Source organism: Klebsiella sp. 54, assembly GCF_018223875.1.
Taxonomy (GTDB): Bacteria; Pseudomonadota; Gammaproteobacteria; order Enterobacterales; family Enterobacteriaceae; genus Klebsiella; species Klebsiella quasipneumoniae.
In genome coordinates this window covers 342,087-387,583 of sequence record NZ_JAGRRA010000004.1, presented here as the reverse complement: position 1 = coordinate 387,583, position 45,497 = coordinate 342,087, and the positions used below count along the sequence as shown (strand labels likewise).

Below are 45,497 nucleotides of genomic sequence, written 5' to 3'. Positions count from 1 at the left end.
CTTTGAGTGCCCACACAGATTGTCTGATAAATTGTTAAAGAGCAGTTGTGACGCGCTTTAGCGCTCTGTCGCGAGGTCCCGTATAATACGTTTTCCTCATTCAGAGTCAAGCGCTTATTTTGCTTTTCTCTGTCGGCTTCAACGTTATCTTTCGCCGTTGAATCCTGCTGCCCCGGCGGCTTGCTTGCCGTTGTTCCGTGTCAGTGGAGGCGCATTATAGGGGGTAATTCTGAAGTGACAAGGATAAATTCAAAAAAAGAATTCAATCGCTCACTTTTCAACCAAATCAGGTGTTGAGCTTTAATTCTTGCCTGGTTTTTAAACAAAAACGAGCCCGCTGGGCCCGTTTTTGTCGTTTTGTGACTTACTGCACTGCCACGATACGGTCGTCTTTCACTACCAGCTCGACGGTTTTACCCGGAATCAGCTCACCGGAAAGTATCTGCTGGGCCAACGGGTTCTCAATCTGCTGCTGAATAGCGCGTTTCAGTGGCCGCGCGCCGTATACCGGATCGTATCCGTTGGCGCTTAGCAACTTCAGCGCCTCATCGGACATCCGCACTTCATATCCGCGCTCTTCCAGACGTTTATACAGACGCTGCAGCTGGATCTGGGCAATAGAAGCAATGTGTTTCTCACCCAGCGGATGGAAGACCACCACTTCATCGATACGGTTGATGAACTCCGGACGGAAGTTCTGGCTGACAACCCCCAGCACCAGGTCCTTCATATGTCCGTAATCCAGCTCGCCGAACCGTTCCTGAATCAAATCGGAACCGAGGTTCGAGGTCATGATGACCACCGTGTTACGGAAGTCGACCGTTCTCCCCTGGCCATCGGTGAGGCGCCCGTCGTCGAGTACCTGCAGCAGAATGTTGAACACATCCGGGTGCGCTTTTTCCACTTCATCCAGCAGGATGACGGAATAAGGACGACGGCGCACCGCCTCGGTCAGGTAACCGCCCTCTTCATAACCGACGTATCCCGGAGGCGCACCGACCAGACGCGAGACGGAGTGTTTCTCCATAAACTCGGACATATCGATACGCACCATTGCGTCGTCGCTGTCGAACATAAAGTTAGCCAGCGTTTTACACAGCTCGGTTTTACCGACCCCGGTCGGACCGAGGAACAGGAATGAACCAATCGGCCGGTTCGGATCGGACAGCCCGGCACGGCTACGGCGAATAGCGTTAGATACTGCTTCAACCGCCTCATCCTGACCAATCACCCGATGATGCAGTTCCTGCTCCATACGCAGCAGTTTGTCACGCTCGCTTTCCATCATGCGGGAGACCGGGATACCGGTCCAGCGGGCCAGCACTTCGGCGATTTCAGCATCCGTCACTTTATTACGCAGCAGACGCATGGTTTTTCCTTCGGACTGAGTGGCTGCCGCCAGCTGTTTCTCCAGTTCCGGAATTTTGCCGTACTGCAGCTCGGACATCCGCGCCAGGTCACCGACGCGACGCGCCTGTTCGATGGCGATTTTCGCCTGCTCCAGCTCGGCTTTGATGGTCTGGGTGCCGGAGAGGGACGCTTTTTCCGCTTTCCACTCTTCTTCCAGCACCGAGTACTGCCGTTCTTTATCCGCCAGCTCCTCGTTGAGCATATCAAGACGCTTCAGACTCGCCTCATCAGACTCTTTCTTCAGCGCCTGCTGCTCCAGTTTCAACTGGATGATACGGCGATCGAGACGGTCCAGCTCTTCCGGCTTTGAGTCGATCTGCATACGGATGCTGGACGCCGCCTCATCGATAAGGTCGATGGCTTTATCCGGCAGCTGACGGTCGGCAATGTAGCGATGCGACAAGGTCGCCGCCGCCACGATAGCCGGGTCGGTGATCTGCACATGGTGGTGCAGTTCATAACGTTCTTTCAGACCGCGCAGAATAGCGATGGTATCTTCTACCGACGGCTCGGCGACGAACACCTTCTGGAAGCGGCGCTCCAGCGCAGCGTCTTTTTCAATGTACTGACGGTATTCGTCGAGCGTCGTCGCCCCGACGCAGTGCAGTTCACCACGCGCCAGTGCCGGCTTCAGCATGTTGCCCGCGTCCATCGCGCCGTCGGCTTTACCAGCGCCAACCATGGTATGCAGTTCGTCGATAAACAGAATGACGTTGCCTTCCTGTTTCGACAGGTCGGTCAGCACGCCTTTCAGACGCTCTTCAAACTCACCGCGGTATTTCGCCCCGGCCACCAGCGCGCCCATATCCAGCGCCAGCACCCGGCGGCCTTTCAGCCCTTCCGGCACTTCGCCGTTGACGATACGCTGCGCCAGGCCTTCGACGATAGCGGTTTTACCCACCCCGGGTTCACCAATCAGCACCGGATTGTTTTTGGTACGGCGCTGCAGTACCTGAATGGTACGGCGGATCTCTTCATCACGGCCGATAACCGGGTCCAGCTTGCCCTGTTCGGCACGCTCGGTGAGATCGACGGTAAATTTCTTCAATGCCTGACGTTGGTCTTCGGCACCCTGATCGTTCACGCTTTCACCTCCGCGCATTTGTTCAATCGCCTGAGTCACGTTGGCGGTTGTTGCTCCGGCGGATTTTAAAAGGTCGGTCAGCGTACCGCGTGATTCAAGCGCCGCCAGAACAAACAGTTCTGACGATATAAAGTTGTCCTTTTTCTTTTGCGCCAGCTTGTCGCAAAGGTTCAGGATCCGCACTAAATCCTGAGAAGGTTGCACATCGCCGCCGGTGCCTTCCACCTGCGGTAAACGGCTCAGAGCCTGTTCGATGTCAGTGCGCAGTTTCCCGGCATTCACGCCCGCCGAGGTTAATAAAGGACGTACCGATCCCCCTTCCTGATTCAGCAAGGCGCTCATTAAATGAAGAGGTTCGATGAATTGGTTGTCGTGCCCGAGTGCAAGCGACTGGGCATCGGCAAGAGCAAGCTGGAATTTATTGGTAAGACGATCCAGACGCATAACTCCTCCCATAACAGGTCAAATTTGCTACTGGAGATTAAATGAGGTCATCCCTCAATTATTCAAGGTTAAAGACCTGAACTATGCGAAAAATAAGTTTGCCTTCTGGATCGTCTTGATTCTCTAGGTTATATCAGCCAAATGAAACTTGCCATACGACCGGTGGTCTTGTCGCGCCGGTAAGAGAAAAAATCATCCTTTTCGCTTAGCGTGCAGCGATCGCCGCCGAAAATCTGCTCAACGCCGACGTTTGCCAGGCGCTGCCGAGCCAGCTGGTAGATATCAGCAAAATATTTTTCGCCTGCCGGACGAAAAGCCTGATGCGCATTCTCATCCTTAGCCATAAAAGCGTCGCGAACTTCTGGGCCCACCTCAAACGCCTGCGGACCGATGGCGGGTCCCAGCCACGCCATAATGTTTTCGGCTTTATCGGCGAAACGGGCGACCGTCTCTTCCAGAACCCCTTCGCATAAGCCGCGCCATCCCGCATGCGCCGCGGCGACTTCGGTACCGGCGCGGTTACAGAACAGGACCGGCAGGCAGTCAGCGGTCATCACCGCGCAGACAGTCCCTGGCGTACGGCTATAAGAGGCATCCGCGCGTTTCGACGGATAGGGTCCGCCGTCCAGCGTGAGCACATCGGTACCATGAACCTGCTCAAGCCAAACCGGATAAGACGGTAAGCCGCCGGCGGCAAACATCCTCCGCCGGTTTTCTTCGACATGCTGCAGATTGTCGCCGCAATGGGCGCCCAGGTTGAGCGAGTCATAGGGCGGCAGACTCACGCCGCCGATGCGGGTAGAACTACAGGCCGCCACGCTGCCGGGCATTGGCCACTGCGGTACAATCAGTTTAGTCATAACCAGTCAATATCGTCCTTATGGGCTTCAAAATCGGCGCGCATCGCCTCGATGAGCTCGACCATATCTTGTGGGATGGGCGCGTGCCACTCCATTTCAATGCCGGTAATCGGGTGGTACAGACGTAGCATGGTGGCGTGCAGCGCCTGGCGGTCGAATTTACGCAGCGCGGTGATGAACTCCTCCGACGCGCCCTTCGGCGGACGCGGGCGGCCGCCATACACCTGGTCGCCTACCAGCGGATGGGTGATATGCGACATATGCACGCGGATCTGATGCGTACGACCGGTTTCCAGACGCAGGCGCAGGCGGGTATGGATGCGGAAATGTTCCATAATGCGGTAGTGGGTCACCGCCGGTTTGCCCATCGGGTGCACCGCCATATGGGTACGCTTGGTCGGATGACGGCTGATCGGTTCTTCAACCGTACCGCCGGCGGTCATATGACCGATCGCCACCGCTTCGTATTCACGGGTGATCTCGCGCAGCTGCAGCGACTCCACCAGCCGGGTTTGCGCTGGAATGGTTTTCGCCACCACCATCAGACCGGTGGTGTCTTTATCCAGACGATGGACGATCCCCGCACGCGGCACATCGGCAATAGGCGGATAGTAGTGCAGCAGCGCATTCAGCACAGTACCGTCAGGGTTGCCCGCGCCAGGATGTACAACCAGATCGCGCGGTTTGTTGATCACGATGATGTCATCATCTTCGTAAACGATATTGAGCGGAATATCCTGCGGCTGGAAGCGCGCCTCTTCTTCGATTTCCACATCGATAGCGATGCGTTCTCCCCCCAGCACTTTTTCTTTCGGTTTATCGCCAATGGTGCCATTGACTAATACGCGTTGGTCGAGGATCCATTCTTTTATCCGCGATCGCGAATAATCAGGGAACAATTCGGCCAAAGCCTGATCTAAGCGTTGACCGAGTTGATTTTCGGTCACCGTTGCGGTGAGTTGTACTCGTTGTGCCATATACAGCTTCTTCGTTTAACGTTGGGTTTTACGGCTTTGCCGTTTAATATAGTGTGCTATTGTAGCTGGTCTTAATCGGGAGCAGGAACAGAGATTCTCCCGCATAAACATTTTGAGGAAGTCAAAACGTCATGACGCGCATGAAATACCTGGTGGCAGCCGCCACACTGAGCCTGGCTTTGGTGGGTTGCTCCGGCTCTAAGGAAGAGGTGCCTGATAATCCGCCGAATGAAATCTACGCGACCGCCCAGCAAAAACTGCAGGACGGTAACTGGAAACAGGCGATAACGCAACTGGAAGCGTTGGATAACCGTTATCCATTCGGCCCTTATTCCCAACAGGTACAGCTGGATCTGATTTATGCGTATTACAAAAACGCCGATCTGCCGCTGGCTCAAGCGGCCATCGATCGCTTCATGCGCTTGAATCCCACCCATCCGAACATCGACTACGTCATCTATATGCGCGGCCTGACCAACATGGCTCTGGATGACAGCGCCCTGCAGGGCTTCTTCGGCGTCGATCGTTCCGACCGCGATCCGCAGCACGCGCGCGATGCCTTCAATGACTTCTCCAAACTGGTACGTGGCTACCCGAACAGCCAGTATGCCACGGACGCCTATAAGCGCATGGTATTCCTGAAAGATCGCCTGGCGAAGTATGAGCTGTCGGTGGTGGATTACTATACCGACCGCGGCGCATGGGTTGCCGTCGTTAACCGCGTGGAAGGTATGATGCGTAACTATCCGGATACCCAGGCCACCCGCGATGCCCTGCCGAAGATGGAAAATGCCTATCGTCAAATGCAGATGAATGCTCAGGCGGACAAAGTCGCGAAGATTATCGCCGCGAACAGTAAGAACACCTGAGCCTGACTCATGGATCGCAAACGGCAGCCACTGGCTGCCGTTTTTTTATTCGTTATCCTGGTTAGCTGAAGCGGTTTAGCGTCGAGTTAACTCATCAAATATGGCCTGCTTTGGCAGGTTCGACAAGTAAAATCTCACTTCTTCCTGCCCTGTCTCACAAAATGAATTCGTTGACAAAAAGTGACAATAAAACGTGATTTAGATCACACATTTTGACATTAGGAAAGGTATGCTGGATTCACCAAGACGGGAAAGACAAGAGGTAAAATTTATGACAATGAACATTACCAGTAAACAAATGGAAATTACTCCGGCAATCCGCCAGCATGTCGCAGACCGTCTCGCCAAACTGGATAAGTGGCAAACTCATTTAATTAACCCGCACATCATTCTGTCTAAGGAGCCGCAGGGTTTTATCGCCGATGCAACCATCAACACGCCAAACGGCCATCTGGTTGCCAGTGCGCGTCATGAAGATATGTACGCCGCCATTAACGAATTGATCAACAAGCTGGAACGGCAGCTCAATAAAGTGCAACACAAAGGGGAAGCCCGCCGCGCCGCGACGTCGGTGAAAGAGGCAGGCTTTGTGGAAGAAGAAGAGTAATCCTTAACTTAAGTTGTGTCATGCCACGCGCCTTCGGGCGCGTTTTTTATTGACAGAGTGAAAACAGTACAGGTACTGTAATCCCCACTACTTAAAGGAATTCATCATGAAACTCGTCCCGTTCTTCTTCGCATTCTTTTTTACCTTCCCATGACCGGGAGGCAATTCGTCGTATAAGAAAGAATGCGAAGACGAACAATAAGGCCTCCCACCCGGGAGGCCTTTTTTATTGGATAACAACAAAGGCAACATCTATGACCGAGGAAAACCCATTACTGGCGCTGCGCGACAAGATAAGCGCGCTGGATGAGAAACTGCTTGCTCTGCTGGCGGAGCGTCGCGGGCTGGCTGTTGAGGTTGGTAAAGCCAAACTGGCCTCCCATCGCCCGGTGCGTGATATTGACCGCGAACGCGATCTGCTGGAGCGTCTGATGACCCTCGGCAAGCGCCATAATCTGGACGCTCATTACATCACCCGCCTGTTCCAGCTGATTATCGAAGACTCTGTACTGACCCAGCAAACCCTGCTGCAGCAGCATTTGAATAAAATTAACCCGCATTCGGCTCGCGTGGCGTTCCTCGGTCCCAAAGGCTCTTATTCACATCTGGCGGCGCGTCAGTACGCCGCTCGCCACTTTGAGCAGTTTATTGAAAGCGGCTGCGCGAAGTTCGCCGATATTTTTAATCAGGTGGAAACCGGCCAGGCCGATTACGCCGTAGTGCCGATTGAAAACACCAGCTCCGGCGGGATCAACGATGTCTACGATCTGCTGCAGCACACCAGCCTGTCGATCGTAGGCGAGCTGACGATCCCTATCGATCATTGCGTACTGGTCAGCACCTCGACGGATGCCGATAAAATTCAGACCGTCTACAGCCATCCGCAACCGTTCCAGCAGTGTAGCCAGTATCTGAGTCGCTACCCGCACTGGAAGATTGAATATACCGAGAGCACCTCAGCGGCGATGGAAAAAGTCGCGCAGGCGAACGCCCCGACCGTCGCGGCGCTGGGCAGCGAAGCGGGCGGCGCTCTGTACGGCCTGCAGGTGCTGGAGCACTGCCAGGCCAACCAGACGCAGAATATTACGCGCTTCCTCGTTCTGGCGCGCAAAGCGGTGAACGTCTCCGATCAGGTTCCGGCGAAGACCACGCTGTTAATGGCGACCGGTCAGCAGGCGGGTGCCCTGGTGGAGGCCTTACTGGTGCTGCGCAATCACAATCTGATCATGACCAAACTGGAATCTCGCCCCATCCATGGCAATCCGTGGGAAGAGATGTTTTATCTCGATATTCAGGCAAACCTGGACTCGCTGCCCATGCGCAAGGCGCTGAAGGAGCTGGCGGAGATCACCCGCTCCATGAAGGTTCTCGGTTGCTACCCCAGCGAAAACGTCGTGCCGGTGGATCCGGTTTAACGTTCGCGGAACGGTAATTTCTTCATCCCTGCCACCGCCACCGGCAGGGTGAAGATGGCGCCGGACAGCGGATACTGCGCCAGCTCATCGTCCTCCATGTTTTCCCGGGTGGTGGTGATATAGAGCGTTTGCATATCCGCCCCGCCAAAGCAGACCATCGTCGGGCAACGTACCGGCATCGGGTAGGACTCCAGCTCCTCACCCTGCGGAGAGAAACGGGCGATCCGCCAGCCGTCAAACATTGCGCTCCAGTAACACCCCTCCACGTCAATCGCCGCCCCGTCCGGTATCCCTTCGCCAGGCTGAAAACGGCGAAAGACTTCGCGCCGGCCAGGCTCACCCTGCTCATCCAGCGGCGTACGGTAGATCACGGCGTTCGGCGTATCGGAGGTATACATCCAGCGCCGGTCGGCGCTAAACGCCAGACCGTTGGCGCCATGGATGTCACACTGGATCACCGTCGGCTTCAGGTCGTTATCGACCCGCATCAGCAGCGCGCCGTTATAATCCCCCGGGCCCCAGAAGGTGCCGGCATAAAAGCGCCCATCGCGATCGGTCCCGCCATCGTTAAACCGCGCCAGTTCCGGATTGCTCGGGTTATCGCAGACTTTACGCCGTAGCAGACCGTGGGCGTCGGTCAGCCAGATACCGCTGCGCAATGCAACGATAAACCCGCCCTTCTCGCGCAAGGAAAAACAGCCGACCTCCTCCGGAAATTGCAGCACCTGGTGTTCGCCGCTGCGGGTATCGTAGCGGTGAATTTCACATTCCATAATATCGGCCCAGTAGAGGGCCTGCTCTGCCTCGCTCCAGGTCGGGCATTCCGGCAGGTATCCGGTGTAGTCAAACAGCGGTTGTGGTTCAGCCATCGTTGTCATCCCTATAAAAAAAGCCAGCGGTCGCTGGCTTTATTGTATACACCTTTTTCGCTTTACTGCCGATTATCGTTCGCCTGACGCAGCAGCGTGCGGCTCTCGCTCTGGAAACGCTGGGCGTAATCGCCAAACCAGTGTTCGACTTTACGGAAGCTATCGATAAACGCCTGCTTATCGCCCTGCTCCAGCAGACCGATCGCCTCGCCAAACCGCTGGTAGTAGCGCTTAATCAGCGCCAGGTTGTTTTCCGAAGACATAATAATGTCGGCGTAGAGCTGCGGATCCTGGGCAAACAGACGGCCCACCATCGCCAGCTCCAGCCGGTAAATGGGTGACGAGAGTGCCAGCAACTGCTCAAGGCGCACATTCTCTTCCGCCAGATGCAGCCCATAGGCGAAGGTGGCAAAGTGGCGCAACGCCTGAATAAAGGCCATGTTCTGATCGTGCTCCACCGCGCTGATGCGATGCAGGCGCGCGCCCCAGACCTGAATTTGCTCGAGGAACCACTGATAGGCCTCTGGCTGGCGGCCATCGCAGTAGACTACCACCTGCTTGGCAAGGCTGCCGCTGTCCGGACCGAACATCGGGTGCAGGCCGAGTACCGGGCCCTGATGCGCCGCCAGCATCGCCTGCAGCGGCTCTGCTTTAACCGAGGCAAGGTCGACCAGAATGCAATCCGCCGGCAGTGGCGGCAGCCTGGCGATCGTCTCCACGGTGGTGTGAATCGGCACGCTGACAATGACCATGCCGGCATCGGCGACGATATCCGTCGCCCGCGCCCAGTCCTCTTTTTCCAGAATGCGCACCTGGTAGCCGGACAGCGTTAACATCTTCTCAAACAGACGCCCCATCTGCCCGCCGCCGCCGACGATCACTACCGGCCGCAGATTCGGGTAAAGGGTTTTGAAGCCTTTGTCGTTTTCGCTGGAATAGGATTCGCGCATCACGCGACGCAGAACGTCCTCGATCAGATCCGGCGGAACGCCGAGCGCAGCCGCCTCTTCTCGCCGGGAGGCGAGCATCGCCGCCTCGCGTTCCGGGACGTAAATCGGCAGGCCATACTGGCTCTTCACCTCGCCGACTTCGGCCACCAGTTCCAGGCGCTTAGCCAGCAGGCTAAGCAACGCTTTATCTACTTCATCAATTTGATCGCGTAACGCGGTCAGTTCAGCAACCATACTTTCCTCTTACACCAAACGGGCCGCCAGGTGGCCGCGGAGATCCTTATCCAGTTCACGCAGTAGCGCATCGGTGGTTTCCCAGCTGATGCAGGCATCCGTTACCGAAACGCCGTATTTCATCGCCTCACGCGGCTGTTCAGAGGACTGATTGCCCTCGTGGATATTACTCTCAATCATCAGGCCGATAATGGAGCGATTGCCATCTTTAATCTGCGCGACAACGGATTCAGCCACGGCCGGCTGGCGGCGGAAATCTTTATTGGAGTTCCCATGACTGCAATCTACCATCAGCGACGGCTTCAGTCCCGCCTGCGCCATCTCTTTTTCGCATTTCACCACATCGTCCGGACCGTAGTTTGGCGCCTTACCGCCGCGGAGGATCACATGGCCGTTCGGGTTACCCTGCGTTTGCAGCAGGCAGACCTGCCCGGCCTGGTTGATACCGACGAAACGGTGCGGCATCGCCGCGGCGCGCATGGCGTTGATGGCCGTGGCCAGGCTGCCGTCGGTGCCATTTTTAAAGCCTACCGGCATGGAAAGACCAGAGGCCATTTCGCGGTGCGTCTGAGATTCCGTGGTTCGCGCGCCGATGGCGGACCAGCTGAACAGATCCCCAAGGTACTGCGGGCTGTTGGGATCCAGCGCTTCCGTCGCCAGCGGCAGTCCCATATTCACGAGCTCGACCAGCAGACGACGCGCAATCTTCAGGCCGCCTTCAACATCAAACGAACCATCCATATGCGGGTCGTTAATCAGCCCCTTCCAGCCGACGGTAGTACGGGGTTTTTCAAAATAGACGCGCATCACCAGGTAGAGGCTATCGCTGACCTCTGCGGCAAGGGCTTTAAACCGACGAGCATATTCGATCGCAGCTTCCGGATCGTGAATGGAGCAAGGACCGCAAACCACCAGCAGGCGCGGATCGCGGCCGGCGATGATATCGGAGATGGTTTCACGGGCGTGCGCGATCTGCGCTTCCTGTTCAACGCTCAGGGGGAATTCCGCCTTCAGTTGCTCCGGGGTCATTAACACATGTTCGTCGGTAATATGTACGTTATTCAGCGCGTCTTTTTGCATGATTGCGATCCTGTGTAGCTCGTTTGCGATAGGGGTTGCCTCAGCGGGCATGACGTAACGATACCATACAAAGTAAAGAATTCAATCCATATTCCGTAAATTTTACTTTACACAAATAAATTAATTGGCACTTACCACGGCGTTAAACGTACAAAAATATTTACACATAGCGAAATCGCGCCAAAATGGCTCATCAGAGCCATCGGCATTACGAAAAATCCTGGTGAGATTTGTCCCAAAGCAAAGGGCGCATCTAATGACGGGTTTTGCTATCAGTGATATTCTTCGCCGGGCATCGGCAGCGGCTTTTCCCGCGCCAGGGCGAATTTGACGGAAGCGTTAATGACAGTATTACACCGTCTTTTATTGACTGTATTTTTTCTCATCGCGGTATCTCCTGTTTTTGCTGCCGGACCTTCAGAACATGTTCGCGCGATTGTTTCCGGGATCGTGACCTATACCCGTTGGCCGTCATTAACAGGGGCGCCGAAGCTGTGCATTTTTGCCTCATCACGCTTCACCCATAGCCTGGCTCATGAAGATCCGGATGCATTGCCCTATCAACCGGTGATAGTACGTAATAGTGAAGAAGCGTTAAAAACAACCTGCGATGGTTTTTATTTTGGCAGCGAATCGCCGACCCAACAGTCGGAATTAACTCGCCGCTATGGCTCGAGGCCGCTGTTACTCATCGCAGAACAAAATACGGATTGCTCAATTGGTAGCGCGTTTTGCCTGATCATCAACGACGACAGGGTCCGCTTCTCCGTTAATCTGGACGTTCTGACGCACAGCGGGGTTCGGGTTAACCCGGACGTCCTGATGCTTGCCCGGAAGAAACCACATGAATAAGGACTTTTCACAGACATCGCGCCCGACGTTCAAACGCGCGCTGCGTCGCATTAGCGTGATAAGCGTGGTGATTTCCATGACGCTGGTCTGGCTGCTGCTGAGCACGGCCTCTATCTTCACGCTCAAGCAGTACGCGCAGAAAAACCTTGAGCTCACTGCCGCGACCATGGGCCGCAGTCTCGAAGCCGCCCTGGTGTTTGGCGACAGCGCGGCAGCAGAGGAGACCCTCGCTTCGCTGGGGAAGCAAGGGCAGATTTCCCAGGCAATCGTGCTCAACGGCCAGAAGCAGCCCTTCGCCGCATGGCGCCACGAACCGCTGGCCAACAAAGAACAAGTGAGCGGCCTTATCAGTAAATGGCTGTTTCCGGAGCCCACGGTGCAGCCCATCTGGCACCAGGGCAAACAAATCGGCGAGCTGCGACTAACCGCGCTTGATGAACTAATTAGCCACTTTCTCGGCATCTCGATTCTGGTACTGACAGGCAGCATTCTGCTCGCCTCGTTTATCGGCCTGCTGCTGACCCACTCTCTGCACCGGGGGATCGTCGCCGCCCTGCAGAGCATCACCGAGGTCGTGCATGATATTCGCGAAAACCGCCACTTCTCCCGGCGGGTGCCGGAGGAGCGTATCGAGGAGTTCCATCTGTTTGCCCAGGACTTTAACAGTCTGCTGGGGGAGATGGAGGACTGGCAGCGCCAGCTGCAGGCCAAAAATGCTCAGCTGTTGCGCAGCTCGTTACACGATCCGTTGACCGGCCTGGCTAACCGCGCCGCCTTTCGCAACGCGCTTGCCGAGCTGATGAAAAATGAAGTGGATCACCAGACCTCAGCGTTACTGTTTCTCGATGGCGATAACTTCAAATTGATCAACGACAACTGGGGACATGCGACGGGCGATAAAGTGCTGATGGAAGTCGCCAGCCGCCTGATGACTTTCGCCGGTAAACGCCATCTGGCGTGGCGTCTCGGCGGCGATGAGTTTGCCGTTCTGCTGCGCGAGGTGCGCTCGGAAGCAGAAGTCCAGGCCCTGTGCCAGGCGCTGTCGGAACAATTTCTTCCGCCATTCAATCTGCACAATGGCCATAGCGCCACGCTCTCGCTGAGCGTCGGTTATGCCCTGGCGTGGGAGCACGCCACTGCGGAATCACTGCAAGAACTTGCCGATCAGAATATGTATCGGATGAAAAACCAACGTATCCAGCAGACGCTGAAATAATAAAGGACGCATTATGATCACGAAATATTTCGCCCCCGCCCTGATGGCGGCGGCGCTTTTGACAGGTTGCCAGGCTCCTCAGGGAAAATTTACCCCCGAGCAGGTGGCGGCGATGAAATCTTACGGCTTCACTGAAAGCAACGGCGATTGGTCCCTGGGCTTATCCGATAGCATCCTGTTTGACAAGAATGACTACCGACTACGTCCCGACAGCCGCCAGCAGATCACCCAAATGGCCTCGCGGCTGGCGACAACTGGGATAACGCATAGCCGCCTTGAAGGCCACACCGATAATTATGGTGAGGATAGCTATAACGAAGCCCTGTCGCTTAAGCGGGCCAACAGCGTAGCCGATGCCTGGGCGGAAGGCGCCCATATCCCGCGCAGTAATTTAGTCACCCGCGGCCTTGGCAAAAAATACCCGATCGCCAGCAACGACACCGCGGCCGGGCGCGCTGAAAACCGCCGGGTTACGGTGGTCATCAGCACGCCGTAAACGTCCGCTTAATCGCTGGACTTCGCCATCCTCATTGCCGTTGCCGCGCGCCAGCGCAGGTAGTCAACGGCAATGAACAACACCAGGCTGATGCCCATCAACGGCATGGCCAGACCCAGGGCTAACGCTATCCCCAGCACCAGCCCACGGGCAGGCCAGGCGAGCGACAGCCACGCCCGCAGCAGCGAATGCGCCGGATCCCAGACGGCCTGAGGCGGACGGCGCATCCACCACAGCCGGTACCCCACGGCGATGGTTACGCACAGCGCACAGCCAAACCCCACCAGCAGCAGTTGATTCGCCAGACCGAAGAGGATCCCCATATGGAAATCGACGCCCCAGCGGGTAAGTTTCGCCATCAGAGGAAAGTCGGCAAAATGGGTGCGATCCACCACCTCCATCGTGGCGCCATCGATCGCTACCGCATCCACCTGCGTCGGCCAGCGGCGGTCGATCTCATTCACCGTCCAGGCGCGTCCGTCTGATACCGGGGGACGGATCTCCAGCCGGCTGGCGTTCAGCCCCGCCTGACGGGCCACCGCCAGTGCCCGGTCAAACTGCGCGGGCTGATGCTGGGTCATGGCCATCGCCTCCCTGTGATGCCCGGCATGGGGATCGTGTGCCATCGGTGCCTCACCGTGCAGCAGGGTATTGACCTGCGGCGTCCACCAGCCGAAAGCCGCCCGCATTTTATCAACATTGCCGCCGGCCCATTGCGACCAGGTCAGGCCGGTGGCGGAGAAGAGCAGCATGCCCAGCAGTAAACTCCAGCCCAGCGTCACGTGCAGCCGACGATGATTCTGCAGGGCGTTATTGATCCGCCGTTTTGGACGCGTCATCGCCCACAGGGCAATGCCCCCCAGCGCGGCCACCCACATCCATGAGGCAGCCAGTTCGCTGTAGAGCCGCCCGATGTCGCCCAACAGCAGCGAACGATGCGCATAGTCAATCCACTGACGCAGCGGCAGGATGCCGCTGGTGCCGTAGACCGTCATATCGCCCTTCACCCGCAGCGCGATCGGATCGACAAAAATGGCCCGGGATTCCGACTCCCCGAGACGCGGATCGGCAAACATAATGCGGGTGGTCTCGCCCACCACGGGGGCCGGACGCACCGCCAGCAGCCGCAGATTACCCTGGGTCGCTTCTTCTGCCAGCGCAATCTGGGCGCTGAGCGGCTGCGGGGTGCCTTCGGGAAGGCCATACAGCGCATCGTGATAGAGCCAGTTTTCCAGTTGCGGCGTCGCCACATAAAGCGTACCGGTCAGGGCTGCGACAAAGATAAACGGTCCGATAAACAGCCCGATATAGAAATGGAGGCGACGCAGCAGGTTCAGCCATGCCGCGCGCGAGGTGCAGGTTGTCATACTTTTCCTTTTTTAAAGCAAAAGAGGTCGTTGCGCGGTGCGCAGATTGATTTTTATGAAAGGGAAAAAGCAGACAGCCGCGGCGGGGCGCGGGTTTCGGGGTAGAGCCAGGGAAAGTAGCGCCAGTGTTTTAATACCGGGCGAGAAGCCGGCAGGCGAATGCGCCGCAGGAGCATGGCGACGAACAGCGCCAGCGCGAAAATCAGCCCTGGGACATGGGCTAACAGCACGCAATAGCCACAGGCTTCGGCATGGTCCAGCGGCAGTTCGTGTCCGGTAGGCGTAGCACCGTCTGTGCTGTGCATCATCGCCATATCGTGGCCGGGCATCTGCGCCATACTCGCTGGCGAGCTGTCCATCATCATGGCGTGGTGCATGCCGGGCATGGCGCTCATAGGGTCTTTTTGCAGGGAGACGGAGATCAGGGGGGCCACCACGATCAGCAGGATCGCCAACAGCGCCAGCCAGGCGGCTCGCCGTTTAGGTGTCGTTTGCTGAAAACTGTTACTGACCACCGCCCCTCCGAATAGAGGGCGTATTGTAAATGATTTACATCACGATGGTTACAACAAAGATAAAAAAAGGGCCTGCCCTGAGGCCAGCCCTTTTTGTCAGGATGTCGCGAAAGCGAATCTTAGTTAAGACGCTCTTTGATACGAGCAGACTTACCAGTGCGCTCACGCAGGTAGTACAGTTTAGCTTTACGTACAGCACCACGACGTTTAACAGCAATGCTGTCAACTACCGGAGAGTGAGTCTGGAAGACACGCTCAACGCCTTCGCCGTTGGAAATTTTGCGAACAGTGAATGCAGAGTGCAGACCGCGGTTACGAATAGCGATAACCACGCCCTCGAATGCCTGCAGACGTTTTTTGGAACCTTCAACAACCCATACTTTCACTTCCACGGTATCACCCGGACGGAAGGAAGGTACGTCCTGCTTCATCTGTTCTTGTTCAAGTTGCTTAATAATGTTGCTCATAATTTAATCTCTTATCCTGGGTAAACTGATATTGGGGGCTCACGCCTGCCCATCATGTTTATGCTGCTGTTGCGCGTGTTCAGTTTTGAACTCCGCCAGCAGCTTTGCTTGCTCTTCAGTCAGAGCCAGGTTTTCCAGAAGTTCAGGTCTTCTAAGCCAGGTGCGGCCCAGCGACTGCTTCAGACGCCAGCGACGTATCTCAGCATGGTTTCCCGACAGCAATACTGGCGGTACTTCCATCTCTTCTAACACTTCAGGACGGGTATAGTGGGGGCAATCCAGCAACCCATCAGCAAAGGAATCTTCCGTTGCCGATGCTTCATGGCCCAGTACTCCCGGAATGAACCGGGAAACGGAGTCAATCAGCGTCATTGCCGGTAACTCACCACCGCTGAGAACGTAATCGCCGATTGACCATTCTTCGTCAATTTCGGTTTGGATTACGCGCTCGTCTATCCCTTCGTAACGACCACACACCAGAATCAGTTTCTGATTCGTTGCCAGTTCGCTGACGCCCGCTTGATCAAGCTTGCGTCCCTGAGGTGACAGATAAATCACCTTCGCGCCTTCACCTGCCGCGGCTTTTGCTGCATGAATGGCATCCCGTAAGGGTTGCACCATCATTAGCATCCCCGGTCCGCCGCCGTAAGGACGATCGTCCACGGTACGGTGCCGGTCATGCGTGAAGTCGCGAGGACTCCAGCTTTCGATGCTCAGCAGGCCATTTTTTACTGCCCGGCCAGTTACCCCGTAATCGGTAATTGCGCGGAACATTTCAGGAAACAGGCTAATTATGCCAATCCACATAGCGCCGTCTTTTACCGTTTATCCGGAGAATTTAAAAACCAGGATCCCAATCTACTTCGATAGTACGCGTAGTGAGATCGACTTTCTTGATAACCTGCCCATCGAGGAACGGAACCAACCGCTCCTTGATACCAAATGCATCTTTCAGGTTTGCCTTGATGACGAGCACGTCATTAGACCCGGTTTCCATCATATCGATGACTTTACCGAGGCTATAGCCTTCCGTCGTCACTACCTGGCAGCCCATCAGGTCTTTCCAGTAGTAGTCACCCTCTTCCAGCTCCGGCAACTGCGATGAATCCACGATAATTTCGCAATTAGTCAGTAGATTCGCGGCATCACGATCGTCAACGCCTTTCAGCTTGATGATGATGTCCTGATTGTGGTGGCGCCAGCTTTCCAGCTCAACAACCTGCCACTGACCCGCCTTCTGGATTAACCAGGGCTGATAGTCAAAAATGCTTTCGGCGTCTTCGGTGGAGGAAAACACTCTGAGCCAACCACGGATACCGTAGGAAGAACCCATTTTCCCCAATACGATCGGATCAACAGGTGCTTGTGCGGTGTGTTGCTTGCTCATCATGACCACCGTGACAGATTAAGCTGCTTTGTTAGCGGCTTTGATCAGCGCGGCAACGCGATCGGAAACAGTAGCGCCCTGGCCAACCCAGTGAGCGATACGATCCAGATCCAGGCGAGTTTCTTCTTCCGCACCGTTAGCGATCGGGTTGAAGAAACCAACGCGCTCGATGAAACGACCGTTGCGTGCATTACGGCTGTCGGTGACAACAACCTGGTAGAACGGACGCTTTTTAGCGCCGTGACGTGCTAAACGAATAGTTACCATAACATCCTCTTGTGTGAATAAAACAACCGGGCCCCATCGAGGAACGGAGCCCGGTGTCATATTAAAAGCCCGAAAATTTTACTGATTTCTGGGGAAAATGCAATCAGCAGTTGATAAGTCTGCTGTAAAAGGCCGTCGGCGGTGCAGTCAGTTAGCTGCCGGCGTGCGCGCAGCCACCGGAACGTACACGTCGTACGTGAGGATGGCGCACACACCTCTGCGCTAAAATGACAAACAAGATAGCCTTATGCCCTTGTTTTTAACGGCCCGGGAAGCCTGGAGGCATCATCCCTTTCATCCCGCGCATCATCTTCATCATGCCGCCTTTCGACTTCATCTTCTTCATCATGCGCTGCATGTCGTCGAACTGCTTGAGCAGACGGTTCACATCCTGCACCTGCATCCCGCAGCCGGCGGCGATACGGCGCTTACGTGAACCTTTGATGATTTCCGGCTTAGCGCGCTCTTTCAGGGTCATCGAGTTGATGATCGCTTCCATACGCACCAGCACTTTGTCGTCCATCTGCGCTTTGACGTTGTCCGGGATCTGGCCCATACCCGGCAGCTTGCCCATCAGGCTGGCCATGCCGCCCATGTTTTTCATCTGGCGCAGCTGCTCCAGGAAGTCGGTGAGGTCGAAGCCGTCGCCTTTCTTCAGCTTGGAGGCCAGCTTCTCGGCCTGTGCGCGGTCGACTTTACTCTCGATATCTTCGATCAGCGACAGCACGTCGCCCATGCCGAGGATGCGGGAGGCGACGCGGTCCGGATGGAACGGTTCCAGCGCTTCGGTTTTCTCGCCGACGCCGAGGAATTTAATCGGCTTACCGGTAATATGGCGAATCGACAGCGCCGCGCCGCCGCGGGCGTCACCGTCCACTTTGGTCAGCACCACGCCGGTCAGCGGCAGCGCTTCGTTAAAGGCTTTAGCGGTATTCGCCGCATCCTGGCCGGTCATCGCATCGACGACGAACAGGGTTTCAACCGGATTAATGGCGGCGTGGACGTGCTTAATTTCGTCCATCATCGCTTCGTCAACGTGCAGACGACCGGCGGTATCCACCAGCAGCACGTCGTAGAATTTGAGCTTCGCTTCTTTCAGCGCCGCGTTGACGATATCAACCGGCTTCTGCCCGACGTCGGACGGGAAGAAGTCGACGCCGACCTGCTCGGCCAGGGTCTCCAGCTGTTTGATCGCCGCCGGGCGGTAAACGTCCGCGGAGACCACCAGCACTTTCTTCTTGTGCTTCTCGCGCAGGAATTTCCCCAGCTTACCGACGCTGGTGGTTTTACCAGCCCCCTGCAGGCCCGCCATCAGCACCACCGCCGGCGGCTGCGCCGCCAGGTCGAGGGTCTGGTTCTCTTCGCCCATCGCCGCCACCAGCTCGTTGCGGACGATTTTGACGAACTCCTGACCCGGGGTCAGGCTTTTATTGACTTCATGGCCGACCGCGCTCTCTTTGACGCGGCTGATGAAATCACGTACCACCGGAAGCGCAACGTCCGCTTCCAGCAGCGCCATGCGCACTTCGCGCAGGGTGTCTTTAATATTGTCTTCTGTAAGGCGTCCGCGGCCGCTAATGTTGCGCAGCGTACGCGACAAACGATCGGTTAAATTATCAAACATTGTCTCTCGCCTGAGGTGGAAACGGTCGGTCGCCGCAGCGACACACAAAACGAATGTGGCGGAGTATAACACGACATCAATCTGAATGTGCTGCAACGGTTGGAGCAGAGGCCTGCTGACGTTATACTGCTTCTCTTTCTTATTTAGCCAACAGCCGACACCTATGCCTGTTTTTGCTCTACTCGCCCTTGTCGCCTACTCCGTCAGCCTCGCGCTGATTATCCCCGGCTTGCTGCAAAAAAACAGCAGCTGGCGGCGAATGGCGATTTTATCTGCGACTATCGCGTTGATTTGCCATGCTTTTGCGCTGGAAGCACGGATATTCCCCGGCGGCGAGAGCGGGCAAAACCTCAGCTTACTGAACGTCGGGTCGCTGGTGAGCCTGATGATCTGTACGGTGATGACTATCGTGGCCTCGCGCAATCGCGGCTGGCTGCTGCTGCCTATCGTCTATGCCTTCGCGCTGATCAACCTGGCCTTCGCCACCTTCGTGCCTAACGAATATATCACCCACCTGGAAACCACTCCGGGGATGCTGGTGCATATCGGCCTGTCGCTCTTCTCGTACGCCACGCTGATCATTGCCGCGCTGTATGCGCTACAGCTGGCGTGGATCGACTACCAGTTAAAGAACAAAAAGCTGGCCTTCAGCAGCGAAATGCCACCGCTGATGAGCATTGAGCGCAAAATGTTCCACATCACTCAGGTCGGCGTAGTGCTGCTGACTCTGACGCTGTGCAGCGGCCTGTTCTATATGCACAATCTGTTCAGCAGCGAAAACATTGATAAAGCGGTGCTGTCGATTATTGCGTGGTTCGTCTATATCGTCCTGCTGTGGGGCCACTATCATGAAGGGTGGCGCGGACGTCGCGTGGTCTGGTTCAGCGTCGCTGGCGCCGGTCTGCTGACGCTGGCCTATTTTGGTAGCCGCGTGCTGCAACAGTTCGTGAGCTAAGTCTTTTAAGGAATCCTACGTGGAACATATCTCCACCACCACGCTGATCATAACGCTGATCGTCATGGTGATTATCTCTGCCTATTTCTCCGGCTCCGAAACCGGCATGATGACGCTGAACCGCTACCGGCTGCGTCATATGGCGAAACAAGGCAACCGCCCCGCCAAGCGCGTGGAGAAGCTGCTGCGCAAGCCGGACCGCCTGATTAGCCTTGTGCTCATCGGTAATAACCTCGTCAACATTCTCGCCTCGGCGCTGGGCACCATCGTCGGCATGCGCCTGTACGGCGATGCCGGCGTCGCGATCGCCACCGGCGTACTCACCTTTGTGGTGCTGGTATTTGCCGAAGTCCTGCCGAAAACCATCGCCGCCCTCTACCCGGAAAAAGTTGCCTACCCCAGCAGCTTCCTGTTGGCGCCCCTGCAGGTGCTGATGATGCCGCTGGTGTGGCTGCTGAATACCATCACCCGCATACTGATGCGCATGATGGGCATCCGCACCGATACCGTCATCAGCAGCGCCCTGAGCAAAGATGAACTGCGCACGATTGTGAATGAATCCCGTTCACAAATCTCACGACGCAATCAGGATATGCTGCTGTCGGTGCTGGACCTTGAGAAGGTCAGCGTTAACGACATTATGGTGCCGCGCAATGAGATTGTCGGCATCGACATCAATGACGACTGGAAATCTATCGTCCGCCAGCTGACCCACTCCCCACACGGCCGCATTGTGCTCTACCGCGATTCGCTGGACGATGCCATCAGCATGCTGCGCGTCCGCGAAGCCTACCGGCTGATGACGGAGAAGAAAGAGTTCACAAAAGAGATCATGCTGCGGGCGGCAGATGAGATCTACTTTGTTCCTGAAGGGACGCCGCTCAGCACCCAACTGGTGAAATTCCAGCGTAATAAAAAGAAAGTCGGTCTGGTTGTCGATGAATACGGCGATATTCAGGGGCTGGTCACCGTAGAAGATATTCTTGAAGAGATTGTCGGCGACTTCACCACCTCCATGTCACCCACCCTGGCGGAGGAAGTGACCCCGCTCAACGACGGCACCGTGATAATCGACGGCAGCGCCAACGTTCGCGAAATCAACAAAGCGTTCAACTGGCACCTGCCGGAAGATGAAGCGCGCACCATCAACGGTATCATCCTTGAAGCGCTGGAAGAGATCCCGGTCCCGGGCACCCGCGTGCGCATTGAGCAGTATGATATTGATATCCTCGACGTGCAGGACAACATGATCAAACAGGTGAAAGTGATGCCGGTGAAATCATTACGCGAGAGCGTTGCGGAGTAGCGCGAGCGAAGGAATTAACCTCACGGTGGGCTGCGGCCCGCCGTTTTTTTATCTCGCGCCGGGAGCGATGACACAAAAAACGGCCGCCCGCAGGCAGCCGTTGAGCAAGGCAGCAAGCGTTATTTCGCTTTCGCTACCGTCACCATCGCGGCGCGAATAGTACGGCCGTTCAGGGTATAACCTTTCTGCATCACGGCCAGCACGTTGCCCGCCGCCACATCTTCAGACTCGACCATCGCAATGGCCTGGTGGACGTTCGGATCCAGCGGAACGTTGGTGTCGGCGATCACTTCCACGCCGAACTTACGCACTACGTCCAGCATAGATTTCAGGGTCAGTTCGATCCCTTCCACCATCGGCGCCAGCTCCGGGTTAGCCTTGTCAGCCACTTCCAGCGCGCGGTCCAGGCTGTCGATTACCGGCAGCAGTTCATTGACGAATTTTTCCAGCGCGAATTTGTGCGCTTTCTCGATATCCTGCTCGGTACGACGACGCAGGTTATCTTCGTCGGCTTTGGCACGCAGCATCACTTCACGTTCACGTTTCTGCGCTTCAGCCAGCTGGGCTTCCAGATTCGCAATTTTTTCATCGCGCGGATCCACCTGCTCAGCCGAAACTTCAGGCTCTACCGCCTCAACGTCGTCGTGCTGCTCCGTGATAATTTCTTCCGGGGCTTGCCCCTCAGGCGTTTTCTGTTCTTTACTACTCATGAATTTCTCCGCGTTTTTTTCGCATTCATCTCGCTAACTTCGCTTATTATGGGGATCAGTTTCCGGGTTTCAAGGGAAGCGGACAGATTGTCACTATTTCATTTAACGCAAGGACATCCAGATCATGAAGAACCATTTCAAGTGTATCGGCATTGTGGGACATCCTCGTCACCCCACCGCCCTGACCACACATGAAATGCTCTGGCGCTGGCTGTGCAGCAAAGGGTATGAAGTGCTGGTTGAACAGCAGATCGCCCATGAACTTCAGCTCAGCAACGTGAAAACCGGCACGCTGGCGGAGATTGGCCAACAGGCCGATCTCGCGGTGGTGGTGGGCGGCGACGGCAATATGCTCGGCGCGGCGCGGACCCTGGCCCGTTACGACATTAACGTCATCGGCATTAACCGCGGCAACCTCGGCTTTCTCACCGACCTTGACCCGGACAACGCCCTGCAGCAGCTCGCCGACGTGCTGGAAGGCCACTACATCGCCGAGAAACGCTTTCTGCTGGAGGCCCAGGTGTGCCAGCAGGATTGCCAGAAACGCATCAGCACCGCCATCAACGAAGTGGTGCTGCACCCCGGCAAAGTGGCGCATATGATTGAGTTCGAAGTCTATATCGATGAAGTCTTCGCCTTCTCCCAGCGCTCCGATGGCCTGATAATCTCCACCCCGACCGGCTCCACAGCCTATTCGCTGTCGGCCGGCGGCCCGATCCTCACCCCGTCGCTGGACGCCATCACCCTGGTGCCGATGTTCCCGCACACCCTCTCGGCGCGACCGCTGGTGATCAACGGCGACAGCACCATCCGCCTGCGCTTCTCTCACCGCTGCAGCGATCTGGAGATCAGCTGCGACAGTCAGATTGCCCTGCCGATCCAGGATGGCGAAGATGTCCTCATCCGCCGCTGCGATTACCACCTCAATCTGATTCATCCCAAAGACTACAGCTATTTCAATACATTAAGCACCAAGCTCGGCTGGTCGAAAAAATTGTTCTGATTTACATCGCTGCCTCTTTACTGGATAAAAAACCAGTCTATACTGTACGAAAACACAGTATTGGTTTTTCATACAGGAAGGCAGCTATGTTGGCGCAACTCACCATCAGTAATTTTGCTATCGTTCGTGAACTGGAAATTGATTTCCACAGCGGCATGACCGCCATCACCGGGGAAACCGGCGCCGGGAAATCTATTGCCATCGACGCGCTGGGGCTGTGCCTCGGCGGCAGAGCGGAAGCCGACATGGTGCGTCGCGGCGCTACCCGTGCCGACCTGTGCGCGCGCTTCGCGCTGAAAGATACCCCGGCCGCCCAGCGCTGGCTGGAAGAGAACCAGCTGGAGAGCGGGCGTGAGTGTTTACTTCGCCGGGTGATCAGCGCCGACGGCCGCTCGCGCGGCTTCATCAACGGCACCGCCGTCCCGCTCTCGCAGCTGCGCGAGCTGGGCCAGCTGCTGATCCAGATCCATGGCCAGCATGCGCACCAGCTGTTGACCAAACCCGAACACCAGAAAACGCTGCTCGACGGCTATACCGGTGAGTATGCGCTCACTCAGCGTATGGCCGAGCACTATCGCCAGTGGCACCAGAGCTGCCGCGAGCTGGCCCAGCATCAGCAGCAGAGCCAGGAGCGCGCCGCCCGCGCCGATCTGCTGCAGTACCAGCTTAAAGAGCTGAACGAATTTAACCCGCTGGCGGGAGAGTTTGAGCAGATTGACGAAGAGTACAAGCGCCTGGCCAACAGCGGGCAGCTGCTCAGCACCTGCCAGCATGCCCTGACGGTACTGGCGGACGGCGAAGAGGCCAATCTGCAGAGCCAGCTTTATACCGCGAAGCAGCTGGTCAGCGAGCTGGTGGGTATGGACAGCAAGCTTTCCGGCGTGCTGGATATGCTGGAAGAGGCGGCCATTCAGCTCAGCGAGGCCAGCGACGAGCTGCGCCACTACCATGACCGTCTGGACCTCGATCCTAACCGTCTGTTCGAACTTGAGCAGCGGATTTCCCGGCAAATCGCGCTGGCGCGTAAACACCAGGTGATGCCGGAAGAGCTGCCGGCAGTTTATCAGGCGATGCTCGAAGAGCAGCGCCTGCTGGACGACAGCGCCGGCTCGCTGGAATCCCTCAGCCAGCAGGTGGTCGAACATCATCAGCTGGCGCTGGAGACCGCGCGCCAGCTGCATGCCCTGCGCCAGGCCAGCGCCGACGAGCTGACCCAGCTCATCACCGAAAGTATGCACTCACTTTCGATGCCGCACGGGGTCTTCGCGATTGAGGTCGCGTTCGATGAACGCCATCTCACCGCCGACGGCGCCGACCATATTGAGTTCCGCGTCACCACTAACCCCGGTCAGCCGCTGCAGCCAATCGCCAAAGTGGCCTCCGGCGGCGAACTGTCGCGCATTGCGCTGGCGATTCAGGTGATCACCGCGCGTAAAATGGAAACCCCAGCGCTGATTTTCGACGAAGTGGACGTCGGTATCAGCGGCCCGACCGCCGCCGTGGTCGGCAAGCTGCTGCGCCAGCTGGGCGAGTCCACGCAGGTGATGTGCGTGACCCACCTGCCGCAGGTCGCAGGCTGCGGCCACCATCATTTCTTTGTCTGCAAAGAGACCGATGGCGAGATGACCGAAACCCATATGCAGCCGCTGGATAAACGGGCTCGCTTGCAGGAGCTGGCCCGTCTGCTGGGCGGCAGCGAAGTCACGCGCAACACCCTGGCGAACGCGAAAGAGTTGCTTGCGGCGTAAACTTTTTGATTTTCACAGGGTCATAGTGAACAGCAAATTGCCTGCTGACCTGCAGCCGGAGGTTTCCAACGGCGCGAAGGTCTATTATTATCGGCATATTACAGATGAGCCACGTACTGCTCGGGCCCAAAAAGGAATCAAATCACTATGCGCTGTAAAACGCTGACTGCTGCCGCAGCGGTTCTTCTTATGTTGACCGCAGGCTGTTCCACTCTGGAACGAGTGGTTTACCGTCCTGACATCAACCAGGGTAACTATCTGGCACCAAACGATGTAGCAAAAATTCGTGTCGGTATGACGCAACAGCAGGTAGCTTATGCTCTGGGGACGCCAATGATGACGGATCCGTTCGGCACCAATACCTGGTTCTATGTCTTCCGTCAGGAGCCGGGCCACCAGAAAGTGACTCAGCAGACCCTGACCCTGACCTTCAACAGCGGCGGTGTGTTGACTAACATTGATAACAAGCCTGCGCTGACCAGTCAGTAAGGCCCGGAAAAGCAAAAAGCGCTCGGTGAGCGCTTTTTTTATGGCTGATAGCCGGTCTGCTGCAGGTTACTTTGCGGCGCTTTTCTCTGCCCGCTGGCGACGCAGCTCTTTCGGGTCTGCGATCAGCGGTCGATAGATTTCGACCCGGTCGCCGTCGTGAACTTCGTCATGCAGCTTTACCGGACGACTGTAGATACCCAGCTTGTTTTTCGCCAGATCAATGTCATCACGCAGCGCCAGCAGACCGCTGGCGATAATCGCCTGCTCGACCGTCGCCCCCTCGTCCAGGGTGACCCGCTGCAGATACTGCTTTTCAGGCAGCGCGTAGGCGACTTCAACACGAATATTAGCCGGCACTGTAAACCTCTTTGGCGCGCGAAGTGAACGCCTGCACCATGTTAGCGGCCAGCTCTTTGAAGATCCGGCCAAAAGCCATCTCAATCAGTTTATTGGTAAACTCGAAATCGAGATGGAATTCTATTTTGCAGGCCTCGGGGCTCAGCGGAATAAACTTCCAGCCGCCAATCAGCTTCTTGAACGGGCCATCCACCAGGCTCATCAAAATGCTCTGGTTGCTGGTCAGTGTATTGCGTGTGGTGAAGGTCTTACTGATGCCGGCTTTGGACACATCAACCGCCGCCGTCATTTGCGTCGGCCCCAATTCCAGCACGCGGCTACCGGTGCAGCCTGGCAGAAAATCAGGATAGGACTTCACATCGTTTACCAGTTGATACATCTGTTCCGCGCTGAAAGGCACCAGCGCAGTACGGCTAATCTGAGGCATAGCAGATTCCACATTTAAACACAGTGCAAATAATATCATTTATCTGCTGCTAAAAAAAACGCTGTGCCGCAACTCGTGCTAAGATGCGCAGTACACCTCGCAGGATGCGATCGAGGTAACTGTGTATAAGACGATGACTTCAGGACATTATGACTAAGAAAAAAGCCCACAAACCTGGATCAGCCACCATTGCGCTGAATAAACGCGCCCGTCACGAATACTTTATCGAAGATGAATACGAGGCTGGTCTCGCCCTGCAGGGCTGGGAAGTCAAATCCCTGCGTGCAGGCAAAGCCAACATCGGCGATAGCTATGTCATCCTGAAGGATGGCGAAGCCTTCCTGTTCGGCGCCAACTTTACGCCTATGGCCGTGGCTTCCACCCACTATGTCTGCGACCCGACGCGCACCCGTAAGCTGCTGCTCAACCAGCGTGAGCTGGACACGCTGTACGGCCGCATTAACCGCGAAGGTTACACCGTCGTCGCCCTGTCGCTGTACTGGAAGAACGCCTGGTGCAAAGTGAAAATCGGCGTCGCCAAAGGTAAGAAACAGCACGACAAGCGTACCGACCTGAAAGATCGTGAATGGGCGCTGGATAAGGCGCGTATTATGAAGCACGCCGGACGTTAATTTCCCCTCCCCGAGGGCCAGCTCTCGCTGGCCCTTACGCTATATCCTTGTTGATGCTGATTTTTCGTCCACCCTGCTGAAATAATCCTGCGTGATGGGGCTGGTAACGACATTCACAAATCTGTTATACTTGACCTACACATTGGGGCTGATTCTGGATTCGACGGGATTTGCGAAACCCAAGGTGCATGCCGAGGGGCGGTTGGCCTCGTAAAAAGCCGCAAAAAATAGTCGCAAACGACGAAAACTACGCTTTAGCAGCTTAATAACCTGCTCTGAGCCCTCTCTCCCTAGCTTCCGCTCTTAAGACGGGGATCAAAGAGAGGTCAAACCCAAAAGAGATCGCGTGGATGCCCTGCCTGGGGTTGAAGCGTTAAATCTAATCAGGCTAGTTTGTTAGTGGCGTGTCTGTCCGCAGCTGGCAAGCGAATGTAAAGACTGACTAAGCATGTAGTGCCGAGGATGTAGGAATTTCGGACGCGGGTTCAACTCCCGCCAGCTCCACCAAAATTCTCCATCGGTGATTACCAGAGTCATCCGATGAAGTCCTGAGAGCCCGCACGGCGTAAGCCCTGCGGGCTTTTTTGTGTCTGCAATTTGTCCCGCGAAGTCCGAAGAAAACTCATTAAATCCGAACCTTTTAGGCCTATTGATTGGCCCAACGAAAAGCTCCAATGTTTTCGTTGGGCCTAAACGCATGGAGACTCCCCATGGCAAGATAAACCAAGCCGTTAACCGATACGGAGTTCAAAGCCGCCAAACCTAAAGATACCGATTACCAGATATACGATGATGCAGGGTTGACGTTGCTTATCAAGTCCGGTGGAAGCAAACTCTGGCAGTTTTGTTATCATCGGCCTTTAACAAAGCAGAGAACTAAACAAAGTATCGCTGCTTACCCTTTTTGACCTGCACCCCGTTGATTAATGCACATCGATATTAGTTATGTCTTCATATGAGCCTGACCCCGAATATGATCCAGTCGTAATCAGGAATTACCGGCTTCATGTTGGCTGTATATTCTGCTAACCGGCAGTCTTCTCAGTGAATTCGGATGACGTCATCCAGCCCAGTGCAGAATGGGGACGCCTCTGGTTATAATAGTGTATGCGCCAGTCCTTGATTTTGCACCGTGCTTCCTCCAGAGACATGAACCCGTTCTCGTTCAGACATTCCTGTCGCAGCCTGCCATTGAACGACCCCACTATGGCATTGTCCGTCGGAGATCCCGGCCGGGAAAGTCTATACGGCCCCCCTTTCATATCCCCACTTGTCCAGCATTTTTCCTGCAAATCCAAAGCACGCCTCAGTTAGATTATCCCCGTATCGTGAAGCCACTCTTTTATTACCTGCATTAGTTTGTCAGGTTGCTCAAGAGGCAGCATATGGCCAGCATTCTCAATAACATGTAATACTGATGCAGGATAGTCAGAATGCAGCGCCTCAGCCTCAGAGAGTGTTCTGAGCTCGTCACTGGCAGAAGCCACTATCAATACGGGAAAATTAACAGTTCCTGTCAAACTGACTGGGCTGTTACGCTGTAACTGCAATTGTCGAACAAAAACATCCGGACCTAATCGCAGGCTCATCGAACGTATAAACTCAATTAGCGTTGTATTCTTTTTATTTGAATCATGCAGCGATGAGCGTATCGTCGCCGTACTCAGACCGCCAAAAGATACGGTATTGACCATTTTTGCTGTTAGGTGTTTCGCAGTCATGAGATTAACGTCATCGGGTTTATTTGAAGAGGCAATCAATATCATTGCATCAATCCTTTCCGGGACCAGCGATGCTATCCAGCGCGCAACATAGCCGCCTAAAGAAAATCCAACCAAAATAAACCGATCTGGTAATACAGCAATATTACTCAGCGCCATCTCTTGTAGGCTCTGTCCATAGGATAAATCACCATAGATAATTTCTCCCAGAGAACGAATACTCTCTTCCATATCGCGCCATAAGGCCCGGTCAGTCATAAACCCGGGTATTAATACAAAATTCATGCCGCCCCCCCAAAATTTCATGCTTAGTATCAAAGTTGTTGGCTTTATTTTATCACCTCACGATTTAGGCTAAGCACCCAGCGGAGAGTACAAATAATAAACCCACCCATTGCAACACCACCGCCTATCCAGAGTACAATTGTTATGTTTTCGCCTGGAAATATACTTAGGCACAGTGCGACAAGCCCAGCGCCAAACGTTTGACCAAGCAATCGGGATATAGCGACAATACCGCTTGCGCTTCCACTTCTGGCGGCTGGTACGGAGCCCATTATAGCCCGCAGGTTCGGTGACTGAAACAAGCCGAATCCAATGCCACAAATCGCCATTTTGACTCCTGTGCCAAACATAAAGGAGGAGTCTGATACCATTGCGAGAGAGACCATTCCTCCCATTAGAATAAGTAGACCGGCACCGCTGAGAATTTCACTTTTATAACGGTCAGAAAGTCGCCCTGCAATTGGTGCCATAACCGCGACCATCGCAGACCAGGGGGTGATAAGTAACCCTGTCTCAATTTGATTTTTATGTAATACCGTTAGAAACAGAAATGGCAATGAAACAAATGCTAATCCCTGGACGGTAAAAGCACATATTGAAGTAAGAGAAGAGAGTAGAAGGTTAGCAGACTTCAGCAGGTCGATAGCTAATATGGGTGAGGGATGCGTTGATTGTTTGTATGCGAGTAGGATGGAAAAAACAAGGGTGACTGACCACTCAAGTAATACCACCGGCCAATACCCTTGATGAGTTAGCTCTCCAAACCCCAGAATAAAGAATAAAAATAACAGAAAGCAAAGCATTGCTGCGAACCAATCAAATTTCGTTACTGGCAAATGGTCGTTGTGTTGCTCCTTAGGCAAATAAATGACTGAGAGTATCAGAGCCATACAACCAACAGGGATATTAATAAAAAACAGCCATTCCCAGCGAGCAATGGATAAAATCGCAGCAGAAACCAATGGCGCGATAGTGAACGAAACAGCAACAATTAGTGCATTAAAACCTAACCCTTGACCCAGTTTATTTGGGGGGTAGATGAATTTAATAAGTGCGGTATTAACACTCATAATCGCTGCCGCGCCGAATCCTTGCAATGAACGTGAAAGTATCAAAAAAAACAGACTATTTGACAGGCCACACATTAATGATGAGACAAGAAAGACGCTAAGCCCAGTTATATATACTCTACGATATCCAATAACTTCGCCAAGCGAAGCTAAGGGCAGTAGCATAGATATCATAATCATTTGATATGCATTAATAATCCATACTGCGCTGGAAGGATTTGAACCTAGTTCCCGCGAAATAACCGGAAGCGCCGTATTGACTATAGCGGTATCTATTGTCGCCATACAGATAACAATAGAAATGGCGACTAATGACAATCGCCATTTATAAGTAACCTCAGCGTTTTTTTGCATGTTAGACGGCGTAACCTGATTTTTTCATTGCATCAACAGATTTACTTTCGTGAGATCCTTCTTGCACCTCGTAAATAGAACCAAATTCGGATTTGGCAATAGGTAAGTAGTGAATGCCACTATCAACTCTAGCTTGTCTCGATACCTGTCCACGAAGTAGTTTTATTCCTGCCTCGTTATGTGCTGCGTGGGGGCCGAAATAGATTGGAAAAGCATCAGCACTACGATATGCAGGTAGAAAGGTACGCCGCGGAACAGGTGAGCTATTCACCGCAGAGGCATGCATGCAGAGGCAGTGAAGAAATAGCACATCACCCGCTTCCGCCTCTATAAAAACTGCATCCTCTTCATCAACATCAGAGAGTTTTCCCCGAAAGAACCCGTCAATATTATGCGATAAAAGGCCTTTTCTATGAGAGCCAGGAATAACCCGCAAGCAACCGTTCTCTTTATTTGCATCATCCAGAAAAATCAAGGCCGTCAATAAGTCAGTATTGGTGTGTGGGTAATATGAAAAATCCTGGTGCCATTCCACTATACTCCCAACCCGTGGGCCTTTCATATTCAGCTTGCTGTAGTGAAATAAGATATTTTCACCAATTAAGCTCTGCACGACATCAAGTAACTGTTTATCCTCTGCCAATTCCACAAATGTTTCATGTTTTTGTGTCGGAGACCAGATACGTCTCACAACGGTGCTATCTTTTGGCTCTTTCTCAGAATTTTTATCGGCATCATTACGTAATAATATTTCATCAATTGCTATAAGTCCCTTCGTGATTTTATCTTGACCAAAAAGTTTTTTTACCAGCATATAACCATTGTCATGGTAAAATTTAATATCAGCAGCGTCTATCATTCTACTCCCCCTTGCTAAAATTTGTTTGTTTAAACCTTCATTGAACCAGGCTGATTGCAGATAAATTCTTTTGTAAACGCTCAACTTCTATTACTGAGCTTTTACTCTTCAGCCAACAATTGGAAAATACCAGTATATCCGACAGCTAAAAGTTACCAACTAGTAACAAAACCTACACCACCAAAAACAAATGGTCAACAATTTTTTAACCAAAAATACACATTAATATATCAAATAAAATCAATAGGATAAACAAATACCCTTACGCAATATCGTTACTGCTGATAAAATTAATGCCAAATGAACTGCCAATCCACGCTATCACAAAGCATAAATCTTACCACTAAGTACAGTTTTCGGTTCTTTCAATTCCCCCGTTGGGCAGACGTTTCTGTGTACATGGCAAAGAGATCAGGGACTCACCAGTAACATGTATGACCGTCATCAGTATCAAATTGAGGAAATTGGATCTATGGAAACCCCTGGCAGCATCGACCTATTGCAGATCAACACATTACGCGACAGGCTAAAGGCGGAGGAGATCACGAGTATGAAAATTTAACTCCGGCATACTGCAGCTTGCCGGAGAGACGCACTTAAATTCTGCGCAACGTATCCAGCAAATTATCGTAGTAATCCTGGCACGTTTGCAGACGGAGCTGCGCGCCAAAGTAGATTTCTTCGAGCGACTCTGGGTTACGACGAGCGACAGGCTCGATGACCTTATTAAGCCAGCCATCTGCATGACCAATATCGACTCTAATATGTTCCGCGTAATAATAGACATCACGTTCAGAAAGTCCCAGGCGGTGACTTCCATTGACCAATTTTTTATATTGTGACGGGTCGAGAAGTTCTGTCATAGCCATCATACCAACCAATTTATAATAATGACGACGAGTGACGCCTCCCATCATAAAGAGGTTATGTCCGGCCAAACCTTGCCAGTCATAGAGATGGCTGAAGTGGTCTTCAGGTAAATCGATGTCTCGTCTTTTAAGGAGGTCTTTATATAGATTGACGTGCGTAAAGTCATTACTGCCCTGGCCAATTTCATCCCACAAATTTTGACTTATTTCACCACGCGTTTCGGGAACAGATCCAACCAGAGTCATCGCTACTAAATCAAAAAAAAGAAGATTTAATGCACTGTCACTTTTAAAAAAATAATACAACTGCTGATTATTCGCTTCACTTTCAAGAAAATCAAAAAGAGGATGTTCAGATACCTTATGACAGCTCCATAAGTTTTTTATTTCAGCGCCGATATTATCAGGCGTTAAAGTTTTTAAACATGGAGGGCAACGTTTTGTTTCAGAATCAAGCCAACGTGATTCAAGTAAGTGACGTACATGCAGCAATACTGGATGGTATTGATTCAGGCTAAGATTAGAGAGGGGCTCGGCCAAATTTGCCCGATAAGAGTAAAAAAGCGTCTGATGAATTTGACGTAATGCCTCAGTTGACCGGAAGATAAACGCCTCATCGCACCGTTTTTTTGCTAAGGCAACTAACTGCTCAAATGGTCCTTCTTTGCCTGCTACATCCAGATGCAACGCTGTCGATTCAATCAGACTAAAGAAAAGCTCATCGAGGCAACCGTTGTCCTCTCGTCCAGCACCTTTGCTGTTAATCGTCGGTAAATATTCATCCAGGCTCATCGTTTCAAAACCTTCGTTGTGATGGGATTTTCACTCTATCGCCATTACCTCCATCACGCAACACAAATGTTACGTGATAGTATCATTATTGTTAATTTTTGGATAAACTTACGCTACGGATCCTTGTGCTGTGCCCATAAGTCATCGTTTAAGTATGCATACCACCTGGAGCATTTTGTTATTAATCCCCTTTTTCAGCAGCAATTATAGTTTTGGCTGCTGCCCATGCAGACATGGCCGGAGGGAACTCGCGAATCTCTTTATCCATTGTCTGACTAACGGATATCGCCCCATCAATCAACATCAGAATGACAAAAGCGACTCTCTCAGATTTTATTGGGCTAAAATAATCCAGTAAAATCTCCTGTATTAGCCGATATAGACCGCTCTTAAAATCAAAGGTAATGCTCTTCAAGGCTGGCATTGTATTACCGAGTTCAACAACTGCCCGAGTGAACATACAACCATGAAAACTTTCTCTGGCAAACCAATTTTGATAAAAATCAAATATTGTGAATAGCTTATCTTTGGCTGTTTCGTTTTCCGCAATTAAAGATTTCAGCTCCAGTATGAACGTATTATGTTTCTCTTCGAGAACAGCCTTAATCAGTGCCTCTTTATCTTCAAAATAACGATAAAAAGTCATTTTTGAGATGCCAGCCGCTTCTGCAATACGATCGATACTAGGATTAAGGAAACCTTCTCGATTAAAAAATTGAGACGATAAATTAATAATTTCATGGTATTTTGGTTTCATTACTGCATATCCGCACGGTTACTGTGATTATTGCGATATTATTAGTATATAGGAAAACAGGTTACCTATGCCAATTTACAGGTAAAGCAAGGGCCAGGCCCGCACAGTGATGCCACTCTTCAAGCTGGACTAACACTCTTCCTCCTATTTTCAACGTCATCATTTCAATAGTAAACATATGTTCCGGTACTGCTGACATTTTCACGGGGAGGACACATATATAGCACAACGCCTACCCCGCCTGCAGGGTGCAAACAGAATAAGAATGGCGATGACTCCCCCGTCTCGGCTCCTTCTGCAGCCATGAAATCATACTCAATGAACTGATCATTCATACATTTACTCTATAGTATACTTTTTATCGCCGTTAACATTTTACTTACAATTTACACAAAATAACACATATTATTCAACCATTAAAATCAACAAGTTAAAAGAAAAATTGCTAAATAAATGTAAATTTACACAGATATACCAAACAGTATATAAAAAGTGATGTTATGTTTTCATACCAGTATCAATGGCAGGTAAAAACATGCATTGGGGCAGGCTTACAGCGAATCTCTGGTTAAACAACAAGCCTGCATGCTATAGACATTGAAAAATGAGAGAGGAGTAAGTAAACAGCCCTATTCACTATCGACGCAGTCCTTATCTTAATCTTACAAAATCTGGTGAGCATTTTGCTTGTCAGCAATATTACTATGCAAGGAGATAACATGTCGTCAGTTAACTATCTGGTGGTGGAACCGACAAACCATATTCTGCATTCAGCCTGGATACCATCGTCAAAACCTGAGACTCAGAGAGCAATACTTGCTGCAACATTGGCTAATGGTAAGTCTGTAATCTACAACGATCTTCGTTGTCTGGAGACCAGTACCATGAAAGATGCATGCCGAAGTATCGGTGCAAAAATTATCGAAGAGCCTGGTCGTCTTATTATTTATGGAACCGGTGGTAAAATATCTCCGGAAGAAAAAGTCATTGATGCACTGGGCTCAGGTTTGGTATTCCGCGTGTTGACTGCTCTGACATGCTTTAGCAATAAACCGGCTGTTATTACCGGTGACACCATTCTTAGAACGCGTGTGATGGAACCATTGCTGGATGCCATTAACATACTGGGAGGAAATGTTTCCAGTATCAATATGAATGGTAAAGCCCCCTTTGTTAATTGGGGAGGTTATGCAGGAGGTGAATGTGAAATCGCGGGCAATATCAGCTCACAATTTATCACTGCAATCCTGTTCGCCGCTCCGCTGGCTCAACACAGTACCACGCTACGTATCACAGGCGAGATTCTTTCTCTGTCTTATATCCGTCAGACACTCGCAACGCTAAAAGCTGCTGGAATTCATTTCTCACATAATGCGGACCTTTCCGAGATCACAGTTTTCCCCGGTGAATATCGTCCTGCTGAATATACGATCACCGGGGACTATACCTCTTGTTCCTATTTAGTGGCTGCTTCAACCTTGTTCCCGTGTGACCTAACACTTAAAAATATCAACAGTCACAGCTTACAAGGTGAGCAGGCAATCCTTAATTTTGTCGAAAAAATGGGGCTGCAAGTTATCCGAAATGATGAACAAAACGAATTACGTCTTATTAATAAGACAGGTCGTTTACGCGGTAACTTCGCGTTCGATGTGAGTGACTGCCCAAATATTGTACCGACGTTGGCTGCACTCGGGAGTTTTGTCGATGGGAATTTCCGCATTACAGGTGGTTCAATTACTCGCCTGCATAAGTCTCCACGTATTAAGGCGATGGTGAGTGAATTAAGTAAGCTGGGAGTAAATATCACTCCTCTGTATAAAAATGACATTTATGATGGGTTTGATATTCAGGGTGCAGCCAACTATAACGGTGATTGCTCACTCTCCAGCTGGGGAGATCATCGCATATTCATGTCACTGTTTGTCGCCTCATTGCGTTGTAAGCAGGCTAATCGCCTGGACGGGTATGAAGACGTTCATTGCTCCTTCCCTGACTTCTTTAAAGAATTCCAGCAATTGGGCGTCAGATTTGAAGAAAAAATCCCGCAAAAAGAAGAAGCCATTTAATTTAGTTCGGGGAGGGACCCCCTTAGTCGAGAGGAAAATATGAATATGATTGCGCAGATGCATCAGCACGGCTATGTTGTCATTCCGCAGGCAATTGGAAGCGATGAAATCCAAACAATTCGTGACTGTTATAAACATCTCTCCGAAAGCTCAGGGTTATCGACGTTGTTGCCTACGGACATTTTAAATCAACCTGCTATTTTCAATGTGTTATTGAAAGAAAACATAACTTCAGCAATTCGCGAACTCTTTGGGCGTAACTTCTCGCTTTTCCCAAATTTTACTATTCGCGAGAGCGTGTATATTCCCTGGCATAATGACGCCTACTTTCTTCCTCAGGAAGTGATTAACGCAGAATCTCCCTTACAATTCATGCAATGTGCCATTTACTTACAAGATAATGATCCTGAACTGGGAGGTGGCATAACGTTAATACCCTCCAGCCATCGACTTGATAAAGATGTCATTGAAAATATGCTGAAAGATTCGCAGGAATACGAAAAAATTGTTATGAGCAAAGCCGGAGACTTAGTGCTTTGGGATAATCGTATTACCCATAGAAGCACCTATCCGGATAAGGCACCGGACAGCACTAAACTCGCTTTACAATGGACTGTCAGCGCTTCTCAAGATCATAACGGCCCTTATCTTGAATACCTTCGAGCGCGTGCAGAACGAAGTATGCATGTTTCCGATTACCTTCCAAAAAGCCCTAAACCCTATTTTGCGGATATGCCCAACGTGGTATTCCCTACCTCATTTCATCAGGATTCTCTGTCTCGCATGACGCGGCAAAACATTCACTTTATAGGTTTATAACGTATGGCAAATCATATTTCTAAAAGGAACGAAACAGGAGCGGCATGGATTTTACGTCAATTGAAACAACTCGATGCCTCACACCTTTTTATGGTGCCGGGTAAATTGATCAACGCCTTTATGCGGTGTTACCCACGGGATGTCCAGGCCGGATCTGACGAATTCCCTGTCCCTATCGTGACAGCATGTGAAACAGGAGCCGCATATATGGCTGAAGGCTATGCTCGCGTCTCCAGTGCTTTTGGTGTTTGTCTGGTCATCGGTGGTCCCGGGGTCACGAATACCCTCACCGGTATCGCTTCAGCTTATACGGATAATTTTCCAGTTTTACTGCTAGCCGGGCAAATTGCGTCCGGGATGGAAATGCGTAACGTTCTTCAGGACAGTACACAATCCGGTATTAATCAACGTGATATTTTTGCGCCAGTCACCCGGGCTGCTTACGAAGTTAAAGAAGGGCAACCGCTGAGTCTCTTTCTTCGGGAGTCGTTACGGGCGTTGAAAGGTGCGGAACGTGGCCCTGTCTATCTTGGAGTGAGTAAAGAAGTCCTCACCAGCGTTGACGCCTGCCGCGGCGAGATTACCGATAGCGTCAGTGATAGCTGGCAAAGAAAGCCAGTGGATCTGATTAAAATGCGCAGTTCGGCATTTGAAACTTTTCTCGCCAATAATCAACGCTGCATCATTCTCGCGGGCCTGAGAGGCAAGACACCTGAAACCAGCAGAGCGCTGATAGATTTTGCCGAAGCTTACGGTTTTCCCGTCGCGACTACGCTGAGCGCAAAAGGGCTTTTTCCTGAAGATCATCCGCTTGCACTGGGGGTATATGGTTATTCGGGGCATCCTCGCGCCATTGAAGCCTTAAAAGATGGTGAACTCGATGGCGTTATTTTACTCGGTATGGATATGACACAGTGGAGCACGATGATCTGGTCACCCGACCTCCAGCCCCCAGGGGGAGTGATTCAAGTTGATATCAACGCAGACTACCTTGGCAAATTCATGGATGTGACTTGCGGCGTTGTCGCTGACAGTAGCGCATTTCTTGATGCGCTGAGCGAATATTACCATCCTATTTTGGCAGAGGGTCGCAACGTCCGTGAACCTTGGGTGCAACGGCTTATGACGACCTCACGCTGCATGCCGATCGGTGACGAAAGCCGCCACCCAGCTTCTTATGTTGGCCTTCTGCAGACTCATTTTCCTGACAATGGCATCGTCAGCGTTGACTCTGGCGCACATCGTTCTTTTTTTGGACATTACTGGGTTTCTCGTACTCCTGATGCTTACCTTTCTGCCACAACGCTGGGACCAATGGGATGGAGTATTCCAGCAGGCATCGGGGCCAGTTTTGCCGCTCCCGACCGAAAATGCATGGTTATTACCGGGGACGGGTGCATGTTAATGCAAGGAATGGAGCTAGCGACGGCCGCGAAGTATCAGCGAAATGTACTTTTTGTCGTCTTCAATAACGCCTCCTATGCCGCCAGTTATTTTAATAACAAAGAAAACCAGGCAGATCTTACCGATATTCCTGATTATGATTGGTGTCTTTTAGCCAAAAGTTTTGGTATCGAGGCAATTTCTGTTCAATCTCCAGAAGAGTTAGAAGGAATGATTGCGGACATTATGCGCAAGCAGACCCCTTTTTTGATTGAAGTAAAATGCGATAATTATCATGCAACACCTAATACTGAATATAACCGTCGTGTTAAAGCGCATCCACTTATTTAGAAGGTATGAGGAAATGGCTTCTCGATTAATTATAACCAACTCCTGTATTATACTTATTCTGGGTTTATTCTCTATTGACCTGTATAACCCAGCATTGCCTACGATTAAGGCGGCTCTCAATATCAGTAACGCACAGGCCCAGAGTCTGGTCGTCTGGTATCTGGGCGGTTTTGCAGTATCACAACTGGTTTATGGCCCTCTTTCCGATAAATACGGCCGGGTCCCGGTAATATTATTATCACTGCTCTTTTCTGCCGTAGGTAACTATTTGACCTCAACGGCTGATAGCTACCAGATGTTATCTCTCTTCCGGTTATTTACCGGGATTGGTGCCGGAGGCTGCCCGGTAATCAGTCGGGCCATTCTCAGTGATACATTTCGGGATAAATCAGAGCTGTCAAAATCCTTGGCTGTTTTCTCTATGGCCTCCCAAGTCTCTCCCGCTTTTGCTCCAGTGATTGGCGGATATATTACGGAATATTTTCCATGGAAGTATAACTTCATTGCCTTAGCGTTGATGATGCTTGCCGGTTTTATATTCGTCAAAATGACACTGCCTGAAACCTCACCCAGAAAAGCATTACCTGGCGGGCGTATTGCTGGATTTAGGATCTTATTCAGTGATTTAAACTTCATGATATATAGCGTGGTTTCAGCCGTATTATTCGCCATTACGATTGGGTATTTTACTGCTAGTCCCTTTGTTTTTCAGACACAATTTCACCTCACTTCTTCACAAAATGGCTATTTATTCATGATTTATTCTGCCGGAATTGTTATTGGCTCCTGGCTGACTAAGCGATGTTTGTCACGAGCAACGCCGGAGAAAATTTTGATGGTCTCGCTTCCCTTGTTAGTAGCTTTCACGCTGCTGGCTTCTTTATCTGTTCACTTTACCAACGTGCTATCCATCGGATTCATTGTGATTTACAGCTTTGCGGTAGGTCTGGGATGTGGTCTCTCCTCACCTTTACTGCTGGGTATCAGTTTACACGGCCATGCCGAATTGGCCGGTACAGGAAGCGCGTTGCAAGGGGCTCTCAAAATGGCTGGCGCCGCATTGGTGCTGTGGTTTTTTGCTAGCGGGCGGACGGGCACAGCCTCAGGTCTCTTATCGGGCTTATTCTTACTCTCTCTGATTTGCCTTGTTCTGATCGCATTCGCACAATTCTGGACTGCACAGTCAGTCCATCAGCAATCATCCCCCGACAGAGATTAGCAGGAGCAAAACATGGACCTTGGCATTACAGGACGACAAGCGGTGGTGTGTGCCGCAAGCAGCGGGTTAGGCTTTGCCTGTGCCGCTGCGTTGGTGTCAGAAGGCGTCAATGTAACGATTAACGCAAGGCAAAGCGATAGACTTAATGAAGCCGTGCACTTGCTGAGGACCATCAACTCAGCAGTACGAATACAAGGCATTGCAGGCGATATCACGTGTCCCGAGGTACAAAATGCCGTACTGACAGCGACACCCACCGTGGATATTTTAGTAACCAATGCGGGGGGGCCGCCAGTCGGTGGCAGTCACGACTGGCCCCGTGAAATATGGTTGCAGGCGATTGAAACGAATATGCTCACCCCCATTGCATTAATTCAGGCTGTACTCGGCGAAATGAGAAACCGTCGCTTTGGACGTATTGTTAATATTACGTCCGGGAGTGTTAAAGCACCGCGGGGTACATTAAGTTTATCGAATGGGTCACGTGGGGGTTTAACGACTTATATTGCCGGTCTTGCCAGAAGTAGTGAGCTTGCCAGTCAAAATGTGACTATCAATAATCTCCTCCCTGGCGCATTTTCCACACCGCGATTAATGCAAACCCTGGCAACTGATGCACAACGCTGGGGAAAATCATCAGAGAGCATGGAGATTGAGCGCAAAAAACTTATTCCTGCCGGACGTTTTGGTATACCAGATGAATTTGGAGCCTGCTGTGCTTTTCTTTGTAGCATGAATGCTGGCTATATAACCGGGCAAAATATTTTGATTGATGGTGGGGCATATCCAGGGGTGTTTTGAATATGAAGTCGTTCTGGTAAATCGCCGTGGGCTTAGAGACAGTCAGGCCCTGGTTGGTAATGGCTGCTTACCCGGTATCCGGCGACCAGGTGCCAGTCATAGCGTTTTTTCCAGACAGAGTGTGGAAAAGACACCAGGGTCAGTAATTGCTGATAGCTTTTTGGACTAACTCATTGGGAGATTATCGTTGCCACGTTAAGTGCTGGCCTGATTGCAGAACGTTCCTTGCCCTGCGATGGCGTCACGGCGAGATCGCTTTTAGGCGTCATGCTGATATCACTTTGCGCAGTGCCGATTTTTTTGTTCAGCCAGCTTGCATCGGCATTGAGGCTTACAGCCGCTTTTTTATTGCCGATGTCGCTTTTGGCCTGTTCGGCGTGTCCTGGGCTCATTCGCTAGATACGCATATTCCATAGAAGAAATTGGCTCGCGTATAGGCCTGTGATGCAGTGGGTTCGTTTGTGGCTATTTCCTTCGGTGAGACGGTCGCCGGACCGCTAGCAATATATTTTGGGGGCAGCAATGTACTCTTAGTTTCAGCGATGGTGGTAGTCATCGCCACTATAGCTGCCAGTATGGTTCCTGCAATTAGGCTGCTGGATAACTCATCATAGATTAAGTCCCAAAAGGTACGGTGCATGAACTGGATAAACTCTGATCGTCTGGCTGTGCGGAACAAACCGGGCCAGGGGTCGTTTTAGCGTTACCAATTACCCGCCCCCCCTCTCAGGATAAGACCACCCACAACATCTCGCGCAACCCTTATACACTCCGGCCGCGTCCGCGGCAGGAGGGATAGATTTACCCCTTGTGAGAATACGCGTCCAGCATGGCAAGGACCGCCCGACGCGCCGCATCGTCTGCGATATTGTCAGGCAGCGCATCAGCCCGCAGGTTGACATAAGCGTCAGCAGCCCTTCGGATGGCAATCCCGACGGAGTGACGATCGTGCGTTGCCAGGGTGGAAGTCAGCAGGCCATCGGGATCAATGCCGAGGGCTTCTATTCGACGAACGCCGCGTTGCGGTAGATTGGCGCGACGAAACAGCATCGGTCCCAGCACTTGTTCCCGGAAGAAAGACAGCATCCCCAGCGCTTCGAAGAGTTCCCCCCTGCCCAGTTTAACCACGGCATAATGCAGCCAGATCCAGGCCCGGGACTCAAACCACTCCGGCGTCATGTTCGGCCAGTGCGCGCTAAATTTTGCCAGCTGTCGCTTGAGAGCATCGTTATCACGGGTAAATAGCACGGCAGGCTCCTCAACGCGCTGAGTGAGCATGTCCAGGGTGATAAATTTCAGATCGACATGCAGAAGTTCCGGGCCAAACAGGCAGATCAGCAGGCGAGGCTCACCGACGTGTTCCCCGGTGAAAGCATGTAGCAGATGGCCGAGCGTTCCGGCGAACGCCATACGCTGAGCCATGATTTCGTCATAATAGAGAGGGTCGATCACCACCACGAAATCCAGATCGGAGTATTGATCAAATCCGCCATGGATAAACGAGCCGCCGGCGAGAAGGGAGTGGATCCGCGAATCAGACTGTAATTTAAGCTTCAGTTGCTCTGCAAAACTTCTGTGTAAATCGGGTAGCGTATTAAGCATACTTTTTCCTGTTCACAAAAAAGACAAAGCATTACAGAATATCGAGTGATTCATCAGCAGACCAGATATTTCTGCTGGAACCCTACCCTCCATCGCGAAGCGCTAAATGCAAGCAATACTCCCCTCAAACCACCTCGCTCATCCACTCAGCAAATGCCCGCACGGCGGGAGAGAGAAAGCGCTGGTGCGGATAGAGCAATGTGACGGGTACCGGGGGCGGCTGCCAGTCCGTCAGCACTTCCACCAGTCTCCCCTCCTGCAGGTGGTCAGCAACGATATTCTCCGCCAGCTGCGCCAGCCCAAATCCTGCCAGGCACATTTTTATATAGAGCCCCGTTTCATTCACCGCGGCGTTGCCGCTGACGGGTACAGAAAAGGTCTCGCCATGGCGAACGAAGCGGAACTCATCGGCCCGCCTCGCCTGACCGGAGAAATAATGCACAGCCCGGTGCTGAGAGAGCGCCTCCGGTGACGGCGGCACACCATATTCCCGAAGATAGTCCGGTGACGCGCAGGTGACCCAGCGAAAGCGGCCCAGAGGGCGGGCCACCAGGCTGGAGTTGTTCAGCTCTCCCGTTCGTATCACGCAGTCGACGCCTTCCTGAATGAGATCGACCTGGCGATCGCTGACGCCGATCATCAGGTAGATATCGGGATAGCGCCGGTAAAAGTCCGGCAGATGCGGCATGACGATGAAATGCGCGATGCCCGCGGGCATATCAACCCGCAGGCGCCCCTGAGGCCGCGCGACAGACTCGCTCAGGGTGGATTCACTATGTTCGATGAGGGCGAGAATTTCCCGGCACTGCGCCAGATACTGCATCCCTTCCGGGGTAAGGCTCACCCGCCTTGTGGTCCGGTTCAGCAGCCGCACCTTCAGGTATTTCTCAAGGTTTTTAATGGTACTGGTGACAGTGGAGGCAGGCAGGGAAAGGGTTTCCGCGGCACGCACGAAGCTCCCTGCCTCCGCGACGCGCATAAACATCTGCATAGCCTGGATACGATCCACCTTCTTTCTCTCCTGAAGCAAGCAACTTACCGACAGACAGCATGATTATTCGTTAATTATGAATAATGAAAACAATTTACGCACCTTTTTGCGCTTAATCGACTGGCGTATCGTTGCACGGTGGATTACGAAGGAGGGGCCAAAAATGGCCATGCCCTCAATAAATATCCAGAGAATCATAACGTTAAATAACACGCATAAAGGAAAAACCATGTCCGTTCAGCCTGTCGAATTACGTAAGGCCTATCGTTTATTGCAGGTCGGGTCCACCACCATGATTTCCGCAAAATATGATGGCGTCGAAAATGTCATGTCAGCCGCCTGGGTTGGGCTGGCAGGCGAGCGAAAAGTGGTGGCCTATATCGGCCCCCAGGCCTTCACACGTCAGCTGGTGGAAAAGAGCGGCTATTTCGTGGTGCAGATCCCCGTAGTCAGCCAGATGGCAACCGTCCTTTACGCTGGCGGACGCAGCTATGCCGACGCGCCGGATAAAAATGACTCCATCCCCTTCATTTATCAGCCGGGGTTCGACATCCCCCTCGTGGCAGGCTGCGCGGGCTGGCTGGTGTGCAAAGTGATGCCCTACCCGGACATTCAGCAACAGCACAATCTGTTTCTGGGCGATATCGTCGCCGCCTGGAGCGATGATCGGGTATTCCGTAACGGACACTGGATTTTTGATGATGCGCCGGACGAGCTGCGGACCGTTCACTATGTCGCAGGCGGGCAGTTCTATGCCATCGGCAAAGGCAGCAAATTCGATCATGGACCGGGTCAGGACTGATCCTCCCCGGTCATGAAGATCACTGACGAGATGCATGCCCTGCAGAGCGGCTGATACTCCGGCGCCAGACGCCGGGCGCCTGGCCATACTGGCGCTTGAAGCTGCGGTTGAAGGACTGCTGGGAGTCAAAGCCGAGGGCAATCGCCACGTTGAGGATCGGCTCGTTGCTGTGGGCTAAGCGTTCGACCGACTTTTGCAGCTTTTGCGCCCGAATATATTCTCCGAGGGGCTGCCCGGTATGTTCTTTGAAGATCCGCTGCAGGTGCCACTTCGAATAGCCGGCTCGTCGGGCAACGGTGTCAATATCCAGACGGCTATCAAGATGGTTGTCGATCCAGTCGATCAGATCCTGAATGATGGCGCCAGTGTTCATCATGTTACCCCCTCGCGGCCGGTTAAAAGCATCTTTGTCAGTTGCATTTAAAGGTGGCCTGTTTTTACACAAAATGCAAGTTTTATTGTTACACTTAAATCCACGCCGGGATCGCGGTTTTTGTCTCCAGCCAGGACCGCACATAAAGTGCAACAATTATTCTTGCACTTAGTTAAGCGCCTTCCTACAATCGCCGCGATAGTGTATTCGAAATTGTTACAGTTTTGTGGCGATGATCGACACAAATGGCCTTAAGCCAGCCCGGACAAAGGAAGTGGCGCAGCCTCTCAGGCTGCGTCTTGCCCGGCGGCTACAATGACTGGAATAAAAATAATGAGCCTGCAAAAAACCTGGGGAAACATTCACCTGACCGCGCTCGGCGCGATGATGCTCTCCTTTCTGCTCGTCGGCTGCGACGACAGCGTCGCGCAAAACGCCGCGCCGCCCGCGCCTGCCGTCAGCGCCGCTAAGGTGTTGGTGAAGTCGATCAGTCAGTGGGATAGTTTTAACGGTCGCATTGAAGCGGTGGAGAGCGTTCAGCTCCGCCCCCGCGTCTCGGGATATATTGATAAAGTGAATTATACCGACGGCCAGGAGGTGAAAAAGGGCCAGGTGCTGTTCACGATAGACGACAGAACCTATCGCGCCGCGCTGGAACAGGCGCAGGCGACGCTGGCGAGAGCCAAAACGCAGGCCAGTCTGGCGCAAAGCGAGGCGAACCGCACCGATAAATTAGTCCATACCAACCTCGTCTCCCGTGAAGAGTGGGAGCAGCGCCGGTCAGCCGCGGTTCAGGCCCAGGCCGATATTCGCGCCGCGCAGGCGGCGGTGGATGCCGCGCAGCTTAACCTCGACTTCACCAAAGTGACTGCCCCTATCGACGGCCGCGCCAGCCGGGCGCTGATCACCAGCGGCAACCTGGTCACGGCGGGCGACACCGCCAGCGTGCTCACCACCCTGGTCTCGCAGAAGACGGTGTACGTCTACTTTGACGTCGACGAGTCAACCTACCTGCACTATCAGAATCTCGCCCGCCGCGGGCAAAGCGCCTCCAGCGATAATCAGGCGCTCCCGGTGGAGATTGGCCTGGTTGGCGAAGAGGGCTATCCCCATCAGGGCAAAGTGGATTTTCTCGATAATCAGTTAACGCCGAGCACCGGCACCATCCGCATGCGCGCCCTGCTGGATAACTCGCAGCGGCTGTTCACGCCGGGGCTGTTTGCCCGCGTGCGTCTGCCGGGCAGCGCGGCGTTCCAGGCTACGCTTATCGACGACAAAGCGGTGCTCACCGATCAGGACCGCAAATATGTCTATATCGTTGATAAAGATGGCAAAGCGCAGCGACGTGATATCACGCCGGGGCGGCTGGTCGATGGTTTACGCATCGTGAAGCAGGGTCTGAAGCCTGGGGATAGCGTCATCGTCGACGGCTTACAAAAAGTGTTTATGCCAGGTATGGCGGTTAACGCCAAAACCGTTGCCATGACCCCCAGCGCCGCCCTCAACTGATCCCTTATCAGAGAATCCAAGACATGGACTTTTCCCGCTTTTTTATCGACAGGCCCATTTTCGCCGCGGTGCTGTCGATTTTAATTTTTATCACCGGGTTAATCGCCATCCCGCTGCTGCCGGTGAGCGAATATCCTGACGTCGTGCCGCCCAGCGTGCAGGTGCGCGCGGAGTATCCCGGCGCCAACCCGAAAGTGATCGCCGAGACCGTGGCGACGCCGCTGGAGGAAGCGATCAACGGCGTTGAAAACATG

At 52.8% G+C, this 45,497-nt stretch carries 46 protein-coding genes, 1 other RNA gene, 2 pseudogenes and 1 other annotated feature (1 of these 50 only partly in view); of the genes and pseudogenes, 23 read left to right on the top strand and 26 right to left on the bottom strand.

Annotation, left to right across the window (positions count from 1 at the left end):
• Window positions 1–364: 364 nt before the first annotated feature.
• The 3 genes from clpB to rluD all read right to left on the bottom strand — a co-directional run bounded on the left by clpB (window position 365) and on the right by rluD (window position 4,775).
• Window positions 365–2,938, bottom strand: coding sequence for an ATP-dependent chaperone ClpB (gene clpB / locus KHQ24_RS13360; RefSeq protein WP_004206837.1), 2,574 nt, complete (start codon window positions 2,936–2,938; stop codon window positions 365–367).
• Window positions 2,939–3,066: 128 nt separating this feature from the next.
• A complete protein-coding gene (yfiH, locus tag KHQ24_RS13355) occupies window positions 3,067–3,798 on the bottom strand; it encodes a purine nucleoside phosphorylase YfiH (protein ID WP_023318894.1) in 732 nt (243 codons plus the stop codon).
• A complete protein-coding gene (rluD, locus tag KHQ24_RS13350; protein WP_004206840.1) occupies window positions 3,795–4,775 on the bottom strand; it encodes a 23S rRNA pseudouridine(1911/1915/1917) synthase RluD in 981 nt (326 codons plus the stop codon). The genes yfiH and rluD overlap by 4 nt, the downstream gene beginning before the upstream one ends.
• Before the next feature lie 131 nt (window positions 4,776–4,906).
• On the opposite strand from rluD, the gene bamD reads away from it, so the two are divergent.
• The 4 genes from bamD (at window position 4,907) to pheA (ending at window position 7,666) form a co-directional block, all read left to right on the top strand.
• Window positions 4,907–5,644, top strand: a complete 738-nt coding sequence (gene bamD / locus KHQ24_RS13345; protein WP_004145664.1) for an outer membrane protein assembly factor BamD — start codon at window positions 4,907–4,909, stop codon at window positions 5,642–5,644.
• 271 nt (window positions 5,645–5,915) lie between these two features.
• Window positions 5,916–6,251 (top strand): ribosome-associated translation inhibitor RaiA, encoded by a 336-nt coding sequence (gene raiA, locus KHQ24_RS13340; protein ID WP_002914111.1) that lies wholly within the window; start codon window positions 5,916–5,918, stop codon window positions 6,249–6,251.
• Window positions 6,252–6,356: 105 nt separating this feature from the next.
• Window positions 6,357–6,481, top strand: a sequence feature (Phe leader region).
• Window positions 6,358–6,405 (top strand): pheA operon leader peptide PheL, encoded by a 48-nt coding sequence (pheL, locus tag KHQ24_RS13335; RefSeq protein ID WP_100250063.1) that lies wholly within the window; start codon window positions 6,358–6,360, stop codon window positions 6,403–6,405. Its footprint overlaps the feature before it by 48 nt.
• Before the next feature lie 24 nt (window positions 6,482–6,505).
• Window positions 6,506–7,666: a bifunctional chorismate mutase/prephenate dehydratase gene (gene pheA / locus KHQ24_RS13330; RefSeq protein ID WP_023318895.1), complete on the top strand. Its 1,161-nt coding sequence runs from the start codon at window positions 6,506–6,508 to the stop codon at window positions 7,664–7,666.
• Here pheA and KHQ24_RS13325 read toward each other — a convergent pair.
• From KHQ24_RS13325 to aroF, 3 genes are all read right to left on the bottom strand, one after another.
• Complete coding sequence (locus KHQ24_RS13325; protein ID WP_004206842.1) at window positions 7,663–8,535, bottom strand: SMP-30/gluconolactonase/LRE family protein; 873 nt, start codon at window positions 8,533–8,535, stop codon at window positions 7,663–7,665. The two genes, pheA and KHQ24_RS13325, sit on opposite strands and share 4 nt — an antisense overlap.
• 62 nt (window positions 8,536–8,597) lie before the next feature.
• A complete protein-coding gene (gene tyrA, locus KHQ24_RS13320) occupies window positions 8,598–9,719 on the bottom strand; it encodes a bifunctional chorismate mutase/prephenate dehydrogenase (protein ID WP_004206843.1) in 1,122 nt (373 codons plus the stop codon).
• 9 nt (window positions 9,720–9,728) lie between these two features.
• Window positions 9,729–10,799 (bottom strand): 3-deoxy-7-phosphoheptulonate synthase AroF, encoded by a 1,071-nt coding sequence (aroF, locus tag KHQ24_RS13315; RefSeq protein WP_194068676.1) that lies wholly within the window; start codon window positions 10,797–10,799, stop codon window positions 9,729–9,731.
• A gap of 342 nt (window positions 10,800–11,141) precedes the next feature.
• Here aroF and KHQ24_RS13310 point away from each other — a divergent pair, with 342 nt between their 5' ends.
• The 3 genes from KHQ24_RS13310 to KHQ24_RS13300 are packed head-to-tail and all read left to right on the top strand — an operon-like array spanning window position 11,142 to window position 13,363.
• Window positions 11,142–11,651 (top strand): YfiR family protein, encoded by a 510-nt coding sequence (locus KHQ24_RS13310; protein ID WP_017900644.1) that lies wholly within the window; start codon window positions 11,142–11,144, stop codon window positions 11,649–11,651.
• Window positions 11,644–12,867 carry a diguanylate cyclase DgcN gene (gene dgcN / locus KHQ24_RS13305; RefSeq protein WP_194068678.1) on the top strand — a complete coding sequence of 408 codons (1,224 nt, stop codon included), beginning with the start codon at window positions 11,644–11,646 and terminating at the stop codon, window positions 12,865–12,867. Before KHQ24_RS13310 ends, dgcN begins: the two co-directional genes overlap by 8 nt.
• 13 nt (window positions 12,868–12,880) lie before the next feature.
• Complete coding sequence (locus KHQ24_RS13300; RefSeq protein WP_017900643.1) at window positions 12,881–13,363, top strand: OmpA family protein; 483 nt, start codon at window positions 12,881–12,883, stop codon at window positions 13,361–13,363.
• 8 nt (window positions 13,364–13,371) lie between these two features.
• Here KHQ24_RS13300 and KHQ24_RS13295 read toward each other — a convergent pair whose 3' ends face one another.
• The 7 genes from KHQ24_RS13295 to ffh form a co-directional block, all read right to left on the bottom strand.
• Entirely contained in the window at window positions 13,372–14,730 is a 1,359-nt protein-coding gene (locus tag KHQ24_RS13295; protein ID WP_064187515.1) for a PepSY-associated TM helix domain-containing protein, read from the bottom strand.
• Between the two features lie 53 nt (window positions 14,731–14,783).
• The gene (locus KHQ24_RS13290; protein WP_004206848.1) at window positions 14,784–15,245 is read right to left on the bottom strand and encodes a DUF2946 domain-containing protein; all 462 of its coding nucleotides are present in this window, start codon (window positions 15,243–15,245) and stop codon (window positions 14,784–14,786) included.
• 119 nt (window positions 15,246–15,364) lie between these two features.
• Window positions 15,365–15,712 (bottom strand): 50S ribosomal protein L19, encoded by a 348-nt coding sequence (gene rplS, locus KHQ24_RS13285; protein ID WP_002914145.1) that lies wholly within the window; start codon window positions 15,710–15,712, stop codon window positions 15,365–15,367.
• A gap of 39 nt (window positions 15,713–15,751) precedes the next feature.
• On the bottom strand, window positions 15,752–16,519 hold the full coding sequence (gene trmD / locus KHQ24_RS13280) for a tRNA (guanosine(37)-N1)-methyltransferase TrmD (RefSeq protein ID WP_002914147.1): 768 nt from the start codon (window positions 16,517–16,519) through the stop codon (window positions 15,752–15,754).
• A 31-nt stretch (window positions 16,520–16,550) separates the two neighbouring features.
• On the bottom strand, window positions 16,551–17,099 hold the full coding sequence (gene rimM / locus KHQ24_RS13275) for a ribosome maturation factor RimM (protein ID WP_004150977.1): 549 nt from the start codon (window positions 17,097–17,099) through the stop codon (window positions 16,551–16,553).
• A gap of 18 nt (window positions 17,100–17,117) precedes the next feature.
• Complete coding sequence (rpsP, locus tag KHQ24_RS13270) at window positions 17,118–17,366, bottom strand: 30S ribosomal protein S16 (protein WP_002914149.1); 249 nt, start codon at window positions 17,364–17,366, stop codon at window positions 17,118–17,120.
• A 259-nt stretch (window positions 17,367–17,625) separates the two neighbouring features.
• A complete protein-coding gene (gene ffh / locus KHQ24_RS13265) occupies window positions 17,626–18,990 on the bottom strand; it encodes a signal recognition particle protein (RefSeq protein WP_002914152.1) in 1,365 nt (454 codons plus the stop codon).
• Window positions 18,991–19,153: 163 nt separating this feature from the next.
• On the opposite strand from ffh, the gene KHQ24_RS13260 reads away from it, so the two are divergent.
• A complete protein-coding gene (locus KHQ24_RS13260; protein ID WP_002914153.1) occupies window positions 19,154–19,945 on the top strand; it encodes a cytochrome C assembly family protein in 792 nt (263 codons plus the stop codon).
• A 19-nt stretch (window positions 19,946–19,964) separates the two neighbouring features.
• On the top strand, window positions 19,965–21,251 hold the full coding sequence (locus tag KHQ24_RS13255; RefSeq protein WP_023318900.1) for an HlyC/CorC family transporter: 1,287 nt from the start codon (window positions 19,965–19,967) through the stop codon (window positions 21,249–21,251).
• A 119-nt stretch (window positions 21,252–21,370) separates the two neighbouring features.
• Here KHQ24_RS13255 and grpE read toward each other — a convergent pair whose 3' ends face one another.
• Entirely contained in the window at window positions 21,371–21,961 is a 591-nt protein-coding gene (gene grpE, locus KHQ24_RS13250) for a nucleotide exchange factor GrpE (RefSeq protein ID WP_004174800.1), read from the bottom strand.
• A 124-nt stretch (window positions 21,962–22,085) separates the two neighbouring features.
• Here grpE and nadK point away from each other — a divergent pair, with 124 nt between their 5' ends.
• From nadK to bamE, 3 genes are all read left to right on the top strand, one after another.
• On the top strand, window positions 22,086–22,964 hold the full coding sequence (gene nadK / locus KHQ24_RS13245) for an NAD(+) kinase (protein ID WP_002914158.1): 879 nt from the start codon (window positions 22,086–22,088) through the stop codon (window positions 22,962–22,964).
• 86 nt (window positions 22,965–23,050) lie between these two features.
• Window positions 23,051–24,712, top strand: coding sequence for a DNA repair protein RecN (gene recN / locus KHQ24_RS13240; protein WP_004206849.1), 1,662 nt, complete (start codon window positions 23,051–23,053; stop codon window positions 24,710–24,712).
• 147 nt (window positions 24,713–24,859) lie between these two features.
• Window positions 24,860–25,201 carry an outer membrane protein assembly factor BamE gene (gene bamE / locus KHQ24_RS13235; RefSeq protein ID WP_002914160.1) on the top strand — a complete coding sequence of 114 codons (342 nt, stop codon included), beginning with the start codon at window positions 24,860–24,862 and terminating at the stop codon, window positions 25,199–25,201.
• Between the two features lie 66 nt (window positions 25,202–25,267).
• On the opposite strand, the gene KHQ24_RS13230 is transcribed toward bamE, so the two are convergent.
• On the bottom strand, window positions 25,268–25,558 hold the full coding sequence (locus KHQ24_RS13230) for an RnfH family protein (protein ID WP_004145682.1): 291 nt from the start codon (window positions 25,556–25,558) through the stop codon (window positions 25,268–25,270).
• The gene (locus tag KHQ24_RS13225) at window positions 25,548–25,985 is read right to left on the bottom strand and encodes a type II toxin-antitoxin system RatA family toxin (RefSeq protein ID WP_004174798.1); all 438 of its coding nucleotides are present in this window, start codon (window positions 25,983–25,985) and stop codon (window positions 25,548–25,550) included. The genes KHQ24_RS13230 and KHQ24_RS13225 overlap by 11 nt, the downstream gene beginning before the upstream one ends.
• Window positions 25,986–26,134: 149 nt before the next feature.
• On the opposite strand from KHQ24_RS13225, the gene smpB reads away from it, so the two are divergent.
• From smpB to KHQ24_RS13210, 3 genes and pseudogenes are all read left to right on the top strand, one after another.
• A complete protein-coding gene (gene smpB / locus KHQ24_RS13220; RefSeq protein WP_002914164.1) occupies window positions 26,135–26,617 on the top strand; it encodes an SsrA-binding protein SmpB in 483 nt (160 codons plus the stop codon).
• Between the two features lie 144 nt (window positions 26,618–26,761).
• Window positions 26,762–27,124: a transfer-messenger RNA gene (gene ssrA, locus KHQ24_RS13215) on the top strand.
• Window positions 27,125–27,339: 215 nt separating this feature from the next.
• Window positions 27,340–27,519: pseudogene (locus KHQ24_RS13210) on the top strand (integrase arm-type DNA-binding domain-containing protein); the annotation flags it as partial.
• Window positions 27,520–27,642: 123 nt separating this feature from the next.
• Here the strand turns inward: KHQ24_RS13210 and KHQ24_RS13205 are convergent.
• The 6 genes and pseudogenes from KHQ24_RS13205 to KHQ24_RS13180 all read right to left on the bottom strand — a co-directional run.
• Window positions 27,643–27,910 (bottom strand): annotated as a pseudogene (locus tag KHQ24_RS13205) (integrase core domain-containing protein); the annotation flags it as partial.
• A gap of 17 nt (window positions 27,911–27,927) precedes the next feature.
• Window positions 27,928–28,623, bottom strand: a complete 696-nt coding sequence (locus KHQ24_RS13200) for an alpha/beta fold hydrolase (protein ID WP_043521400.1) — start codon at window positions 28,621–28,623, stop codon at window positions 27,928–27,930.
• A gap of 44 nt (window positions 28,624–28,667) precedes the next feature.
• Complete coding sequence (locus KHQ24_RS13195) at window positions 28,668–30,047, bottom strand: MFS transporter (RefSeq protein ID WP_069135458.1); 1,380 nt, start codon at window positions 30,045–30,047, stop codon at window positions 28,668–28,670.
• A 1-nt stretch (window position 30,048) separates the two neighbouring features.
• Entirely contained in the window at window positions 30,049–30,906 is an 858-nt protein-coding gene (locus KHQ24_RS13190) for a phytanoyl-CoA dioxygenase family protein (protein WP_043521393.1), read from the bottom strand.
• 596 nt (window positions 30,907–31,502) lie between these two features.
• Entirely contained in the window at window positions 31,503–32,567 is a 1,065-nt protein-coding gene (locus KHQ24_RS13185) for an iron-containing redox enzyme family protein (RefSeq protein ID WP_043521392.1), read from the bottom strand.
• Window positions 32,568–32,748: 181 nt separating this feature from the next.
• Window positions 32,749–33,324 carry a TetR/AcrR family transcriptional regulator gene (locus KHQ24_RS13180; RefSeq protein WP_043521391.1) on the bottom strand — a complete coding sequence of 192 codons (576 nt, stop codon included), beginning with the start codon at window positions 33,322–33,324 and terminating at the stop codon, window positions 32,749–32,751.
• A 719-nt stretch (window positions 33,325–34,043) separates the two neighbouring features.
• Between KHQ24_RS13180 and aroA the strand changes: the two genes are divergently transcribed.
• From aroA to KHQ24_RS13155, 5 genes are read left to right on the top strand one after another with little or no spacing between them, the layout of a single operon-like run.
• The gene (gene aroA, locus KHQ24_RS13175) at window positions 34,044–35,393 is read left to right on the top strand and encodes a 3-phosphoshikimate 1-carboxyvinyltransferase (RefSeq protein WP_032426136.1); all 1,350 of its coding nucleotides are present in this window, start codon (window positions 34,044–34,046) and stop codon (window positions 35,391–35,393) included.
• 39 nt (window positions 35,394–35,432) lie between these two features.
• The gene (locus KHQ24_RS13170; RefSeq protein ID WP_101839409.1) at window positions 35,433–36,212 is read left to right on the top strand and encodes a phytanoyl-CoA dioxygenase family protein; all 780 of its coding nucleotides are present in this window, start codon (window positions 35,433–35,435) and stop codon (window positions 36,210–36,212) included.
• A 3-nt stretch (window positions 36,213–36,215) separates the two neighbouring features.
• A complete protein-coding gene (locus tag KHQ24_RS13165; RefSeq protein WP_064178284.1) occupies window positions 36,216–37,946 on the top strand; it encodes a thiamine pyrophosphate-binding protein in 1,731 nt (576 codons plus the stop codon).
• 13 nt (window positions 37,947–37,959) lie between these two features.
• A complete protein-coding gene (locus KHQ24_RS13160; protein ID WP_080841349.1) occupies window positions 37,960–39,165 on the top strand; it encodes a multidrug effflux MFS transporter in 1,206 nt (401 codons plus the stop codon).
• Between the two features lie 12 nt (window positions 39,166–39,177).
• Entirely contained in the window at window positions 39,178–39,966 is a 789-nt protein-coding gene (locus KHQ24_RS13155) for an SDR family oxidoreductase (RefSeq protein WP_065800066.1), read from the top strand.
• A 170-nt stretch (window positions 39,967–40,136) separates the two neighbouring features.
• Here KHQ24_RS13155 and KHQ24_RS13150 read toward each other — a convergent pair whose 3' ends face one another.
• From KHQ24_RS13150 to KHQ24_RS13140, 3 genes are all read right to left on the bottom strand, one after another.
• Window positions 40,137–40,358, bottom strand: a complete 222-nt coding sequence (locus KHQ24_RS13150; protein WP_211777313.1) for a hypothetical protein — start codon at window positions 40,356–40,358, stop codon at window positions 40,137–40,139.
• A 409-nt stretch (window positions 40,359–40,767) separates the two neighbouring features.
• Window positions 40,768–41,568 carry a hypothetical protein gene (locus KHQ24_RS13145; protein ID WP_004180956.1) on the bottom strand — a complete coding sequence of 267 codons (801 nt, stop codon included), beginning with the start codon at window positions 41,566–41,568 and terminating at the stop codon, window positions 40,768–40,770.
• A gap of 124 nt (window positions 41,569–41,692) precedes the next feature.
• Window positions 41,693–42,577: a LysR family transcriptional regulator gene (locus tag KHQ24_RS13140; protein ID WP_002914178.1), complete on the bottom strand. Its 885-nt coding sequence runs from the start codon at window positions 42,575–42,577 to the stop codon at window positions 41,693–41,695.
• Between the two features lie 211 nt (window positions 42,578–42,788).
• Here KHQ24_RS13140 and KHQ24_RS13135 point away from each other — a divergent pair, with 211 nt between their 5' ends.
• Entirely contained in the window at window positions 42,789–43,361 is a 573-nt protein-coding gene (locus tag KHQ24_RS13135; protein ID WP_117126773.1) for a flavin reductase family protein, read from the top strand.
• Window positions 43,362–43,380: 19 nt separating this feature from the next.
• Here the strand turns inward: KHQ24_RS13135 and KHQ24_RS13130 are convergent, their stop codons facing one another.
• Complete coding sequence (locus KHQ24_RS13130) at window positions 43,381–43,734, bottom strand: helix-turn-helix domain-containing protein (protein ID WP_211777314.1); 354 nt, start codon at window positions 43,732–43,734, stop codon at window positions 43,381–43,383.
• Between the two features lie 333 nt (window positions 43,735–44,067).
• On the opposite strand from KHQ24_RS13130, the gene oqxA reads away from it, so the two are divergent.
• A complete protein-coding gene (gene oqxA / locus KHQ24_RS13125; RefSeq protein WP_053810055.1) occupies window positions 44,068–45,243 on the top strand; it encodes a multidrug efflux RND transporter periplasmic adaptor subunit OqxA in 1,176 nt (391 codons plus the stop codon).
• 23 nt (window positions 45,244–45,266) lie between these two features.
• A protein-coding gene (oqxB, locus tag KHQ24_RS13120) for a multidrug efflux RND transporter permease subunit OqxB (RefSeq protein WP_211777312.1) crosses the window boundary here: on the top strand, window positions 45,267–45,497 show its 5' portion. 2,922 nt of this gene lie beyond the right edge of the window; 231 of the gene's 3,153 nt are visible here — the first part of the coding sequence; it begins with the start codon at window positions 45,267–45,269; its stop codon lies off the right edge, out of view.

Bases quoted from the DNA above. Each gene is read 5' to 3' on its own strand.
- pheA (WP_023318895.1), top strand. From the start codon at position 6,506: ATGACCGAGGAAAACCCATTACTGGCGCTGCGCGACAAGATAAGCGCG.
- KHQ24_RS13135 (WP_117126773.1), top strand. From the start codon at position 42,789: ATGTCCGTTCAGCCTGTCGAATTACGTAAGGCCTATCGTTTATTGCAG.
- rimM (WP_004150977.1), bottom strand. From the start codon at position 17,099: ATGAGCAAGCAACACACCGCACAAGCACCTGTTGATCCGATCGTATTG.
- trmD (WP_002914147.1), bottom strand. From the start codon at position 16,519: ATGTGGATTGGCATAATTAGCCTGTTTCCTGAAATGTTCCGCGCAATT.
- KHQ24_RS13150 (WP_211777313.1), bottom strand. From the start codon at position 40,358: ATGAGCCCAGGACACGCCGAACAGGCCAAAAGCGACATCGGCAATAAA.
- recN (WP_004206849.1), top strand. From the start codon at position 23,051: ATGTTGGCGCAACTCACCATCAGTAATTTTGCTATCGTTCGTGAACTG.
- ffh (WP_002914152.1), bottom strand. From the start codon at position 18,990: ATGTTTGATAATTTAACCGATCGTTTGTCGCGTACGCTGCGCAACATT.
- grpE (WP_004174800.1), bottom strand. From the start codon at position 21,961: ATGAGTAGTAAAGAACAGAAAACGCCTGAGGGGCAAGCCCCGGAAGAA.
- raiA (WP_002914111.1), top strand. From the start codon at position 5,916: ATGACAATGAACATTACCAGTAAACAAATGGAAATTACTCCGGCAATC.
- aroA (WP_032426136.1), top strand. From the start codon at position 34,044: ATGTCGTCAGTTAACTATCTGGTGGTGGAACCGACAAACCATATTCTG.
- KHQ24_RS13180 (WP_043521391.1), bottom strand. From the start codon at position 33,324: ATGAAACCAAAATACCATGAAATTATTAATTTATCGTCTCAATTTTTT.
- rluD (WP_004206840.1), bottom strand. From the start codon at position 4,775: ATGGCACAACGAGTACAACTCACCGCAACGGTGACCGAAAATCAACTC.
- KHQ24_RS13170 (WP_101839409.1), top strand. From the start codon at position 35,433: ATGAATATGATTGCGCAGATGCATCAGCACGGCTATGTTGTCATTCCG.
- KHQ24_RS13200 (WP_043521400.1), bottom strand. From the start codon at position 28,623: ATGAATTTTGTATTAATACCCGGGTTTATGACTGACCGGGCCTTATGG.
- KHQ24_RS13260 (WP_002914153.1), top strand. From the start codon at position 19,154: ATGCCTGTTTTTGCTCTACTCGCCCTTGTCGCCTACTCCGTCAGCCTC.
- KHQ24_RS13300 (WP_017900643.1), top strand. From the start codon at position 12,881: ATGATCACGAAATATTTCGCCCCCGCCCTGATGGCGGCGGCGCTTTTG.
- oqxA (WP_053810055.1), top strand. From the start codon at position 44,068: ATGAGCCTGCAAAAAACCTGGGGAAACATTCACCTGACCGCGCTCGGC.
- tyrA (WP_004206843.1), bottom strand. From the start codon at position 9,719: ATGGTTGCTGAACTGACCGCGTTACGCGATCAAATTGATGAAGTAGAT.
- KHQ24_RS13295 (WP_064187515.1), bottom strand. From the start codon at position 14,730: ATGACAACCTGCACCTCGCGCGCGGCATGGCTGAACCTGCTGCGTCGC.
- bamD (WP_004145664.1), top strand. From the start codon at position 4,907: ATGACGCGCATGAAATACCTGGTGGCAGCCGCCACACTGAGCCTGGCT.
- KHQ24_RS13190 (WP_043521393.1), bottom strand. From the start codon at position 30,906: ATGATAGACGCTGCTGATATTAAATTTTACCATGACAATGGTTATATG.
- KHQ24_RS13160 (WP_080841349.1), top strand. From the start codon at position 37,960: ATGGCTTCTCGATTAATTATAACCAACTCCTGTATTATACTTATTCTG.
- rplS (WP_002914145.1), bottom strand. From the start codon at position 15,712: ATGAGCAACATTATTAAGCAACTTGAACAAGAACAGATGAAGCAGGAC.
- smpB (WP_002914164.1), top strand. From the start codon at position 26,135: ATGACTAAGAAAAAAGCCCACAAACCTGGATCAGCCACCATTGCGCTG.
- rpsP (WP_002914149.1), bottom strand. From the start codon at position 17,366: ATGGTAACTATTCGTTTAGCACGTCACGGCGCTAAAAAGCGTCCGTTC.
- KHQ24_RS13155 (WP_065800066.1), top strand. From the start codon at position 39,178: ATGGACCTTGGCATTACAGGACGACAAGCGGTGGTGTGTGCCGCAAGC.
- KHQ24_RS13145 (WP_004180956.1), bottom strand. From the start codon at position 41,568: ATGCTTAATACGCTACCCGATTTACACAGAAGTTTTGCAGAGCAACTG.
- bamE (WP_002914160.1), top strand. From the start codon at position 24,860: ATGCGCTGTAAAACGCTGACTGCTGCCGCAGCGGTTCTTCTTATGTTG.
- yfiH (WP_023318894.1), bottom strand. From the start codon at position 3,798: ATGACTAAACTGATTGTACCGCAGTGGCCAATGCCCGGCAGCGTGGCG.
- clpB (WP_004206837.1), bottom strand. From the start codon at position 2,938: ATGCGTCTGGATCGTCTTACCAATAAATTCCAGCTTGCTCTTGCCGAT.
- KHQ24_RS13165 (WP_064178284.1), top strand. From the start codon at position 36,216: ATGGCAAATCATATTTCTAAAAGGAACGAAACAGGAGCGGCATGGATT.
- KHQ24_RS13130 (WP_211777314.1), bottom strand. From the start codon at position 43,734: ATGAACACTGGCGCCATCATTCAGGATCTGATCGACTGGATCGACAAC.
- nadK (WP_002914158.1), top strand. From the start codon at position 22,086: ATGAAGAACCATTTCAAGTGTATCGGCATTGTGGGACATCCTCGTCAC.
- aroF (WP_194068676.1), bottom strand. From the start codon at position 10,799: ATGCAAAAAGACGCGCTGAATAACGTACATATTACCGACGAACATGTG.
- KHQ24_RS13225 (WP_004174798.1), bottom strand. From the start codon at position 25,985: ATGCCTCAGATTAGCCGTACTGCGCTGGTGCCTTTCAGCGCGGAACAG.
- dgcN (WP_194068678.1), top strand. From the start codon at position 11,644: ATGAATAAGGACTTTTCACAGACATCGCGCCCGACGTTCAAACGCGCG.
- KHQ24_RS13325 (WP_004206842.1), bottom strand. From the start codon at position 8,535: ATGGCTGAACCACAACCGCTGTTTGACTACACCGGATACCTGCCGGAA.
- KHQ24_RS13185 (WP_043521392.1), bottom strand. From the start codon at position 32,567: ATGAGCCTGGATGAATATTTACCGACGATTAACAGCAAAGGTGCTGGA.
- KHQ24_RS13310 (WP_017900644.1), top strand. From the start codon at position 11,142: ATGACAGTATTACACCGTCTTTTATTGACTGTATTTTTTCTCATCGCG.
- KHQ24_RS13195 (WP_069135458.1), bottom strand. From the start codon at position 30,047: ATGCAAAAAAACGCTGAGGTTACTTATAAATGGCGATTGTCATTAGTC.